This window comes from Clostridium tetanomorphum (assembly GCF_017873215.1).
In the GTDB taxonomy this organism is placed as follows: Bacteria; Bacillota; Clostridia; order Clostridiales; family Clostridiaceae; genus Clostridium_AO; species Clostridium_AO tetanomorphum.
This window is the reverse complement of sequence record NZ_JAGGKA010000026.1, coordinates 1-43703: the sequence shown is the minus strand read 5'-3', so window position 1 is coordinate 43703 and position 43703 is coordinate 1. Positions and strand designations below refer to the sequence as shown.

General features: G+C 28.1%; 50 protein-coding genes, 1 pseudogene and 1 riboswitch. Of the genes and pseudogenes, 47 read left to right on the top strand and 4 right to left on the bottom strand.

Translation table 11 applies throughout. The annotated features are described in order from the left end of the window. Nucleotides 1-175: 175 nt before the first annotated feature. From phaC to J2Z24_RS18920, 3 genes are all read left to right on the top strand, one after another. On the top strand, nucleotides 176-1249 hold the full coding sequence (phaC, locus tag J2Z24_RS18930; RefSeq protein ID WP_209795125.1) for a class III poly(R)-hydroxyalkanoic acid synthase subunit PhaC: 1074 nt from the start codon (nucleotides 176-178) through the stop codon (nucleotides 1247-1249). 75 nt (nucleotides 1250-1324) lie between these two features. Further along, nucleotides 1325-1501 carry a YjfB family protein gene (locus J2Z24_RS18925; protein ID WP_085059098.1) on the top strand — a complete coding sequence of 59 codons (177 nt, stop codon included), beginning with the start codon at nucleotides 1325-1327 and terminating at the stop codon, nucleotides 1499-1501. 143 nt (nucleotides 1502-1644) lie between these two features. Beyond that, nucleotides 1645-2454 carry a flagellin gene (locus tag J2Z24_RS18920; RefSeq protein WP_085059099.1) on the top strand — a complete coding sequence of 270 codons (810 nt, stop codon included), beginning with the start codon at nucleotides 1645-1647 and terminating at the stop codon, nucleotides 2452-2454. A 34-nt stretch (nucleotides 2455-2488) separates the two neighbouring features. On the opposite strand, the gene J2Z24_RS18915 is transcribed toward J2Z24_RS18920, so the two are convergent. Next, a complete protein-coding gene (locus J2Z24_RS18915) occupies nucleotides 2489-3922 on the bottom strand; it encodes a cation:proton antiporter (RefSeq protein ID WP_035149095.1) in 1434 nt (477 codons plus the stop codon). A gap of 267 nt (nucleotides 3923-4189) precedes the next feature. Between J2Z24_RS18915 and J2Z24_RS18910 the strand changes: the two genes are divergently transcribed. The 4 genes from J2Z24_RS18910 to J2Z24_RS18895 all read left to right on the top strand — a co-directional run bounded on the left by J2Z24_RS18910 (nucleotide 4190) and on the right by J2Z24_RS18895 (nucleotide 8721). After that, entirely contained in the window at nucleotides 4190-6871 is a 2682-nt protein-coding gene (locus tag J2Z24_RS18910; protein WP_051593324.1) for a putative bifunctional diguanylate cyclase/phosphodiesterase, read from the top strand. A 21-nt stretch (nucleotides 6872-6892) separates the two neighbouring features. Next, entirely contained in the window at nucleotides 6893-7840 is a 948-nt protein-coding gene (locus tag J2Z24_RS18905) for a response regulator (RefSeq protein WP_035149097.1), read from the top strand. 95 nt (nucleotides 7841-7935) lie between these two features. Beyond that, entirely contained in the window at nucleotides 7936-8109 is a 174-nt protein-coding gene (locus J2Z24_RS18900) for a DUF896 domain-containing protein (RefSeq protein WP_085059101.1), read from the top strand. Nucleotides 8110-8388: 279 nt separating this feature from the next. Continuing rightward, the gene (locus J2Z24_RS18895; RefSeq protein WP_035149099.1) at nucleotides 8389-8721 is read left to right on the top strand and encodes a hypothetical protein; all 333 of its coding nucleotides are present in this window, start codon (nucleotides 8389-8391) and stop codon (nucleotides 8719-8721) included. 47 nt (nucleotides 8722-8768) lie between these two features. Here J2Z24_RS18895 and greA read toward each other — a convergent pair whose 3' ends face one another. After that, a complete protein-coding gene (greA, locus tag J2Z24_RS18890; RefSeq protein WP_035149101.1) occupies nucleotides 8769-9233 on the bottom strand; it encodes a transcription elongation factor GreA in 465 nt (154 codons plus the stop codon). Nucleotides 9234-9464: 231 nt separating this feature from the next. Continuing rightward, a riboswitch (THF riboswitch) is annotated at nucleotides 9465-9580 on the top strand. Between the two features lie 61 nt (nucleotides 9581-9641). Between greA and J2Z24_RS18885 the strand changes: the two genes are divergently transcribed. The 8 genes from J2Z24_RS18885 (at nucleotide 9642) to J2Z24_RS21690 (ending at nucleotide 14889) form a co-directional block, all read left to right on the top strand. Beyond that, entirely contained in the window at nucleotides 9642-10157 is a 516-nt protein-coding gene (locus J2Z24_RS18885) for a folate family ECF transporter S component (RefSeq protein WP_035149103.1), read from the top strand. 172 nt (nucleotides 10158-10329) lie between these two features. Beyond that, nucleotides 10330-10992 carry a hypothetical protein gene (locus tag J2Z24_RS18880; protein WP_035149105.1) on the top strand — a complete coding sequence of 221 codons (663 nt, stop codon included), beginning with the start codon at nucleotides 10330-10332 and terminating at the stop codon, nucleotides 10990-10992. A 44-nt stretch (nucleotides 10993-11036) separates the two neighbouring features. Further along, the gene (locus J2Z24_RS18875; RefSeq protein ID WP_035149107.1) at nucleotides 11037-11753 is read left to right on the top strand and encodes a hypothetical protein; all 717 of its coding nucleotides are present in this window, start codon (nucleotides 11037-11039) and stop codon (nucleotides 11751-11753) included. Between the two features lie 169 nt (nucleotides 11754-11922). Further along, entirely contained in the window at nucleotides 11923-12300 is a 378-nt protein-coding gene (locus tag J2Z24_RS18870; protein ID WP_035149109.1) for a GntR family transcriptional regulator, read from the top strand. Further along, a complete protein-coding gene (locus tag J2Z24_RS18865; protein WP_035149111.1) occupies nucleotides 12293-12880 on the top strand; it encodes a hypothetical protein in 588 nt (195 codons plus the stop codon). The genes J2Z24_RS18870 and J2Z24_RS18865 overlap by 8 nt, the downstream gene beginning before the upstream one ends. Nucleotides 12881-12898: 18 nt before the next feature. Then, nucleotides 12899-13765 carry an ABC transporter ATP-binding protein gene (locus J2Z24_RS18860; protein ID WP_035149113.1) on the top strand — a complete coding sequence of 289 codons (867 nt, stop codon included), beginning with the start codon at nucleotides 12899-12901 and terminating at the stop codon, nucleotides 13763-13765. 157 nt (nucleotides 13766-13922) lie between these two features. After that, nucleotides 13923-14606 carry a hypothetical protein gene (locus J2Z24_RS18855; protein WP_035149114.1) on the top strand — a complete coding sequence of 228 codons (684 nt, stop codon included), beginning with the start codon at nucleotides 13923-13925 and terminating at the stop codon, nucleotides 14604-14606. Between the two features lie 151 nt (nucleotides 14607-14757). Further along, nucleotides 14758-14889 (top strand): hypothetical protein, encoded by a 132-nt coding sequence (locus tag J2Z24_RS21690; RefSeq protein WP_276512156.1) that lies wholly within the window; start codon nucleotides 14758-14760, stop codon nucleotides 14887-14889. A 111-nt stretch (nucleotides 14890-15000) separates the two neighbouring features. Here the strand turns inward: J2Z24_RS21690 and J2Z24_RS18850 are convergent, their stop codons facing one another. Then, complete coding sequence (locus J2Z24_RS18850) at nucleotides 15001-15861, bottom strand: formate/nitrite transporter family protein (protein WP_035149117.1); 861 nt, start codon at nucleotides 15859-15861, stop codon at nucleotides 15001-15003. A gap of 204 nt (nucleotides 15862-16065) precedes the next feature. Here J2Z24_RS18850 and J2Z24_RS18845 point away from each other — a divergent pair, with 204 nt between their 5' ends. Together J2Z24_RS18845 and J2Z24_RS18840 are read left to right on the top strand one after the other, a co-directional pair. After that, entirely contained in the window at nucleotides 16066-16572 is a 507-nt protein-coding gene (locus J2Z24_RS18845; RefSeq protein ID WP_035149119.1) for a gamma carbonic anhydrase family protein, read from the top strand. 205 nt (nucleotides 16573-16777) lie between these two features. Then, nucleotides 16778-17119: a single-stranded DNA-binding protein gene (locus J2Z24_RS18840; RefSeq protein ID WP_035149122.1), complete on the top strand. Its 342-nt coding sequence runs from the start codon at nucleotides 16778-16780 to the stop codon at nucleotides 17117-17119. 115 nt (nucleotides 17120-17234) lie between these two features. On the opposite strand, the gene J2Z24_RS18835 is transcribed toward J2Z24_RS18840, so the two are convergent. After that, nucleotides 17235-18107 carry a DegV family protein gene (locus J2Z24_RS18835; protein WP_035149124.1) on the bottom strand — a complete coding sequence of 291 codons (873 nt, stop codon included), beginning with the start codon at nucleotides 18105-18107 and terminating at the stop codon, nucleotides 17235-17237. A 270-nt stretch (nucleotides 18108-18377) separates the two neighbouring features. Between J2Z24_RS18835 and J2Z24_RS18830 the strand changes: the two genes are divergently transcribed. The 30 genes and pseudogenes from J2Z24_RS18830 (at nucleotide 18378) to J2Z24_RS18685 (ending at nucleotide 43566) form a co-directional block, all read left to right on the top strand. Beyond that, on the top strand, nucleotides 18378-19301 hold the full coding sequence (locus J2Z24_RS18830) for a flagellin N-terminal helical domain-containing protein (RefSeq protein WP_111947815.1): 924 nt from the start codon (nucleotides 18378-18380) through the stop codon (nucleotides 19299-19301). 557 nt (nucleotides 19302-19858) lie between these two features. Next, nucleotides 19859-20260, top strand: coding sequence for a flagellar basal body rod protein FlgB (flgB, locus tag J2Z24_RS18825; protein ID WP_035152033.1), 402 nt, complete (start codon nucleotides 19859-19861; stop codon nucleotides 20258-20260). Nucleotides 20261-20293: 33 nt separating this feature from the next. Further along, nucleotides 20294-20728 carry a flagellar basal body rod protein FlgC gene (flgC, locus tag J2Z24_RS18820; RefSeq protein ID WP_035152036.1) on the top strand — a complete coding sequence of 145 codons (435 nt, stop codon included), beginning with the start codon at nucleotides 20294-20296 and terminating at the stop codon, nucleotides 20726-20728. Between the two features lie 11 nt (nucleotides 20729-20739). Beyond that, the gene (fliE, locus tag J2Z24_RS18815) at nucleotides 20740-21051 is read left to right on the top strand and encodes a flagellar hook-basal body complex protein FliE (protein WP_035152039.1); all 312 of its coding nucleotides are present in this window, start codon (nucleotides 20740-20742) and stop codon (nucleotides 21049-21051) included. Between the two features lie 15 nt (nucleotides 21052-21066). Next, a complete protein-coding gene (gene fliF / locus J2Z24_RS18810; RefSeq protein ID WP_035152042.1) occupies nucleotides 21067-22629 on the top strand; it encodes a flagellar basal-body MS-ring/collar protein FliF in 1563 nt (520 codons plus the stop codon). 6 nt (nucleotides 22630-22635) lie between these two features. After that, nucleotides 22636-23658, top strand: coding sequence for a flagellar motor switch protein FliG (fliG, locus tag J2Z24_RS18805; RefSeq protein ID WP_035152044.1), 1023 nt, complete (start codon nucleotides 22636-22638; stop codon nucleotides 23656-23658). Further along, nucleotides 23642-24415, top strand: a complete 774-nt coding sequence (locus J2Z24_RS18800) for a FliH/SctL family protein (protein ID WP_035152046.1) — start codon at nucleotides 23642-23644, stop codon at nucleotides 24413-24415. The genes fliG and J2Z24_RS18800 overlap by 17 nt, the downstream gene beginning before the upstream one ends. Before the next feature lie 25 nt (nucleotides 24416-24440). Next, nucleotides 24441-25763 carry a flagellar protein export ATPase FliI gene (gene fliI / locus J2Z24_RS18795; RefSeq protein WP_035152047.1) on the top strand — a complete coding sequence of 441 codons (1323 nt, stop codon included), beginning with the start codon at nucleotides 24441-24443 and terminating at the stop codon, nucleotides 25761-25763. A 38-nt stretch (nucleotides 25764-25801) separates the two neighbouring features. Next, nucleotides 25802-26239, top strand: coding sequence for a flagellar export protein FliJ (fliJ, locus tag J2Z24_RS18790; RefSeq protein WP_035152049.1), 438 nt, complete (start codon nucleotides 25802-25804; stop codon nucleotides 26237-26239). A gap of 4 nt (nucleotides 26240-26243) precedes the next feature. Beyond that, the gene (locus J2Z24_RS18785) at nucleotides 26244-27716 is read left to right on the top strand and encodes a flagellar hook-length control protein FliK (RefSeq protein ID WP_035152050.1); all 1473 of its coding nucleotides are present in this window, start codon (nucleotides 26244-26246) and stop codon (nucleotides 27714-27716) included. Between the two features lie 11 nt (nucleotides 27717-27727). Continuing rightward, entirely contained in the window at nucleotides 27728-28372 is a 645-nt protein-coding gene (locus tag J2Z24_RS18780) for a flagellar hook assembly protein FlgD (protein WP_051593435.1), read from the top strand. A gap of 21 nt (nucleotides 28373-28393) precedes the next feature. Then, entirely contained in the window at nucleotides 28394-28789 is a 396-nt protein-coding gene (locus J2Z24_RS18775) for a TIGR02530 family flagellar biosynthesis protein (protein WP_035152052.1), read from the top strand. Between the two features lie 87 nt (nucleotides 28790-28876). Beyond that, entirely contained in the window at nucleotides 28877-29875 is a 999-nt protein-coding gene (locus tag J2Z24_RS18770; RefSeq protein ID WP_035152055.1) for a flagellar hook-basal body complex protein, read from the top strand. A gap of 159 nt (nucleotides 29876-30034) precedes the next feature. Next, nucleotides 30035-30244 carry a flagellar FlbD family protein gene (locus tag J2Z24_RS18765; protein ID WP_035152058.1) on the top strand — a complete coding sequence of 70 codons (210 nt, stop codon included), beginning with the start codon at nucleotides 30035-30037 and terminating at the stop codon, nucleotides 30242-30244. Then, nucleotides 30241-31071 carry a motility protein A gene (locus J2Z24_RS18760; protein WP_035152061.1) on the top strand — a complete coding sequence of 277 codons (831 nt, stop codon included), beginning with the start codon at nucleotides 30241-30243 and terminating at the stop codon, nucleotides 31069-31071. Before J2Z24_RS18765 ends, J2Z24_RS18760 begins: the two co-directional genes overlap by 4 nt. 45 nt (nucleotides 31072-31116) lie before the next feature. Further along, complete coding sequence (locus J2Z24_RS18755; protein WP_173702753.1) at nucleotides 31117-31800, top strand: OmpA family protein; 684 nt, start codon at nucleotides 31117-31119, stop codon at nucleotides 31798-31800. Further along, nucleotides 31800-32318, top strand: coding sequence for a flagellar basal body-associated FliL family protein (locus J2Z24_RS18750; RefSeq protein WP_035152067.1), 519 nt, complete (start codon nucleotides 31800-31802; stop codon nucleotides 32316-32318). The genes J2Z24_RS18755 and J2Z24_RS18750 overlap by 1 nt, the downstream gene beginning before the upstream one ends. Nucleotides 32319-32351: 33 nt before the next feature. After that, entirely contained in the window at nucleotides 32352-32705 is a 354-nt protein-coding gene (gene fliO, locus J2Z24_RS18745) for a flagellar biosynthetic protein FliO (RefSeq protein ID WP_035152068.1), read from the top strand. A gap of 2 nt (nucleotides 32706-32707) precedes the next feature. Then, complete coding sequence (gene fliP, locus J2Z24_RS18740) at nucleotides 32708-33490, top strand: flagellar type III secretion system pore protein FliP (RefSeq protein ID WP_035152071.1); 783 nt, start codon at nucleotides 32708-32710, stop codon at nucleotides 33488-33490. A 9-nt stretch (nucleotides 33491-33499) separates the two neighbouring features. Next, entirely contained in the window at nucleotides 33500-33769 is a 270-nt protein-coding gene (fliQ, locus tag J2Z24_RS18735; RefSeq protein WP_035152074.1) for a flagellar biosynthesis protein FliQ, read from the top strand. A gap of 41 nt (nucleotides 33770-33810) precedes the next feature. After that, nucleotides 33811-35634 (top strand): fused FliR family export protein/FlhB family type III secretion system protein, encoded by a 1824-nt coding sequence (locus J2Z24_RS18730; protein WP_035152076.1) that lies wholly within the window; start codon nucleotides 33811-33813, stop codon nucleotides 35632-35634. Nucleotides 35635-35664: 30 nt separating this feature from the next. Beyond that, nucleotides 35665-37731, top strand: a complete 2067-nt coding sequence (gene flhA / locus J2Z24_RS18725; protein ID WP_035152079.1) for a flagellar biosynthesis protein FlhA — start codon at nucleotides 35665-35667, stop codon at nucleotides 37729-37731. A 1-nt stretch (nucleotide 37732) separates the two neighbouring features. Then, nucleotides 37733-38915, top strand: a pseudogene (gene flhF, locus J2Z24_RS18720) (flagellar biosynthesis GTPase FlhF). Then, entirely contained in the window at nucleotides 38909-39781 is an 873-nt protein-coding gene (locus J2Z24_RS18715) for a MinD/ParA family protein (protein WP_035152084.1), read from the top strand. Before flhF ends, J2Z24_RS18715 begins: the two are co-directional and overlap by 7 nt. Before the next feature lie 18 nt (nucleotides 39782-39799). Further along, nucleotides 39800-40456, top strand: coding sequence for a flagellar brake protein (locus J2Z24_RS18710; RefSeq protein ID WP_035152087.1), 657 nt, complete (start codon nucleotides 39800-39802; stop codon nucleotides 40454-40456). A 3-nt stretch (nucleotides 40457-40459) separates the two neighbouring features. Then, nucleotides 40460-41197, top strand: a complete 738-nt coding sequence (locus J2Z24_RS18705) for a FliA/WhiG family RNA polymerase sigma factor (protein WP_035152091.1) — start codon at nucleotides 40460-40462, stop codon at nucleotides 41195-41197. A gap of 84 nt (nucleotides 41198-41281) precedes the next feature. Continuing rightward, nucleotides 41282-41752 (top strand): DUF6115 domain-containing protein, encoded by a 471-nt coding sequence (locus J2Z24_RS18700; protein WP_035152094.1) that lies wholly within the window; start codon nucleotides 41282-41284, stop codon nucleotides 41750-41752. Between the two features lie 35 nt (nucleotides 41753-41787). Further along, nucleotides 41788-41952, top strand: coding sequence for a hypothetical protein (locus J2Z24_RS18695; RefSeq protein ID WP_156950276.1), 165 nt, complete (start codon nucleotides 41788-41790; stop codon nucleotides 41950-41952). Then, nucleotides 41949-42749 (top strand): flagellar hook-basal body complex protein, encoded by an 801-nt coding sequence (locus J2Z24_RS18690; RefSeq protein ID WP_035152098.1) that lies wholly within the window; start codon nucleotides 41949-41951, stop codon nucleotides 42747-42749. Before J2Z24_RS18695 ends, J2Z24_RS18690 begins: the two co-directional genes overlap by 4 nt. Nucleotides 42750-42777: 28 nt before the next feature. Next, the gene (locus J2Z24_RS18685; protein WP_111947816.1) at nucleotides 42778-43566 is read left to right on the top strand and encodes a flagellar hook-basal body complex protein; all 789 of its coding nucleotides are present in this window, start codon (nucleotides 42778-42780) and stop codon (nucleotides 43564-43566) included. Nucleotides 43567-43703 lie beyond the last annotated feature (137 nt).

Here is a 43703-nt window from a genome sequence, read left to right as displayed (position 1 = left end):
TTCATGCCTATACCAACTAAAACCGAAATAAATAGTCTTTATAAAACTGTATATGAATTGAAAAAGGAATTAAAAAGTGTAAAAAAAGAACTAAAGGAATTAAAAGATAGTAAAAGTGATTCAAAGGGAAGTAAATAATTTTAACTTTTTAATAGGATAAAAAGGAGGACTAAGTATGAAGTTAGCTTATGGAATAGATATGGAAAAGTCTTTCAATGAGGTTGTTTCATTGCAAAAGAAGATGTTAAAAGGTATGGAAGTTATGATGAATATAGATGAAGAAGGGTCTGATTGTACTCCAAAGGAACTTGTTTATAAAGAGGATAAAATGAAATTATATCATTATAAGCCTTTAGTAAAAAGTTCATGTAAAGTTCCTACTTTGATTGTTTATGCTTTAGTAAATAGACAGTACATGATGGATATACAGCAGGATAGAAGTGTAATAAAGAATCTATTAGAATTAGGATTGGATATATATATAATTGATTGGGGATACCCTACAGCAGAAGATAGATATTTAACTATGGAGGACTATATAGACGGATATATAAATAATGCAGTAGATGTTATATGTAAAGAGAACAATGTAGATAAGGTTAATCTTATAGGGGTATGCCAGGGAGGAACATTTTCAACTATATATTCAGCATTACATCCTGATAAAATAAAAAATTTGGTAACTATGGTTACTCCTATAGATTTTGATACAGATGAAGGACTTTTATTTAAGTGGGGAAAACATCTTAATATAGATAATATGGTAGATGCTTATGGTGTTGTTCCAGGTGGAGTAATGAATTCAGGTTTTGTAATATTAAAACCTTTTCAACTTATGATAGATAAGTATTTAGGGGTTATTGAAAATATGGATGATCCAGATGTAATGGGTAATTTCATGAGAATGGAAAAGTGGATATTTGATAGTCCAGGACAAGCTGGTGAAACTTTAAGACAATTTGTAAAGGACTTATATCAAGATAATAAATTAGTAAAAGGGGAATTAATGATTGGAGATAAGAAAGTAGATTTAAAAAATATTAATATGCCACTTTTAAATATATATGCAGAATACGATCATTTAGTTCCACCATCAGCAAGTAAAGCTCTAAACAAATGTGTAAGCAGTATGGATAAAGAGATGTGTTCTTTCCCAGTGGGACATATAGGAATGTATGTTAGTTCAAAATCACAAAAGGAGATAGCTCCTAAAATGGCGAAATGGATTATGGATAGAAGTAAAAAATAATGTTTTTAGTTTTATGTTTTGTCACTCTTAAATAATTTTATATAAAATACGATACTTATACTAAGGGGTGATAAAATGGATATAGCAGGAATGTCAGTAGTAATGAATCAAAATAAGCTTATGGAGGCTACAAGCTTAGCTGTAATGAAAATGTCCATGAATGTAGGAAAAGAAACAGCTCAAGCTATGACGGAAATGATGGAAAAATCAATGACACCAAATCTTGGACAAAATCTAGATATAAGAGTATAGTTTAATAAAACAAAACAAAATACTTATGACATCAAGCCTATAGAGTAAACTTAAAAAATTGCTCTATAGGTTTTTGCCTACTATAGTAAATAATAGATAAATATTTCCGATAATTTAATATATGGAAATTTGAGGAGGTGATAATGATGTTAATAAATAATATATATACTTTTTCTTCCTCCAATAGATTGGGGCAAGTTAAAAAGGAAAAGGAAAAAGTTATGGAGAAAGTATCTTCTGGATTTAAGATAAATAGAGCAGCGGATAATGCAGCGGGGCTTTCTATAAGTGAAAGTTTTAAGGCACAAGTAAGAGGACTTTCACAGGCAGAGAGAAATATACAAGATGGTATATCTCTTCTTCAAGTTGCAGATGGAGCTCTAGATGACATTACTAAGCATATACATAGAATGAGCGAATTATCCGTAAGAGCTGCTAATGGAACTTTAGAAGATAACGATAGAAAATCATTAAATGATGAATTTCAGCAATTAAAAAAAAGTATAGAGGATATTGTAAATAAAACTGATTTTAATGGTATAAAACTTTTAGATGAAGATAAGACATTAACTCTTCAGATAAAAGACAATCCATATACTACTATGGGTATTAAACTTTATTCTGTAACCACTGATAGTTTAAATATTAAAGATGTGGATATACTAAGTTCAGAAAATGGAGAAAAAGCAATTTCTTATATGAAAGAGGCTTTGACAAAAGTTAATGATATAAGAACAGAAATAGGAAGTTATAGTAATAATCTTCAACACGCATTGATGGATACATCTAATGCTAATATTAATATAACTAAATCCTTATCTGTAATTAAAGATCTAGACATGGCTTCCTCTGTTATGGGAATGGTTAAAGATGATGTAATGTCTAAATATAGTGAAATGATGTACTCTGTAACAAAAGGGAATATAGAATCAATAAAAAATCTTATACAATAGTAATACTCCCTATGGAACTTCCATAGGGAGTATTTTAGAAATTATTATTAACTACTTTTAGCATATCTTCTTCGTGATCTTTAATTCCAGCCAATATCAGTATGTCTCCTAACATGAGAACAGTTTCTCCGTTAGGGATAATTTCTTTTTCGTCACGTATTATCATAAATACTCTGCAATTTTCAGGAAAAGATATATCCTTTAAAGGTTTATTAAGTATGTGTTCATTGGTAACTACCGTTTCTCTTATGCATATTTTATCAATATTTCTTTTTTTCTTTTTGGTAATTCCTTCAGCTTTAAAACTTTTATCAAAAAATATTGGAAATAGTAATGCGGATATTACCGTTGTAATTATAAAAAGAGAATAAGTAGATGCATCAATAATTTTTATATTGTAGGCAATTTGAGACCCTACAATCATTAAACTTAATTGGCTTGATAATATAAATGAAGAAGATAAGGTTTTATCAAAGCCATAAAAGAATCCAAATATTAAACTAGGTACTAATTTAACTACAAAGAATATTAAAAGCAAAATTGGTATCATAAGTAATGTGTTGTAATCTTGAAAAACTGAACTTACATCAAGGTTTACTCCAACTTCAATAAAGAATATAGGAATTAAGAAACCATAACCTATTATATCTAGTTTGAATTTTAAATCTTCTTTTTCTCTTCTAAATAATAAAGCAAATATTAATCCTGCAAGGAAAGATCCTAAAACTATTTCAGAGCGCACTACATGAGATACTGAAACTAAAACAAGAATTAAAGCAAAAGCCGCTCTAACTTCTATATGAAGATTTTTAAAGGCTGCTTTTGAAAAATCAAATATTTTAAAAAACTTCTTTGAAATTATATAAAGTAAAAAAGAAGCTAATAGTACAATAATAAACAAGAAATTTTCATAACTTAGATTTCCACTTGCAGTAGAAGATAAAATAGTCATAGCTATTAAGCATATAAATTCTCCTATAAGAGAAAAGATTAAAAGTATCTGTCCATATTCAGTATCTAAAATTTCTCTTTCTTTTAGAAAAGGAACTAAAAGACCTGGAGCAGAGGAGGCAAATAAAAAAGTAAAAAAACCTACATTAGTTATTAAATTGAGGCTAGATAAAATTTTTGAAATAATAAATGAGACGAAAATAGAACTTAAAAACATTGTTATACATATAAAAACATTTTTTAATCCACGTCTGTCCCCTTCTTTTGGAGTTAAATCATCTATGTCAATTTCTAATCCACTCAAAAATAATAAATAGGCAAGACCTAAATTAGATAAAAAAACTATCCATAAATCATCATGAACTATATTAAAAAAACTTTTACCTACTATTAATCCAACAAATATTTCTCCAACTACATAGGGAATTTTGATTTTTTCAAATGTACTTATAATAATTGGGGTTATAAAAGCTAGTAATGATATTATTAATATAGATTCAAAACTTATATTTTCCAAATTCAGCCCTTCTTTCTAAAGTTAATTTTAAGTAGTTATTGGCTTCAGATAAATCTTTTTTTATAAGTTTATTTCAGATGAAATTTAAATCTATTATAGTATTTTTATGTTAATGTTACAAGTGTTAATATAAGTCCCAAATTTTAATTTAAGTTTAGGAATATTTATATAATTTTGCAATATTTTAAGAAAAATAAAATTATTTTGTAATATATTGTTAAAACATTGTATTAAATGTATAATTAATCATATATGGAGGAATGATTGATGAAAAAAGAAAGATTTAAAATTAAAAATACAAGATATATATCGCTTCAAATTATTTTAATAATTATAATGCTTATACTTTTTGAAAGTATTTTTTATAAATATAAGGTAAATATGGCAGAGCATAATATAGACATAATTGGGGAAGATGTAAGTGGAAAAATACAAGAAAATATTAATATTAACATATCCCCTTTAATTTCTTTTGGATATAATTTTTCTATAGATGAAAATATAACTGAGAAAAGTTTTAATAAATTAAGTGAGTATTATATGAAAAATTTTCCTGATATATTATTTCTAGAGCATAAGAATAAAGATAATATAACAGATATGATTTATCCTAAAGAAGGTCTTGGGCTTGTGATAGGTAAATCATTACAATATGTTTCCGAAGATTTGATATATTTAAATAAAGAAATGAAAGATAAGAAAATCATTATATCAGGGCCAAAGGACTTGAATTATTTGGATTATAATATTAAAGCTATTATAGTGAAATATCCGATTTTTAAAGATGGAAAATTTAATGGACTTATTGTATGTGCAATAGATTTAGAAAAATTTCTTAACAACAATATAAAAAAAGAAATATTAAGAAGTTATAATATATCCATTTCTAATAAAGGTGAATTCTATGGTAGTGAAGTTCATAAAGGCCATATATGTGAAAAAAATATACACGTACTTGATAATAATTTAAAGATCCAAGTTTCTAGTAAACAAAATTATATAAAGAATATTTTAGACGAATTAGTTGCGGCTACTATTACTTTAGTATTATTAATATTGTTTATTTTTTATTTAGAAATAGAAATATTAAATAAGAATAATAAGATAGATGAGTTAACAAAGCTTAAAGATAAATTAAAAGAAGATGAAGTAAAATTACAACAAAGCTATGAAGATCTTTCAGCAGTTTATGAAGAATTAGCTGCTACAGAAGAGGAACTTAGATTTAAATATGAAGAATTGCAAAAAAGTGAAGAAGCTTTAAGAATTAGTGAAGAAAGATATAAACTAGCAGTAGATGGAGCCAATGATGCTATATGGGAATGGAATATAGAGAAAGGAAAACTTTTTATATCGGATAGATGGGAAAATATTGTTGGATATAGTTTAAATGAAAATATAAGTATGAAAAAAATTATAAAAACTATAATTCACCCAGAAGATAAAAAAATAGCAATAGAGGATTTTAATAAATATATTAGAGGGGAAGTTTCTTTATATAAAAGTACTTTTAGAGTAAAATCTAGTGATGGTGATTATAAGTGGATATTTAATAGAGGAAAAGCATTGTGGAACAATGAAGGTAGAGCAGTAAGATTGTCTGGATCATTAACAGATATTACAGATAGAAAAAAATCAGATGAAAAGATGCTGCAGATGGCATCCTATGATCAACTTACTAATTTACCTAACAAAAGATTGTTTTTAAATAATCTACAAAATCATATGAATAAAGTATTAAGAGAAGATAGTGATGAAAATATTGCAGTAATATTTTTAGATTTAGATAATTTTAAAAAAATAAATGATACATTAGGACATAATTATGGAGATCAATTGTTAAAAGTGGTAGCGGGGATACTTGAATTTTGTGTTGGAGAAACTAGTGCTGTAGCTAGAGTAGGTGGAGATGAATTTTTAATATATTTATATTGCGATAAAGATTATAATAATGTAATAAATTTATGTGAAGAAATAAAAAGTATGCTAAATAACCCTTTAGAAATAGGAAGAAAACATATGTATACATCTGCAAGTATGGGAATAAGTATTTTCCCACAAGATAGCATAGATGTAAATATATTATTAAAAAACGCTGATACTGCTATGTATAGAGCAAAAAACTTTGGCAAGAACAATTATTGCTTTTTTACAAAAGATATGAGAGATGAAGTTGTAAGAAAAACAGAGATAGAAAAGGGATTAAGGGAAGCTTTAGAGAATAATGAATTACAGGTATATTATCAACCGCAGATAGATGTAAATTCAAGGAGGTTAGTAGGATTTGAAGCCTTGTTAAGATGGAAGAGTAAAGAATTAGGGTGGGTATCCCCAGCAGAATTTATACCTATTGCAGAGGAGACAGGACTTATTTTGCCTATAGGAGAATGGATTATAAAAACTGCATGTAATCAACATGCGGAGTGGATGAAAAAAGGATATAAGCCATTTATTATGGCTATAAATTTATCAACTGTGCAGATACAACATAAAGACTTTGGTAAAGTTGTACGAAAAATTATTGAAGAGTCAAAAGTAGATACTAAATATTTAGAATTTGAGATAACGGAAACTATACTTATGGAATCCTTAGATTGTAGTATGGAATTATTAAAAGAATTCAGAGACTTGGAAATAAAGGTAGCTTTAGATGATTTTGGTACAGGCTATTCTTCTTTTAATTATTTAAAAAGTTTACCAATAAGTACCATAAAAATTGATAAATCATTTATTGATAATATTAACTTTAATTCTAATGATAAAGATATTACTCATGGTATAATAAAATTGGCACATAGAATAAATATGGATGTAATAGCAGAAGGAGTAGAAAAAGAAGATCAAGTATGGTTATTACAGGACATGAAATGCGATAGAATTCAAGGTTATTATTTTAGCAAACCACTAGCATTACAGGATGCAGAAAATCTACTAACGAAATTAAGTTAAGCATAAATGGAGGGGATTTTTGTGGAAATATACAATGAAATCTATAAGCATTTATTTAATATTTCTGATAGCATAATATTGATTTTATCACCAGAAGGTAAAATACTATATGCAAATGAAAATGCTATTAAATGTTATGGATATAGTTATGATGAATTACTAAATATGAATATACATGAGTTACGTAATAAAAAAATAAAAAGTGTTGTAAAAAGACAAATAATAAGAGCTATGAAAGACGAAGTTGTATTTTTCCAAACTAGCCATTTTAGGAAAGATGGTACTAAATTCCCAGTAGAAGTTAAATCTAAATTTATAAATTTAGGATGTGAAGAAGTTTTATTAAGTATTATAAGGGATATAAGTGACAAAAAAGAAGTAGCAGAAGCTTTAAAAGAAAAATGTTATGAGTTAAAGAAGGCCAACATTAAGATAACGTTTTTAGAGAATGAGTTAAGAAAGAAAAATAATGAATTATATAAGCTAAAGAATATAATAAATAATGTAGAAAAACATAAAAACTATATTGAAAACTGTAATTGTGATGCTAATACAATTTTTAGTAAGAAGGTAGACAAACTAAAAAATTTCTCTAATGTGGTAGTGTTAGTTGTGGAGGATAACGAAATAAGCAAGCAAATAGCTATTTCTTTTTTAAATAAAAAGGGTTATAGCACTATATGTGCGTCAAATGGTAAAATAGCACTAGATATTATTGAAAAAAATAAAGTGGATGTAATACTTATGGATTTAGAAATGCCAATATTAGATGGCTATGAAACAGTTAAGATTATAAGGGAAAAAGAGAGAAGCGGTTTTAAACATATTCCCATTATTGCTATGACAGCTTACTCACAAGATAAGGATAAAGAGAAATGTATAAATGCTGGTATGGAAGATCATATTTCTAAGCCCTTTTCTTCAGGAGAACTTTATTGTAAAATTCAAAAATATTTACCAAAGGAATAAAAGGTTAATTATATGATTACATGTTATATTCATTGAGTAAATTTTTTTTCTATGATATAATATAAAAACATTTTTACTTAAAGTAGGAGGAGTTTATGAATATGGAAGAATTAATAGCTAGAATTAATTTATTATATAAAAAAAGTAAAGAGGAAGGATTAACAGAAGAAGAAAAACAAGAACAAAAAGTTTTAAGAGAGAAATACTTAGAAAATTTTAGAAAGAACTTTAGGCAACAGTTAGAATGTATTGAAAGAAAAGTTAACTAGTATAAAAATATCTGTTTAATTTTTTTATAAAAGCCTTAGTATGATATTTATGAAATCATATTAGGTTTTTTTTATTGAGATTTAGCTAAAGAAGTCTGTAAGTATAGATGTATAGTTGGAAGGTTTACGGTAATGTTATAATAAAAATTAACGATAAATATAGGGAATGTTTATCAAGAATTTTATGGAAGACATAGTAAATATGTTATAATAAAGAAAGAAATACTTGATTATAATTATAGTATAGAAATTTAATAAATATTTTGGGGGTATGTAGTATTGGAAGAAAAATTATTAATTCATAAAGAAACTTTAGTTAGGATTCAATCTAGGGCTATGGCTATAAAATTTCTGTCTAAGGATAAACAGCTTACAAAAGAAGTAGAGGAAATATTAGAATTAATTGATAAAGAAATTAAAGCAAATTCTATGAGTCTAATAGAAAAGATAGAACATAAAATGAAGGAGACAAAGTTGACTAATCCAGAGATGAATGCTAATCTATATATTTTATATAGAAAATTGTCTGATGGAAAGATAAGTGAGACTGATGCATCAGCGCTATTTGAATTATATATAAATACAGAGCCATTTGATAAAAAAATATATTAATCAAAGAATAGGACTAGTTAATTAGTCCTATTTTCAATTATTTTTAATTATAATATTTTTATTATTTCTACATCATAATCTCCATCAGGAGAATTAACTGTAACTCTTTTACCAACTGTTAATTTATATAATGCTTTTCCTAAAGGTGATTCTATGCTAATTTTCATGTTCTTTACATCTGCTTCTACAGAACTTACTAAGGTTACCTCATCTTCTTCATCTATATCATAGAATTTTACTATAGCAGTTTTATTTAAATCAAAAACATTTGCGTCACTTGAACTTTCAACTACTATAGCTTTTTTTAGTTGAGATTCTATATCTAGTATTCTAGTTTCATTTAAAGATTGATCATCCTTTGCTGCACTGTAATCTGCATTTTCACTTAGATCTCCTTGTGCACGAGCAACTTTTAAAGCAGTTTTGATTTCTACTCTTTTAACTGTTTTTAAGTATTCTAATTCAGCTTCTAACTTTTTTTTAGCTGATTCTGTAAGAATTATTTCTCCCATTAAAACTTTCACCATCCCATATAATTTTTATCTATTTAGTATATTTATTTTATTGAAAATTAATTAACCTTATACAATTCTATCACTAATAATGTAATTTAATCAAGGATTTTAAAACTTATATGAACATTTATTATAAAATTACATATTATATCAATTTTAGTAATTTTCAAAAAAATAACTTGTTTTTTTGAAGCGCTCTGTTATATAATTAAATGGAGATATTTGTCCGTTAGAGTAGGTGGTTGCGCGTTAAGTGCTAGTGGACGGGAAGTTGCCACTAGACGAAAAAACTCTGTTTGTAATATAAATACGGTTTTGCGATGCAATTACCGCATTCCGCTAACAAAGTGGGGGCCACTTCTCTATTGGCAAAACTTAATATAAGTTGGAAGGAGGTGTGTCCCCATGAGAAACACTAGAAAGATGATTTTTGTCAGCCTTTTAGTTGCATTACAAGTTCTTCTTACTAGATTTTTGGGTATAGAAACTCCAATTGTTAGAGTAAGTTTTGGATTTTTACCTTTAGCTCTTTCAGGTATTCTTTTTGGACCATTAGTTGGAGGAATTTGTGGAGCTTTGGCAGATATTATTGGAATGCTGGTATTTCCTAAAGGTGCTTATTTTCCAGGTTTTACTGTGAGTACAGCATTGTCAGGAGTTGTTTATGGATTTTTTCTTTATAAGAAGCCTAAAAACTTATTTAATATTTTAATAGCAGCTATAATAATAACTTTATTTATAAATTTAGGATTAAATACATTATGGTTATCTATGATAACTGGAAAGGGCGTTTATGCCATTATAATACCTAGAATAGTTAAAAATTTAATAGAATTACCAATAAGAGTAACTATAATTTATGCAGCATGGAAAGCTGTAGGAGTATATTTAAATAAAAATAGTGAAAAAATGGCTATTTAAACATTAAAACACCAAGAGTATCTTGGTGTTTTATCTATTTTATAGAAAATTGCACTTTAAAAAGTGTGACGCACTTTTCTGAGTGTATAGAATGACATTATTGACAAATACATGTATTGGTGATATAGTTAGTTGCATAAGTAACTAACTAATTAAGAGAGTAGGTGATTTTGTGAACTCAGCCCAATTATTAAAAAGACAAAGATTTAAGTATATGTTGAAGTTGATTTTTGCTAGCGAAAGAAGAATTTTATCACTTCTTCTTATTGTTTTTGAAGTTTTATTGCTAAGTTTAAGCTTAGCATTACCACAAAGTTATGAGCAACTATTTTTTTTACAATTATATTTTTATATTGCTAGCATAATTTCCATAGTCACGTCTATTTGTAATGATTTAAATTGTTTTGTAAGTTTAGAGTATAGAAGAAAAGAGATTTATGATAATATTTTTAAAATTTTTCTAGGAATTTCAATTATAGCATCTATGTTGGTGATTATATTTTTAAATGCTATAAGTCTAAAAAAACAGGGTATTGTTTTTTTAGGAATAGAATTTTATAAAGTAAATATTTTTTCTAGCGGGATTATATTTTTATTATCATTTATTTTCTTTATGCTCATATCAGTACTTGTTAATGGATTTGCAATTATGTCATTTGGTAATATAAAGTATTGGCCATTAGTTTTCATAGCACTATGGTTTTTATTAGGCAAAATTTATGATTTTAAATTCTTTATTTCTAAATTATCAATTCCTTTATTTGTAATAGCAGTAGCATTTATATATTTGTTTTATAAATATGGTTTGAAAATTTTCAAAAATAAGGATGTATAAGGTAACTTTATAAAATATCTTAATTATATGAGGAGGAGAGTTTTATGTATAAAGAAGTTTGGAACAAGTATATGAAAGGATTTAAATTTTTACTACCATTTATTTTAGTTCACGTACTATTTCAAAACAGTAGTCTCAATTTAGATAGTAAGGAATACGATTTTTTTGCAGGAAATTTCTCAGCCTTCAAGCAAGCAGTAGAGAATAATTTTATGCCAATTCTATTTAATCTATTTATAGGTTCATTATTTTACTCATTTTTAACCGTGGTTATAAAGGCACTAATAAATGAAAAGCCTATAAATTATAGGGAAAATCTTAAACAAAGTTTAGGTGTTTATTTTAAATATCTAGTGTTAACTATTATTACTTCTGCTATTTTTATAGGGATAATGCTACTAGGATTTTTAAATATACTCATGCCTATTGCATTTATTTTAATGATATATTTTAATATAATATTAACTCCATGCAAGGCATATTTAGTATACAATAATACAAGTCCATTAACAGCTTTAAAAAAAGGAATAGAAGTAGGTAAAAAGTATTCTGGGGAAATATTATTACTAGGAGTCATGTTATGTGTTATAGTAGGAATTATAGTCGGTATAATTACGGCAATAGGTATAGATGTAAAAACTAATCCTATAGCATATGCATTTACTAATTTTATAGGAACATGCATATTATTCTATTTAGCTACTTTTGCTATGACTATTTGTAAAAAAGAAGAAAAATCAGAAGGACAAATATTATATTAAAATTATGTGGCTGTGGCATTAAGAAGCTTATATACAATATATTGCTTTATATTGATTTATATTGCTTTGCAAATCAATAACAAAATATGTTGTGTAATTTATTCTTAATGCGACAGCCACATTACCCCTGAGGTATAAAATTTAAGATATATAAAGAGGTGAAAAGAACTTGAAATTAATACTAGATGACTCTAAGCCTATATATCTACAAGTAGCCAATGGCATTGAAGATGATATATTAAATGGGCTTTTAAAGGAAGAGGAACAGGTTATGTCTACCAATCAATTCTCAGAAGTGTATGGCATTAATCCTGCCACTTCAAGAAAAGGTATAAATATTTTAGCAGAGGAAGGCATACTGTATAAAAAAAGAGGGATAGGTATGTTTGTTAAATCAGGGGCTAAAGAATACATAAAGGAAAAGAGAAGAAAGAGTTTTTTTAAGGAATTTGTTTTAAAGACTATTAAAGAAGGGGAGAAAGTTGATATAAATAAGGAAGAAATTATAAAGATGATTAGGAGTTATGGGGGAGATGGCAGTGAATAAGAATATTTTCAAGGTGTATTTAAAAAGAGATAGAAAATTTATTTTGTTGCTATTATTTTGTGCAGTTATTTTACAAGTAACAATTACTGATATCTCTAAATTAATTATGTTTTTGTTTACTGTAAAAATATTTTATAGATTTGGAAGTAAGGATTTTAAAATGTTCATCTCCTTTAGTTGCACAAGAAAAAAGTATTATATGAATAAGATAAAGAGTTCTCTCATTAAATCCTTATTTCTTTCAATATTATGCACTACGTTCAATTTGTTTGGAAAAGAAATTAATAATGGCAAAAGTATTATAATAATATTTTTATTCTATTTTATTTTCTATATTTTATTTAGCAGTATAGAAATATTTATTGAGATTTTATCTATAAGTCAATATGTAGCCGTAGAATTTGGTATGATATTTCTGTATTTTCCATTATATATTAGATTCATTTTAATTGAGGCTATTCTTTTGGGAGATACACAGTGGATTTTAAATAATTTTATTCCATATTTTTGGGGAAGTTTAGCAGCTATTTGTTTCAATATGTTTATAGCTAGTGTTGCTTTAAAGACTACAGAAATATAATTATTTGGAGGAAAATTTATGGAGTTAGCAGTAAGTATAAAGAAGTTAAATAAAGTATTTAATAATAAAAAAGCTTTAAATAATTTATCTTTGGATATAGAAGATAATAAAATTTATGGATTAGCAGGAAGGAATGGAGCGGGGAAAACAACTTTATTAAAGACAATAGCCTGTCATTATATAAAGAATTCAGGGACTGTAGAAGTTTTTGGAGAAGAGCCTTTTGAAAATGAAAAAATTCTTTCTAAAATTTGTTTTGTAAGTGATGGAAATAATTTTATGCCTAATATGAATTCTAAGGAAATCTTTGATATAGCTAAAATATTTTATTCTAATTGGGATGAAGATTTTAAAGAAGAGTTAATAGAAAAATTTAATTTAGATGTGAGTAAGAGTTATGGTGATCTTTCTAAGGGAATGAAGTCTATGGTGAACATAATAGTAGGACTGGCTAGTCGTGCGCCTCTAACAATGTTTGATGAACCGTATTCAGGACTTGACCCTGTAGGAAGAGAAATATTTTATAGGGCACTTTTAGAAGATTATGATAGATATCCTAGATGTATAATATTTTCTACTCATTATTTAGAAGAAGTAAGCAGGCTTTTTGAAAATATAATTATTATTCATAAAGGCAAGTTGCTCTTATGTGACAATGTAGATAATTTGAAGGAAAAAGCATTTTATATAAGGGGAGAAAAAGAAAAATTGAAAGATATTGAAGAAAAATTCAATATTTTAAATAAGGAGTTTCATGGGGAAATAGGAACTTTTGAAATATTTCAATACTTATCTGATGAACATAGAGAAGTATTGGAAAAAATGAATTTTCAAATAGAAGCTATACCTATTCAGAAATTATTTGTAAGTTTAACTATGAAGTAAATATAAGTTTTAGATGGAGTTTGCAAGTAAAGAAAATTACTCTAGCTGAAGATTATAAGGACTTATCTAGGGATATAAGCTATCTATAATGGACAATTAGAGAAGGTAGTAGTATTGAGATTGGTAGCCATGAGATAAAGGATTAGGTGGGATATAAATGAAATTAATAAATAAGAAAAGATTTAACGTTCAATTTAATAGATATTTTGTAGAAGGGTCTTTGATAATAATTTTTTTATTTAGTATTCTAATTGGAGTAATTGTATCTTTATGGATACCCTATGATATTAGCAAACCATATAAAGGTATGAATATTAGAGAATTTTTAGTATTTTTATGTATTATGGTTCCTAGACATTATGATACAGAAGAATTAAAAAGAGATATAAGATATTTTATAAGTTTAAACTATCCTAGAAAGGAATATTTTAAAAATAAGATAATAATGGTTAATCTAATTATAGGTATTTCAGTTGTATTATCCACAGGTATAATATTTACTATCATAGATTATAGCGTATTTGGATATTTAGGGTTTATTATAGGGAAAGATTTTATTTCTTTTTTAAAAGCAAGCTTTGTAAATGTTATTATTTATAATTTATTTTATACTTCTATTTTTATGATACAAATTTTATTTATTAAGTTCATACCTAATAAAATAGGAAAATTATTATTAGCTAGTTTATGGGGAATAGCATTTTTGATATTTTGGAGTGATTCAATAAGAGACGTTTATATAAACATAACATCTCCTAATATTATTTTGTTATGTTCTATAGTATTTATCATTATAGCATATTATATTTATTATAAGTTTATTATGAGTTTGGATGTTTAGAAAAAATTACGGAGTAAATTTTCAGAGTATAAATCAAAGTTTATTATTGAATAATAATTTATTACTATGGAAAAATAATAATATGATTTTAGCATCAATAAAAGGAGCGCTATGGTATAAATTATAATTTTATAAAGGCAGGGGAATTTAAATGAAATCATTTAGAGGAGATAAGCATCAAAAGAGGGTGGCAAAAATGATGGAGTTAGACCGGAAGAGAGAAGACCTAAGAACAGAAAAAAGAATCTACCAACTTATGAAAACTTTAAAGGAGAACCTATAGAATAAAAATTTAAAAAACATGTATAAAATTTATTTATTAGGTAATAATTACAATGAAACTCAATAAAGCCCCTAGAAAATTATTAAATAAAAAAGGACTAGTTCACTAAGACTAGTCTTTTTTTATACTATTTGGAATACTTATAACTTTCTTATTATTATTTTTATATATTATCCAATAAGTCATACCTATAATTAAAGCTCCACCAACTATATTTCCTAGAGTAACCCAAGTTAAATTGTGCAATATATTTGGTAGGCTAATTTTTGATAATTCATTATAGGAAAGAGATGAAGCCTTAGAATATACAGGATTACTTTTGCTTAAAAAACCTATAGTTAAATAATACATATTTGCAATACTATGCTCAAAACCAGATACTATAAAAGCCATTATTGGAAACCAAATTATAAAAATCTTTCCTATTATATCTTTAGCTGCGTAAGAACCCCATACTGCTAAACAAACAAGAATATTACATAAAATTCCGCTACTAAAAGCTTTTATAGAGGATAAACTACTTTTATGGTAAGCTACTTTTATTGCATAAGCACCTAATTTACCAGAATTTAAATCTAAAGATCCACTGAAATATAGTAAAATAACGATTATAAACGCACCTAAAAAGTTAGAAATATAAACTAATATCCAATTCTTTAACATAGATTTTAATTCTATTTTTTTATCTAACAAACCAGTTATCATTAAAGAATTTCCAGTAAATAATTCTGCTCCACAAATAAGAACTAAAATTAAGCCTACAGGAAACACTGCGCCTGATATAAATTTTGAAAGAGAAAAATTTGTTATGCTATGAGAAGCTACACCAGCAGCAAAACCTCCCAAAGCTATAAAGGCACCTGCCAAAGCACCAAGTAGAAGTGTTTGAATAGGAACCGATTTAGTTTTATTTATTGCTGTGATTATACCTGCTTGTAAAAGTTCATTTGGTTTTAACATGTTTTTTTCCATTTTTAGTCCCCCTTATACAATTTTTGATATTTATTAAATAAAAAAAGTCTAATAAATTAAATCTTTATTTATTATATTCAAATTTTTTTATTTTGTCAAAATTTTCAGCAAATTATTACATTAATTCTTTACTATTTTAAAGTAGAGTTATATAATAGAAAAATGAGTATATTTATGAATTTTTTTATCGAGGAGGATAATATTATGATATATAGTTTTAATGAAAAGAAGCCTAATGTACATGATAATTGTTTTATAGCCAATAGTGCAGATATAATAGGAGACGTGTACTTAGAAGAAAATTCCAATATTTGGTTTGGTACTGTAATAAGAGGGGACACCAATGAAATTGTTGTGGGTAAAAATACCAATGTACAAGATAATTGTATACTTCATGTAGATTCTATAGCTCCACTTAATATCGGAAATAATGTAACTATAGGACATGGAGTAATATTGCATGGATGTAATATTGGAAATTGTTCTTTAATAGGAATGGGAAGTATAGTTTTGAATAATGCTAAAATTGGAGATTATACAATATTAGGAGCAGGAAGTTTGGTTACAGAAGGAAAAGAAATACCTTCAGGAGTATTATGTATGGGTTCTCCTGCAAAAGTTGTTAGGTATCTTACAGAAGAGGAAAAAATAAAAATAAGAGAGAGTGCAAAACATTATGTTGGACTTTCGCAAGAATATAGAAAATTATAATATTTAATTCGTGTATAACTTTTAAACAGTAATAATAAAATTGTTTTAAATAATAAATTAGAAATTAAAGATAATAAATAAGGAAACCTTAATCAAATGTAAATTCTCAGGTAGTTTCTATCATATAAAATATTAAACAAATTGAGAAAGTGATTATAAACATAATTATTGGTAATAATTATATAAAAAGTTTAGGAGTGAGAATATGAATAAGGTTTTGCTTATAGGAAGGCTTACAAAAGATTGTGAATTAAAACATGTAGGTGAAGAAGGAAATGCTTTATTAAATTTCACTTTAGCAGTACAAAGAAACTATTTAAATAATAAAGGTGAAAGAGAAGCGGATTTTGTACCTGTAGTTTATTGGAGAAAGTCTGCAGAATCTATTGCACCATATTTAACAAAAGGAAGGTTAATAAGCATTTTTGGAAAAATTAATGTAAAGTCTTATACTAGTACTAATGGAGATAGAAGATACATAACCCAGATTGTAGCAGAAGATATACAGTTTATAGATTATTCAAAGACAAAAGAGGAAGCAAATTAAAAATATGAAGTGATTTTTTAGAGATAAGAGTATAAATATAGGAAGTTTTTCTTTATATCTATACTCTTTTACTAACCTCTGATATATGTATTATAAAAAGCTTTTATGTGGCTTTTTATAAAGTTCGCTCTTTTCCTAGAAAGCATAAGGAAAGCATTTCAGCACCTGTATGGGAGCCAATGACAGGCCCTACATAGCTTATAATGACATCTTTTACATTAAATTCTTTTAGTAGTAACTCTTTTAAATATAAAGCATCATCTAAACAGTCGCCATGGCTTATAGCTACTACTTCATTTTCTGGATGAAAGCAATGTTCTTCAAAGAGTTTAATTAAAGTTTTTATAGCTTTTTTTCTACCTCGTATGCTATAGGTATTTATAAGTTCCCCTTTATTATTTATAGATATAATTGGTTTTATATTTAATATTGTTCCTATAGTTGCTGCAGTATAAGATAATCTTCCGCCTCTTTTTAGATGCATTAAATTATCTACTATAAACCAGTGATTCATTTTTGATTTATTTTCTTCTAACCAGTTTATAATTTCTTCTTTGGAATAACCGTTTTTTCTCATTTCTGCAGCTTTAAGAACCAGAAGTCCTTCTCCTATAGAGGCACTTTTACTGTCAATAATGGTTATATCGGCATTAGGCATTTCTTCTAATAATTGATTTTTAGCTATTATAGCACTATTTGTACAACCACTCATTGCCGAAGACATTCCTATATATATTATAGATTTGCCTTCATTAACATATTTTTTAAAAGCTTTTTCAAAACTATATGTATTTATTTGAGAGGTAGTAGGCATTTCGCCATTTCTAACACTACTATAGAATTTTTTATATTCAAGAGTTTTACCAAAATCATCTTCGTAATCCCCGTAACTTAAATGACAAATTAAACTAAGAAAAGCTATTTCATTATCTTTTATAAGTTCTAAAGGTAAATCGCAGCTTGAATCTGTTAATATTATAGTATCCATTCTTTCACTCTCCTTTAAGTTTGAGTATAATCTTATGTTTTATACATTGCTACATTTATATACTGCTACATACTAAACTTTATTATATATGGTAATATATTCTATAAGTTAATAATTATTCCTCTTTTTACCGATATAATTAAACCATATATGTTGTAGCTTTAAATGTGTATTCAATTAATTATAAAGTTTTTTTGTGAAAAATACGATATATAAATATGAAATTTAATATAAATGTATGATTTATTATAAAAAATGGAGTGATTAAAAATGAGATTAAATCATAATGTATCTTCTCTTAATATATATAGAGAATATAGTAAAACTTTAAAGACCAATAGTAAGGCATTAGCGCATATATCTTCAGGACAAAAATTACTTAGATCAGGGGATAATCCTAATGCTGTATCTAAAAGTGAAAGAATGAGACTTCAAATAAGAGGATTACAAATGGCTCAAAGAAATGTTCAAGATGGTGTAAGTATGATGCAAACAGCTGATGGGTCTTTAAGTTCTTTAAATGAAATTGTAAATAGGGTAAGGGAGCTAGTAGTACAATCAGGTAGTGGAGCAAATAGCCCACAAGATAAAAAAGAAATACAGAATGAAATAAATCAAATGATCAATGCTTATGAGAGTATAGTAGATAATACGGAATTTAATGGAGTAAAGTTACTTAAAATAGACAGTACTAATAGTAATTCTAATGAAGCGTTAGATGTTATTAAGAGACCAATGCAGATAGGAGCTAACTCAGGGGAATGTATAGATATTTCATTTAAAGATTTATCTCCAGATAAAGTTGGAGTAATAAAAATAGATGCCAATGGAGAAAAACACATAGATGAAAATAAAACTCTTCAAAAATTAAGAAGTGAAATAGATTTAAATGATCCTAACTCAGTAGATAAGGCTTTGGAAATAATAGATGCTGTGGCTGATACCATAATAGATGCTAGAAGCAAGTTTGGAGCTATTTCAAATAAATTTCAAGGGACATTACAAAATCTAGGAGAATTTGAAATTAGCACTCAAAGTGCAGAAAGCTCGGTTAGAGATGCGGATATAGCGGAAGAAATGATGAATTTTGCAAGAACCAATATACTAATTGAAGCTGGTAATGCGATGATGGCTCAATCTAATAAATTTCCTCAAGATATGCTTAGAATATTAGAAAATGTAAGAAGTAGATAAATGCTTTAAATAATAGTAATTATGAGATTAGAGGAGAATATATTACAAAATTCTTCTCTATTTTTATTTTATGATGGTTTAAGGGAAAATATTATAAATCAACACATTTTAAATTAAGATATATTTTTTTACCATAAAAAGATAAAAAATAGTAAAATGCCTTTACTAAATATTATAAAATAATGTAAAATGAAGTTAAAGAATATTATTATACCGTCAATTGTCTATTTAATAAAAATATAACTAAAATTATTAATAAATATAATATAAATTTTAATTAAAATATAAAAGAAATTAAAAAAACATATAGAAAACTATCAGCAAATATTGTATAATAATTGTGTTAATGGAAACTTAACATTTTTTTATAAATAATATAATTTATATGAATTATATGAATAAAAGACAAATAAAGTGATCTTTATCTAAAATGTATCGTAAATCGATATAATTTTCTTCGCAGTGCTCTAATTATCAACAATACATACTATAAATTTTAATATTCTATTTTATAGAAATGATTTTTTACCGAATAATTAAAAATGGAGGATTATATTATGAAAAGTGGAATTTTGTCTGTAGATGCACAAAATTATAATTTGATGAAAAAATCATTAGATGCATCTTCAACTAGAAGTGAAATAATAGAGAATAATATTTCAAATGCTAATATAGCCAATTATAAAAGACGTTATGTTACTTTTGAAGAAACTTTAAAGGAAACCTCAGATAGTTTAAATTTAAGAACTACTAAGGAAAAACATATAGATACAGAGTCTAAGTTTGGAGAAATTAAAGTAGTAAAGGATAATTCATCAAGTATGAGGCAAGATGGAAATAATGTAAATATTGAAATAGAAAAAGTAAATCAAGCTGCTAATACATTAATGTATTATTCACTAATTTCTCAAATAAATAATAGACTATCTACAAAGAGATATGTTATAAATGGAAGATAATTTTATAGCTAAGTAAGGGGAGGAGAGGTTAAGTTGATTAAAGCTTTTAATAATTTAAGAATAAGTGCTAGTGGACTTTCAGCAGAAAGATTAAGAATGGATACTATTTCTTCAAATATAACTAACTCCATGACCACTAGAGGGAAAGATGGACAACCATATAGAAGAAAAGTAGCTTTATTTCAAGAAAATTTAGTCAGGGAGAAAAATAAAGTTACAGGAGAAAATGAAGAAACACTGTTAGGGGTAAAAGCAGTAGGAGTGGTAGATGACCAATCTGAGCTTAGAAGAGTATATGACCCAACTCATCCAGATGCAGATAAAGAAGGATATGTTTTATATCCTAATGTAAATGTATTAAATGAATATGCGGATTTAATTGCTGCTGCTCGTTGTTATGAAGCTAATGTAGATGCAATAAATGCTGAAAAAAGTATGTTTATGAAAGCCTTAGAAATTGGAAGGTAGGTGAAATATAGGTGAGAATCAATGAATTTACTATAGATCCTAAAATATTTGATGATATGAGTATAGCTAAAAATAAAAATAAAGATGTAGAACAAAAAAGCGAAAATAGTTTTTTTAACACTTTAAAGGGAAAGTTAGATGAAGTTAATGAAAAACAAATTACTGCAGAAAAAGCAACAGAGTCTTTTATAAAAGGTGAAGAAATTAATGTACATAATGTTATGCTAGATTCAGAAGAAGCTAAAATGTCTATAGAACTAGCGGTTCAAGTTAGAAATAAATTAGTAGAAGCTTATCAGGAGTTGAATAGAATGCAGTTATAGTAAGGAGTGCTATTAATGAACAAGCTATCCCAATGGATGAACACGGTGAAAGAAAAAATAAAAGGATTGAGTAAAAAAAAGAAGATAGCTTACGGTGCCATTTTAGCAGGCATTTTAGGAGCGTTTATATATTTAGGTATATCTTTAGGCAGTACTAAATATGGAGTGCTTTTTTCAAATATAGATAAGAATGATATGGGCGCTGTATATAATAAATTAAAAGAGAAGAAAGAAAGTTTTAAAGTTGATGGAAATGCAATACTAGTACCTAAAGAAAAAGTTGATAGTTTAAGAATGGAAATATTATCGGAAGTACCAATGACAAATGGAAGTCAGGGGTTTGAACTTTTAGATAAAAGTAAATTTGGAGCTACTGATGCTGAGATGAAAATAAATTATCAAAGAGCTTTACAAGGAGAGTTAGAAAGAACAATAAAAGGTTTTCCTGAAATAGATAATGTAAGAGTACATTTAGTTTTACCGGAGGATAGTGCTTTTGTTAAAGATACTACTCCAGCTAAAGCTTCTATTACTTTAAAATTAAAGCCTTATAAAAAACTTACAGAAGAACAAGTTAAAGCAATAGTTACTTTAGTATCAGGCAGTGTAAAAAATCTTCCAAAGGAAAATGTAGAAGTAAATGACACAAATGGAGATCTTACTAAGGACTTATTTGATAAAGATAAAATGGATATGACTGGAGCAGCAGAAAAGCAACAAGCCTTAAAGAAGGAATATGAAAAGAATTTAGAAAATAAAGTATTAAATATGTTGCAAGCTGTATATGGAAAAGATAAAGTAAAGGTTAAAGTAAATGCAGATTTAAATTTTGATGCAATAGAGAAATCTAATGTTATATATGATCCTAAAAATGTTGTAGTAAGTGAAAAAAGTGTTAAAGATACAACAAAAGATGGAGCCAATGGAGCTAGTGGTAGTCCTGTAGATGATGCCATGGGAAATAGGATAGGAGCTAATGCAGATGGCAGTACAACTACTCATGAGGAAAATACCAAAAATTATGAGATATCTAAAAGTGAGGATAAGACTATAAAAGCACCAGGTGATGTAGAAAGACTTACTGTATCAGTAATTTTAGATGGAACTTTAGATAATGCAACAAGAAGTTCTGTTACAAATGCAGTGTCATCAGCAGTAGGGTTTGATCAACGAAGAGGAGATACTATAAGTGTAGAGGGACTTACATTTGATACTTCAAATCAGGATAAGATAAATAAAGACTTAGAAGAAATGAAGAAAGAAGAAGAAAGATTAAAACGTAATAAATTATACACAATTATAGGTGCAGCAGTAGCAATAGCTTTAATAGCTTTAATAATTTTCTTAATAAAGAGAAAGAAGAGAAATGAAGAGTTAGATGAGCTTGAACCGCAAGGAATAGATGTAGTTATTGATGATGAAGTGCCAGTAGAAGAAAAGCCTAAATTCAAACCAATTGAATTAGACGTAGAAGATGAAAAGAGCCATGTTGAAAAAGAAATAAGAAAATATGCATCTGATAAGCCAGATCAAGTTGCAGAAATCATTAAGTCATGGTTGGCAGAGGATGAGAGGTGATAGTATATGACTAAAGGTAGAGAAGATGAAAAATTAACAGGAGTTCAAAAGGCAGCTATACTATTTATAACTCTAGGTCCAGAGGCATCTTCTGGTATAATCAAAAAATTACCTGAGGGAGAAATTCAAAAGATAACTTATGAAATAGCAAATATTACTGCTGTTAAATCAGAACAAAAACAAAAGATTTTTGAAGAATTTATACAAATGAATAAGGCTAAAGATTATTTGGTAGAAGGGGGATTAGAATATGCCAAAACCCTTCTAGCAAAGGCGCTGGGAAGTCAGAGAGCTATGGAAATATTAGATAAAGTTACTGAAGCTACACAACAATTTAGACCTTTTGCAATTGCTAGAAAGGCAGATGCTAGTCAACTTTTAAATATAATATCCAACGAGCATCCTCAAACTGTTGCCCTTGTATTATGTTATCTACAGCCAGATAAAGCTGGTCAGATTTTATCATCATTACCTGAGGACATGCAGGGAGATGTAGCTTATAGAATAGCAACTATGAGTACTACATCACCTATGGTAGTAAAAGAGATAGAAAGGGTATTAGACAGTAAGTTATCATCTATTGTAAGAACAGATGCTAAAGCAATTGGAGGACTTCCTACTATTGTTGATATCCTAAATCAAGTAGACAGAACTACAGAAAAGAATATCACAGAGTCATTGGAAAGAGAAAATCCAGAATTAGCAGAAAAGGTAAAAGAGTCCATGTTTGTATTCGAAGATGTTATAACTTTAGACGATGTATCAATTCAGAGAATACTAAGAGAAGTGGAGACAAAGGAGTTAGCCCTTGCATTGAAGGGGTCTTCAGAAGAAGTTGCCAATGTTATATTTAGAAATCAATCTAAGAGAGCAGCAGCTTCATTGAAAGAAGATATGGAATTCTTAGGACCTGTAAGAATCATGGATGTTGAAAAAGCACAGCAAAGGATTGTTAGCATAATAAGAAGACTTGACGAAGCTGGAGAAATAGTAATATCAAGAGGTGGAGAGGATGCAATCATTGTATAAGGTTATTAAAAACACCAGTGTAGTTAATAATGGCAAAAAACAGATAGTGACTCAATATGTTCCACCTGCTGAGGAAGAAGTAGAAGTTTTAAAAGAAGTAAATGCCAAGGAATTTATAGAAAGTTATGAAAATCTAGCAAAAACTATGCTTGAAAAGGCTAGAAGACAAGGTGAAAGTATTATTTCTAAGGCTTATGAAGAAGCAGAGAAAATAGAAGGAGAAGCGTATCCTACAGCTTATGAAAAAGGTTATAAAGAAGGAAGCGAAAAAGGATACAAAGAAGCCTATGAAGAAGCTTATGAAAAAAATATAACTAAAGTAAGAGAAGAGAGAGAAAATATAATAAAAGAGGCTCAACAAATATCTGAAAATATGATAAAAAGTGCAAAAGAGGAATACATTCAATATTTAAATGATAAGAAAGAAGAAATAAGATTTCTTATAGAAAATATAGTACAGTGTGTATTTAAAAGGGAAATTAAAGATAAAGACGCTTTAAACTCTGCAATTATGGAAACATTAGAAAATGTTAAAAATTCTAAAACTGTAATAGTGAAGTGTAAGAGCATTTATGAAGAAGAACTAAATAAAACTATAGACTTGTGGAAGATACAGAATGCATTTAAGGGAGATATATTTTTAATTGTAGATGATTCTTTAGAAGAGGGAAAAGTTATTATAGAGAAAGACAATGGGAAAATTGTAATTAGTAAGGAATCAGCTCTAGAAAAAATAAAGGAAATTATTAATTCATAGTTCTTAATATTATAGGGGTGTTGCAATGGATTTTATAGACTTTAAAAATATAAATAAAAAAATAAAAGAATGTAACTTTTACTATAAAGAAGGAATTGTGAAGAAGGTTATAGGATTGACAATAGAAGTTGAAGGGATAAAAGCTTTTATAGGAGAAGTTTGCATTATATATAATGAAAAGAATGATCCTATAACTTGTGAGGTAGTTGGTTTTAAAGAAGATAATATAATACTTATGCCTTTAGGAGAATTAATTGGTATATCTCCCGGATGCAGAGTAGTTCCACAGGGGAAACCTTTAAGTGCTATATGTTCTGAAGATCTTTTTGGGAAAATATTAGATGGTCTTGGAAAGCCTCTTAATGAAGAAGAACTAAGAAGTGGTATTCAATATCCATTAGATAAGGAACCACCAGATCCGCTAAAAAGAAGAAGAATTAAAGATGTTATATCTACAGGAATAAGAGCAATAGATGGATTTTTAACCTGCGGAGAAGGACAAAGAATAGGAATTTTTGCAGGAAGTGGTGTAGGAAAGAGTACTACTTTAGGAATGATTGCAAAATATGCAGAAGCAGATGTAAATGTAATATGTCTGATTGGAGAAAGAGGAAGAGAAGTTCTAGATTTTATAGAAAAAGATCTAGGAGAAGAGGGGATGAAAAAAAGTATAGTTGTTTGTGCTACATCAGATAAACCAGCCCTTGTAAGGTTAAAGGGAGCTTTTACAGCTACAGCTATAGCAGAATATTTCAGAGATAAAGGTAAAAAAGTAATATTAATGATGGATTCTGTAACTAGATTTGCTATGGCTCAAAGAGAAGTAGGACTTGCTATAGGAGAACCACCAGCTACAAAAGGATATACACCTTCTGTATTTGCAATGCTTCCAAGGCTTATGGAAAGAGCAGGTATGTCAGACAAAGGTTCCATTACTGCGTTTTACACAGTGCTAGTAGATGGAGATGATTTTAACGAACCTATAGCAGATGCAGTTAGAGGTATATTAGATGGACATATAGTGCTTTCCCGTGATTTAGCTGCTAAAAATCATTATCCTGCCATAGATATATTAAGTAGTATAAGCAGGCTTATGTCTGAAATAGCTGATAAGAATCATAAATTAATAGCCTCTTTTGCTAGAGATTTAATTGCCACATATAAGGATTCAGAGGATCTTATAAATATAGGAGCTTATGTTAAAGGAAGCAATAAAAAAGTAGATTTATCAATACAATATATTGATGCAATAAACTCTTTCTTAAAACAAGGAGTAGATGAACATAGTAATTTTACGGAAACAGTAAATTGTCTTGAAAATATTTTTAAAGAGTATATATCTAGTTAAAGTAAGTTACGTCTATTTTAAAAATTAGAGGTGATTATATGAAAGGATATAAATTTAGATTACAGAAGCTTTTAGATATAAGAATAGATGAAGAAGAAGAATGCAAAAGGAAGTTTCAAAAAGCTCAAGCAGTAAAAGAAGAAGTGGAAAATAAGCTGGATTTATTAAAGAATAATTATAAGAAATACAATAATATAGGATCAAGGGATTCTATAATTGATAGAAAAATTAAGCAGCAATATCTTATAGCATTAAATTCATCTATAGAGATAACTGCGTTAGATTTAAAAGATAAAGAAAAAATAGTTGAAGAAGTAAGAGTGGATTTAACACAAAAACAGGTAAATAGAAAAACGGTTCAAACTTTAAAGGACAAGTCTTTGAAAAATTTTATTAAAGAGCAGAATTTAATAGAACAAAGAGCTAATGATGAATTTGCATTATATGGATTTTTAAGAAATAGAGAAAGGAGGTGAAAAAATGGAAAACAGTGTATTATCATTAATGAACAATATAACTTGTAAAGAAAAAGTTACAGAAAAAAGAAAAGTTTTTAAAGAAGTTGCTGGAGATGACTTTACAAAAACTTTAAAAAATGTTTCTTCAAAGGATGATAAAGATATTTGTAAATTAAATGGACAAGAAAAAGTTGCAAAAGATGATAGCAAGTTACAAAAAATAACTAATGAATCTTCTACTAATGGTAATGAGAAAAGTGAAGTTGATAAAACCATTAAAGATTCAGAGAAGGTTAAGTCACTGTTAACAAAGGCAGGTGTATCTGAAGATAAAATAGCTGAAGTAGATTTAAAAGAAGGAAATGAGCTATTAACACTATTAACTGAAAATAACATTGACTTAAGTAAACTGAATATCAATGAGTTAATTTTATTAATTCAGCAATTAATGAATATGAACAATAATGCTATAGAATTAAAAGATTTAAGACAAGGCATTAGTAATGTAGTATCAAACGCTATAAATGACCTATGTTCTAAGGATAAAAATATAAATTTACAAAATAATGACCTAATTTTAAACGTAAAAAAGGAAATTCATTCTTATTTAGATAAAGTAGTTAAAGATAATAAAGAATTACCTTTAATTAAGCAATTAGCAGCTTCTTTAGAAGAGAAAATAGGAAACTTATTTAATGAAACACTAAAAGAAAATAATAATTCTCCTGTAAATAATATAATGAGTATTATAAAAAAAGAAATACTCAATTCTTTAAAAGAAGAAAATGATTTACAATCAGAGCAAGGAGAAGATAAAAAGGTTCTTCATACAAAAGAGGAAGTTACTAATGTTTTAAGAAGATTATCTTCTAATAAGAATAACAAAGAAGCAGGGGAAAATTCACAATTTAGTAAAGATAAAAGCAATTTTCAACAAGAGAATATTTTGAAAAGCATTAGTGGACAAGATAAAAATGATAAGTTTACTAAAGCAGTGAATTTTATAAATCAATTTAATAGTTTAAATAATGTTCAACAAAGTCAGGTACCATCAATAGAAGAGGTTATGATAAACAAACAGACTGTTGGAGCTGATGTTGTGAAAGCTGTTAAGTATATGGAAGTAAATAATATGAAAAATTTAACAGTAAAAATAAATCCTAAAGAATTAGGAGAACTAGTTATAAATATAACAATGGAAAGCGGAAAAATGAAAGCTAATATTACAGCGAATAACAAAGAAGCATTTAATTTGTTAAATGCTAACATTAGTGACATAACAAATAAATTACAAAATAATGATATAAAAATTCAAAATTTCACACTTAATTTATATGAAGATACTACCTTCTTTAAAGATAAAGAGGGAAAGGGAAAAGAAAGCAGTAACAATGATAATAGAAGAAATAAAGAGACAAAGATAGAATCATTAAATGAAATAGGAGATGCAGAAAATTTAAGTGATGATTTAAATAATTTAAATATTTTTGCTTAGGAGGTAGAAATATGGCAGGTGATATGAGTATAACTAATACACCAAAAGTTACTGATACAAATAGTAGTAATAAAAATACTAATAATAAAAACACTAATGATAAGAACAGTATTAATAAAAAAGTTGGTAGTGCTAGTGCTACAGCTAGAGGAACTAGGATTGTTCAGCCAGGAGAAGGCATGGATAAAAATGCATTTTTAAGAATATTATCCGCAGAGCTTTCACATCAAGATCCAACTAATGCTAAGGATGGTACTGAGTTTGTATCTCAAATGGCTCAATTTGCAGGACTAGAGCAGATGGCAAATTTAAATACTAATATTAGGTTTGTAGGTGCATCATCTTTAATAGGCAAGTCTGTAATGTTAAATAGAGTAAATGAAAATGGTAATTTATATGTGGGTAAAGTTACAGGAGTTTCTAAAGATAGTGAGGCAATAACACTTAACGTAGCAGTTGGACAAGAAAAGGATGAGGATGGAAATATGGTTCCTATTATTAAAAAGTTTAGGATGGAAGATGTCATTGAGCTTGTAAATTCTGAAGAAAATATTACACAACCTCCAGCAGAGGAAAAAGATTCACAAAAAGAAACAGACGTTAATAAAGATAGAACTGACAACGATAAAAAAGTAGATAATAATATTCAGGTATAGAGAAAGTAGGATTAAATAGCCATGGGATATAGAGTTATTAATGGAAAGGTACAGTTCTTTGAAGATCTTCACAGCCATTATAACTTAAACAATAATAAAGTTAATAAAAGCAGGGATACTTCAGATTTTAGTAATATATTAAAGAAAGAAATAAATAAAAATGAAAGCTTTGTTATATCAAATCATGCATTAGAAAGATTAAAAGAAAGAAATATAACATTTGATGAAATTGATATGAAAAAGATTAACACAGCTATAAATAGGGCTGAAGAAAAAGGCTGTAAAGAAGGTGTAATACTATACAAGGATATTGCATTAATAACCAGCATGAAAAATAGAACTATTATAACTGCATTAAATAAAAATGATAGTGAAGGTAACATAATTACTAATATTGATGGATTAGTAATTTTATAGGCAGGACCTAAAAGATTAGGAGGCCTAGTTTTGTGGAAGGATTGAAGCAAAACAGAAATTTAAAAGGATTAATTGGAGGTTTTATATATGTTAAGGTCAATGTACTCAGGAATTAGTGGGCTTCAGGCAAATCAGGTAAAATTAGATGTTATTGGAAACAACATAGCAAATGTAGGAACTACGGCTTTTAAAACTCAGAGAATTAGATTTCAAGATATGTTAAGCCAAAATATGAGACAAGCTACTGGAGCTGGAACAAATACAGGTGGTACCAATCCAAGTCAAATAGGTTTAGGAACTCAGGTAGCAGGAATTGACACTATAGTAGTTCAAGGTAATATGCAGCCTACTAGTAGAAATTTAGACTTTGCTGTGGATGGAGCAGGATATTTTGTAGTTGGTAAAGGTCCAGTTGGAGAAGAGGGTGTAGAGATAACAGATAATGTTTTAGGGGAGGATACAAAGGGATTATCCTTTAATTTTACAAGAGATGGATCTTTTACTGTAGATGAATATGGTCAATTACTTACTTCTGATGGACTAAGGGTTATGGGATACAAAATAGAAGGAACAGACATAACATATGAAGATGGAAAACCTACTATTGATACCGTTCCACCAGATGTAAATACTCAAAGTCCAGTAGCAACAGATGAGTTGATTCCACTTATAATACCAGATAAGGTAGGAACAGATACAGAAGCAGTTAGAATAAAGGACTTTTCAGTAGACAAAAATGGTGTTATAAAGGCAACTTTAGCTAATAATAAGGTGGTTGCATTAGGACAAATAGCAATGGCATCTTTTAAAAATCCAGCAGGACTTTCAAAGGATGGTAAGAACCTTTATTCTAGATCATCAAACTCAGGTGAGGCAGTGTTTAGAGATGGTGTAGGAAAAGCAGAAGGAGAAACTAATGAGAAGGGCTATGGAGATATTAATCAAGGAATGTTAGAAATGTCTAGAGTTGATTTAGCAGAACAATTTACTGAAATGATAGTAGCAAGTAGAGCCTTTCAGGCTAATGGAAAAATAATAACTACTGGAGATGAAATACTTCAAGAGCTAGTTAATTTAAAGAGATAGTTTTCTAATCCATGAACTAATCTGCCCTTAATTTTGATTTGAATAATAACATCTAAATTTTGTGGCAGATAGTCATGGTATAAACAATAATAAATAAATAATTTGAATATATTTATTCTGTGAAATTTATTAATTGAAGTTTTGTTTGGTGGTGAGATTGTGATAGAGGTTACGGGACTAGATCATAAAAAATTCATATTAAATGCAGAACATATAGAAAAATTAGAGACAGTTCCAGAAAGTCTTATAACGTTAACTAATGGGAAAAAGTATCTTGTGATGGAATCTATAGACGATATAATAAAGAAAGTTTTAGTGTATAAAAATAATATTTTTACAATGAATGTACAGGAGGCAGCTAAGAGATGAAAAGAAGAGATGTATTGACAGCTATAGGTATTGGACTTGGTTTTGGTATGATGATTTGGTCAATGGCAATGGTAAGCATTACGAAATATAATTTTAAACAATTAAAACTTTTCTGGGATTTGTCTTCTGTAATAATAACATTAGGTGGTTCACTTTGTGCAATGCTAGTTAACTATCCAATTAATCAGTTTAAAAAGCTTATAAAAATAACAATTGAGTCATTTAAAGAAAGTGAAAAATCTAGTATAGATATAATAAATCAGTTTATAGAACTTTCAAGAAAAGCCAGAAGAGAAGGATTACTTTCCTTGGAAGATGAAATAAACCAAGTTAATGATGGATTTTTAAAAAAAGGATTGCAGATGGTTGTAGATGGAATGGAGCCAGAAACTATAAAAGATATTATGGAACTTGAGATTTCAGAGATGGAGAGAAGACATAAGGATGGAGCAGATATGCTTAGAGCATGGGGAGGATACGCACCAGCTTTCGGTATGGCAGGAACACTTATTGGACTTATTCAGATGCTTGGAAACCTTTCGGATTCAAGCCAGATTGCTAGTGGTATGGGAAAAGCTTTGATAACAACTTTCTATGGTTCATTAATAGCTAATATATTATTTAATCCAATGGCATCTAACTTATCATTCAAAAGTGCACAAGAAACTGCTATAAGAGAAATGATGTTAGAAGGAATACTTGCTATACAATCTGGAGTAAACCCAAGAATTGTTGAAGAAAAGTTAATATCATATTTATCTCCAGATGATAGGAAAACTTTTGCAGCTACAGCAACTTCTGAAGGAGGGGTATCAGAAAATGGCTAGGAAAAAAAGTCAGATAGTGGGGGAGGCCTTACAGGAAATGAGTGGATAGCTACCTATTCAGATACTGTAACATTGCTATTAACCTTTTTTATATTACTTTACTCATTCTCAAGTGTAGATGCTCAGAAATTTAAACAGGTAGCAAGTGCTTTTCAAAGTGTTTTGCAGGGAAGTTCAGGAGAGACAATTTATGATTTCAATATGAAAAATGGAGAAGTACCTCTTGTAGGCGAAACAGTAAAGATGGGATCTGCTACTGGTGGAAAAGAAAATGAACTTTATGATAAAGTAAAAGATTACGTCCAAAAGAATAAATTAAATGGTTCTGTAACAATGAAAAAGGACGCTAAAGGAATAGCCATAGAACTGAAGGATAGTGTATTATTTGAAGTAGGAAAAGCTGAGATAAAGACTAATAGTATTCCTATATTAGAAAAATTAAATAAACTTATACTTAGTTTTCCTAATGAAATAGTAGTTGAGGGACATACAGATAATGTACCTATCAAAAATTATAAATATGATTCTAACTGGGAACTATCTACAGCTAGGGCTGTTAATGTGTTAAGATATTTTGTAGAAACCAAAAGGCAAAATCCTGCTAGATTTACAGCAGCAGGGTATGGTGAATTCAAACCATTATATCCTAATGATACAGCAGAGAATAAGTCAAAGAATAGAAGGGTTAATATACTAATAGTTTCTATGGAAAGGGTGACTGGTAAATAATGAGCGAAAACAATGTAGAAAATAAAAAAGGTGGTAAGTTAAAGTTAATTATCATCATATTGTTAATAGTAGTCATAATAGGTGGAGGAGCCTTTGCTGCATATATGCTACTCTTCAATAATAAGAAAAATCAAATTCCAGCTAATTCAGCCACATCAATTAATAATCAACAAATGAATAATGCAAATTTAAATAATAATGGATTCAGGCCAGCTGTATCTGATCTTACCTTTGATATGGGTGAGTTTTTAGTTAATTTATCTGATGAAGAAGAAAAAAGATTTTTAAAAACTAAAGTTGTTTTAGGTTATGAAAATAAAAAATTAACTGCAGAATTAGAAAAGAAAAAGCCAATTTTAATAGATGCTATAAATACTGTATTAAGATCAAAAAAATCTAAAGACTTTACACAAAAGGGTACAGACAATGTAAAACTAGAAATATTAAATAAGATAAATCAAATGTTTGAAAATGGAAGATGCGATAATGTTTATTTTACAGAACTACTTGTACAATAATTTTAGTAACTTTTAATTTGAGGAAGATGAAAAATGGGAACAAATTTACAATTTTTTATAACTTTAGTGAAGATAATAGCCTTTTTACCCTTTATAATATTTCTTATATATATTTCTCTTAAATATGGAGGAGAAAAACTTCAAGATATACAGAAAGGTAAATATATGAGAATATTAGATAGGCTTCCTCTATCAAAGGAAAATTCTCTTCTTATTGTGAAGATTGGGGAAAAAGTATATGTAATATCTTCTGCTAGTGGAAAGGTAGAAATTATTTCAGAATTAAAAAATGAAGAAATCTATAAAATAGAAGTTTCAAAGAATATACCTCAATATGATAATTTAAGAGATTTTTATAAAAAAATGAAAAACAAAAAGGAAGAATAGATATGAAAAAAAATAAGAAGGCAATAGTAATTTTCACAGCAATTTCTGTAGCTTTAATATGTGGAGTGCTATTAGTAGGAAGTAAAGTTAATGCTGCTCCAGCTAATATGCCTATACCAAGAGTGAATATATCTTTGGATAATGCAGGAACTCCTAAAAATTACGTAGATAATATAAAAATTCTAATAGTACTTACTATACTTACATTATTACCTTCTTTTATAGTGATGATGACAAGTTTTGTAAGAATTACTGTGGTTTTTGGGTTTTTACGAAATGCTATGGGAACTCAACAATCACCACCTAACCAAGTGCTTATAGGGCTAGCGTTATTTTTAACTGTATTTATAATGACTCCAGTTTATAATAAGTTGAATACAAATGCTATACAACCTTTTTTACAAAATAAGATAGATCAGAATATGGCCATTGAAGAAGGGGCAAAACCTTTAAGAGAGTTCATGCTAAAACAAACTAGACAAAAGGATTTAAAGTTATTTATGGAAGTGGCAAAAGCAGGAGAAAATATAACCAAAGATAATGTACCATTATATATAGTAGTACCTTCCTTTATAATAAGTGAATTAAAGACAGCTTTTCAGATAGGATTTTTATTGTATATACCTTTTTTAATAATTGATTTAGTTGTAGCTAGTGTTTTGATGTCTATGGGGATGTTTATGTTACCACCAGTAATGGTATCACTACCTTTTAAATTATTATTATTTGTTATGGTAGACGGATGGCATTTGTTGGTGAAATCTTTGATAATGAGTTTTAAATGAGGTGGTTAAATGAGCGAAAATATGGTAATAGGTGTAGTTAAGGATGCAATAACCACAGGGCTTTTGGTAGCATCGCCTATACTTATAATATCTATTTTAATAGGATTATTAATAAGTATATTTCAGGCAACTACACAAATACAGGAGCAAACTTTAACCTTTGTGCCTAAGCTAGTTGCAGTAGCTTTAGTTGGACTTTTAGCTGGAAGTTGGATGCTACATGAATTGGTAAACTTTACAGAAAGAATATTTGCTTTAATTGCCAATATTGTAAAGTGATTATTATATATTTATTATTAAATAAAAAGTAGGTGTTTTCCTTGATAAATGTAGCATTTTTTACAGCACTTATATTAGTTTTTTTAAGACTTATAGCTTTTTATACTGTTACACCAGTGTTTTTTCCAAAAGGAACACCAGTTTTATTAAAAGTTGGATTTACACTAATTCTAGCTTATATAATAATACCTGGCATTGGATATAATTCCGTGGTGAATATAAACAATATTGCTCCTTTTATACAAGCTTGTGTAAGTGAAGTAACTACAGGTCTAACTTTAGGGTTCATTACAGAATTGTGTTTTATGTCAGCAAAATTTGCAGGAAATTTAATGGATCTTCAAGTAGGATTTTCAATGATGAGCATGTTTGATCCAAATTCAAATAGTAATGCTACTTTACTTGAAAGATTGCTTTATTGGGTTAGTCTTATATTGTTTTTTATTGTAGATGGTCATCACATGCTTATATTACAATTAATAAATAGTTTTAAAGTAGTTAATATAGGAAGGTTTATACTTGGACAGGATACTGCTGGAATGGTAGTAACAGCATTTATAGAGTTTTTTAGTATTGGATTGAAAATTGCAATACCTATTGTATTGATAATTATAATAACAGATTTAACTTTGGGACTTGTAGCTAGAACAGTACCTCAATTAAATGTTATGATTTTAGGATTACCTATAAAAATACTTGTAGGACTTTCTAGTTTTTTATTTGCATTACCTATATTTATTAATATTATAGCGCATGCTTTTTCAGAATTACCAGAAGCATTTAAGGGAATTTATAAAACAATACCATTTATAATTATTTTTGCTTCTGAAGATAAAACAGAAGAGGCAACACCACATAAATTAAGTGAAGCAAAGAAAAAAGGACAAGTTGCTAAAAGTAAAGAAGTAAATTTAGCATTAACCTTGTTGGCATCAACTTTAATGTTATCTTCATTTGGTTCATATGCAGTAAATATTTTAAAAGATACTATGGAAGCTTTTTTAAATAGTTTTTTAAATATGGAATTAACTTATGAAAATGTGTTTAACTTGGCGCTTATAGTTATATGGCGATTGGCTATGGTAATATTACCAATGGTATTTCCAATAATGATAATGGGAGTATTCGCTAATTTTATACAAACAGGAATTATATTTACAAAAGAACCTTTGAAGCCAGATTTAAAAAAGCTAAATCCAATAAATGGATTTAAGAAGATGTTTTCAGCAAGAACTGTAGTGGAATTAATAAAAGATATTTCTTTAGTATCTATTGTAGGATATGTTGGATTTAAATTCTTAAAGGACAATTATTCTGCTATAATTAATTTAAACAATCTAAGATTTCATATTTTATTAGAGGCTTTTGGAAAGTTTGCTTTTAGTATTTTCTTTAAAATAACTTTAATAATGGTAGTCATAGCTTTAGCAGATTTTATATTTCAAAAAAGACAATTTAAAAAAGATATGAAAATGACAAAGCAAGAAATTAAGGAAGAATTTAAGCAAATGGAAGGAGATCCTCAAATAAAAGGGAAAATAAAACAAAAACAAAGAGAAATGGCTATGAAAAGAATGATGCAAAGTGTACCGGATGCTACAGTTGTTATAACAAATCCAACTCATTTTGCAGTAGCTTTAAGATATAAAGATGGTATTGATTCGGCTCCAAGATTGGTAGCAAAGGGAGCAGATTATGTAGCAATTAAAATAAAGGAAAAGGCTAAAGATAGTGATGTACCTATAGTAGAAAATAAACCTTTAGCAAGACTTATATATAATGAGGTAGAATTAGATTCAGAAATACCAGTAGAAATGTATCAAGCGGTAGCAGAGATTTTAGCAGTAGTAATGAAATTAAAATAGTTCATAATTTCTAGTTGAGAGGTGTTTCTTTTGGAAGATGTGAGAAAAAAAGTTAGTTTTAAAAATAATATTGATGTAGTTGTAGCCTTTGGAGTTATAGCAATAGTAATGATGATAATCATTCCTCTTTCACCAGGAGTTTTAGATATATTGCTAGCTCTTAATATAACCATATCTGTTGTAGTTATATTATTAACTATGTTTACCACAAATGTACTACAGTTTTCGTCCTTTCCTACGCTTTTACTTGTAACTACACTTTTTAGATTAGGTCTTAATATTTCATCTACAAGACTTATACTAGGAGAAGGAGATGCAGGAAAAGTTATTGAAGCCTTTGGCTCTTTTGTAGTTAGAGGAAATTATGTAGTAGGAATCATAATATTTTTAATTATAGTAATAATCCAGTTTATAGTTATAACCAGCGGTGCTACAAGAGTTGCTGAGGTTTCAGCAAGATTTACTTTAGATGCTATGCCTGGTAAACAAATGAGTATAGATGCAGATTTAAATTCTGGATTAATTGATGAAGCAGGAGCAAAAGAGAGAAGAAAAAGTTTACAACATGAAGCAGACTTTTATGGAGCTATGGATGGTGCTTCTAAGTTTGTAAAGGGAGATGCAGTAGCAGGTCTTATTATAACCGCTATAAATATTTTAGCAGGAATTATAATAGGAGCTTTAATGCGTAATATGGAAATAAGTGAAGCGGCTCAAGTATATACAAGACTTACTATAGGGGATGGATTAGTGAGTCAGATTCCGGCTCTTTTAATATCTACAGCATCAGGTATATTAGTTACTCGTTCTGGATCAGAAGACAATTTTGGTGATGTTATAGGAAAACAGTTAACAGGGTTTCCTAAAGTAATAGCTATGGCATCAATAGTTTTATTCTTCTTGTTTTTAGTACCAGGATTGCCTAAGCCACCTTTTTTCATATTATCAGTTGCTACAGGAGCAGGAGCATATTTTTTATATAAAGATGAAAAAGAAAGAGTTATAGAGCAAATTGAACAAGAACAAATGGAGATAACTGAAATAGAAAGTAAAGAGCCAGAAAATGTAATGAGTTTAATAAATGTAGAACCTATGGAGGTAGAGATAGGTTATGGATTAATTCCATTAGCAGATGAAGGTTCTGGAGGAGACTTATTACAGAGAATAACTTCAGTTAGAAGACAATGTGCTATTGAAATGGGCATAGTAGTTCAACCTATAAGAATAAGAGATAACTTACAATTAAAGACTAATGAATATGTTATCAAAATAAGGGGTACGGTAATAGCTAAAGGAGAACTTATGCCAAACATGTTATTGTGTATGGATCCTACTAATGGAGAATACAATATTGAAGGTATTAAAACTATGGAACCTGCATTTGGTTTACCAGCTATATGGATAAATAAAGATCAAAGAGAAGATGTAGAAATTAAAGGACTTACAGTAGTAGATCCAACAACTGTGATGGTAACTCATTTAACAGAAACTATAAAAAATCATTCTTATGAATTACTTGGAAGACAAGAAGTTAAGCTTATTGTGGACTCTGTAAAAGAAAAATATAGTGCTGTTGTTGAAGAGCTTATACCAGACTTAATGACAGTAGGAGAAGTTCAAAAAGTATTACAAAATCTTTTAAGAGAAAGAGTATCTATAAAAGATATGGTAACCATAATGGAATCTCTTGCAGATAACTCAAGAAATACAAAGGATATAGAGTTGCTTACAGAATATGTTAGATTTTCATTGGGAAGAAGTATTTGTAATAATTTAATAGATGAAAATGGAGCTATAACTGTTGTTACATTAGACCAACAAATAGAAGAAGCTATAGCAGATAATATTCAAAAGTCTATGCAGGGATCATTCCCAGCTATTGACCCAGATACTACAGGTAAAATATTAAGTTCTATTAGAGATACAATAGAAAATACTTTCTTTTATGAAAGTCAACCTGTTATATTAGTTTCCCCTAAGATTAGACCAGCATTTAGAAAACTTACAGAAATGGTTTTCCCTAATCTATATGTATTGTCTATAAATGAAATTCCTAATGATATAGAAATTAGAACCGAAGGAGTTGTGACAATATAAAATGATAATTAAAAAGTACATAGTAAATAACATGAATGAAGCTATGACAAGAATTAGATATGAGCTAGGTAAAGATGCAATAATTATTAGCCAAAGGAAGGTTAGAAAACCTGGATTCTTAGGGTTTTTCCAACAAAAAGTTATGGAAGTTACAGCGGCAGTAGATAACTCTAAAAAGGAAAAAGAAAATGCTGAAGGAAATGGATTAGAACTTATTAAAAAACTTATAGAAAAAAAAGAAGAAAAGAAATGTAATGAGCAATCAGAACAAATTCATAGAGTGAATGATGATAAAAAATTAATAAATACAGAGGTAAGCAAACTAAATAATTTAAATAATAAAGCGGATAAAAGTAAGGAAGATCTTGTAAGAGAAATACAAGAAATGAAGAAAATGATGAATGATATGATGAGTCATTCACTGTCTTTAACAAAAGAAAAAAGTAAACTACAAATTTTATTGGATAATAGTGATATAAATGAAAAAACATCTAAAGGAATATTAATGAGAGTTAAAAATATAAATAACTCTCTTGATGATATTGAGAAGGCGAAAATAGTAATAAAAGAAATGATTCCTATATCTAGAGCAAAGCTTGATGATATAGTAGTGCTAGTTGGCCCAACGGGAGTAGGAAAAACAACTACCATAGCAAAACTTGCTGGAAATTTAGCATTAATTCAAAAGAAAAAAGTTGGACTTATAACCATTGATACTTATAGAATAGGTGCAGTAGAACAATTAAGAACCTATGCTGATATTATGAACATACCTTTTAAAGTTGTTCTTTCCATAAAAGAAATGGAAGAAGCTATAAATAGTATGCAAGAATGTGATACAATATTAGTGGATACTACTGGAAGAAGCTCAAAAAATGCTATGCAAATATCAGAACTTAGAGCTTTTATACAAAGAATTAATAGTCAAAACATTCATTTGGTAGTAAGTTGTACTACAAAAAATAAAGATATTGATACTATAATAGAAGGTTATAAACCATTAGGATATAATAATAACAAAGTTGGATGAAACTACTACCTATGGAGCTATTTTAAATATACTTCAAAGTGCTCATAGGCCCATAAGCTTTGTAACTACAGGACAAAACGTGCCTGATGATTTGAGAAGAATTACTGGAGAAGAAATTGCTAATCTAATACTAGGAGAGGATAGTATATGCTAGATCAGGCGGCAGGATTAAGAAAATTAGCAAAAGAAGTAGATGAAAAAAATAAAATACATAAAGAAGTAAAAAGAAAACCTAAAATTATAACAGTTACTTCTGGAAAAGGTGGAGTGGGAAAAAGTAATTTTGTAGTTAATCTAGCTATTGCACTTCAAATGAAAGGTAAAAAAGTATTAATATTTGATGCGGATGTTGGTATGGGCAACGATGATGTGCTTATGGGTTTTCTTCCTAGATATAATATAAATGATATTATATTTAATAATATGAAGATAGAGGATGTAATAATAGATGGACCTTATGGAGTAAAATTACTTCCTGCTGGTTCTGCACTTACTAGAGTAGAAGAAATATCTGATGAGAAGAGAATTAGATTTATAAAACAAATTGAACAATTAGAAGATTTAGATTTTGTAATTATGGATACAGGAGCAGGTATTACTAGAACGGTTTTAGGGTTTATTTATTGTTCAGAAGAATTATTCATTATAACTACACCAGAACCTACATCTTTAACAGATGCATACAGTCTTTTAAAGGCAGTAGATCATTATAAAATTAAGTCCTTTGCAAAAGTAATTATAAATAGGACTTTAAATATAAAAGAAGGAATAGAAACCTATAATAAATTCAATAATACCGTAAGTAAATTTTTAAATGTAAAAATAGAATATTTAGGAAATCTATCTGATGATAAAAAACTTGTAGAAGCAGTTAGAAAGCAACAACCTTTTATAATTGCTTATCCTAATTCTACTGTATCTAGAGAAATGATGAATATAGCAAATAAAATAATAGGATTAAAGGAGGAAGTAGGAATAGGGTTACAAGGACTATTTAATAAAATATTTAGTATTTTTTAAGTATAGGAGTTGATTTCCATGGCAGATAATGTAAGCTTTTTAGTTAATCATAGAATAGAGATATTAATGGATGATGGCATATATTTGAGTAATATTCAAGATATAGACGAAGGACAGGTAGGAATAAGTATACCTGTTAAAGATGGTGTGTATCTTCCATTAAGAAGAGGAGATAGGGTAGAGGGCTTATATTACAATAGTAAAGGAATATTTAAATTTAATACAGTGGTGACGGGAAGAAAAATTGATAGAATTATGATGATTCTTCTTGCTCATCCAAAAAAATTTACAAAAGTTCAAAGGAGAAATTTTGTAAGGGTTCCACTAGTTACAAATGTATATTGTGCAATAATAGACAAACAGATTAATTTAAACAATATTGGGGATAATCAAGTAGATTTCTTTGATGCTTTTTCACTAGATATTAGTGCTGGAGGAATGAAGCTTTCAACGGATAAGGAAGTGAATAAGGGTGATATTTTAATGGCAACTATGCCTATAAAAGATGAGGTTATTACCATTAAAGGGAAAGTAATCAGAGTGGAAAATATTCAAAATAAGAATATTTGTGGAATATGTTTTTTAGATGTAGATGATAAAACAGTAGAAAAAATTATGAAGGCATTATTTCAGATAATGAGAGAACAGAGGAAAAATGCACCGAGGGAGGATTAAATTATGGCCATAGTTATGGATTATGATGTTAGGGAACAAATTGTTAAAAAGTATATACCTCTTGTTAAATATATAGCTTCTAGAGTTATAATGGGGAAAACTAAATATATAGAATATGAAGATTTAGTCAGCTATGGTATGCTTGGTCTTATGGATGCTATTAACAAGTTTGATGAAGAAAAAGGTATGAAATTTTCAACCTATGCTTCTATAAGGATTAAGGGATCTATGATAGATGAATTAAGGAAAATAAGTCCTATTTCTAAAGGTGCAATGGATAAACTCAATAGATATAATGATGCTGTTGAAAGACTACAAAAGAAGAATTTTAGAGAACCGGATATAAAAGAAATTGCTGGAGAATTAAAAATATCTTTAGCAGAAGTATCTCAAATAGAAAATTATATTAATTATATTTCTGTAGTTTCTTTAGAGGATTTAATATTTTCAGAAGAAGACGATATTCCGTTAATAGGAACAGTGGTAGATGAAAAAAGTCCAAGCCCTGAAAAGTCTTTAGAAGAAAAAGAATTATTAGAGTATTTATCTAAAGCTTTGGATAATCTGAAGGAAAAGGATAAAACTGTTCTCTCTCTATATTATTATGAAAGATTAACTCTAAAAGAAATAGGTAAAGTACTTAATGTTTCTGAATCTAGAGTTTGTCAATTACATAGCCGAGCTTTAATTCATCTTCGTCAAGAATTAAAAAGATTAAAATATGAAATAGAGAATCAATAAATTTTTAAAATTTAATATATATAATTTTTTAAAAATTATGTATATTAGATAAAAAATTTTAGGCTTTAATAAGGAGTTAATATTATGCCAGTACTTTTAATAGCTTTTGGGTTATTTTTAATAATATTGAATGTTATATCCATAAAGAAAGAAAAAAGTTCTTTTGGACATGCTTTAAATAATACAGAAAAAAACATGACAGATTTTCAGCTAGAAATAGGTAAATTGAGAAAAGAAATGGCTGAAACAGTATTAGATTTACAAAAAGAAATAGAGAATGTTAAAGAATCTTTAAAGAATATCGAAACTAAGATTGTGGAAGAAAAAAACGAAAAAGAAGATAAATTAAAAAAGATAGTTGAAGATGATGAATTTGAAGAAGAAGATAATGATACTTTACCAAATGATGAAAATGCTCATCTAAGGAATAATAATGTAAAAGTTGAACAAATAAAGAACATGATAGATGAGGGAATGAATATAGAAGAAATATCAGAGAAATTAAATATTGGTAAGGGGGAAGTGCTATTAATAAAGGAATTATATCTAAAATAAAAAGTTTTATTTTTTCCATAAGTGATAAAAAAATTTTGTTGGGAATGGGTATAGGTATAGTTATTTCTACTCTTATAATGATTGGAACAAAGATAAATTATCAAATGAGCAATTATGAAGTAGAAAAGAGGGCACGATCTATGGGAATGAAGTATCCTGAAGAAATTAAGGTTATAATAGATAAGGGAGTGAGCAAATGATAAGAAGTCTTTATACAGCAGTATCTGGTATGATTACTCAAGAGGCAAAACAGGATGTAATAACAAGTAATTTAGCTAATGTAAATACTGTGGGATTTAAAGTTGATAATATGGCTGCTAAAGAGTTTGATCAAGTTTTATTATATAATTATGATAAAATAGTAGGAGGAAAAAACGTAAGACAGGATATAGGTACCATAAGTTTAGGAAGTAAAATAGATGATGTAGTTACTAACTTTACTCAAGGAATGATACAAAAAACTGATAAGCCTTTTGATTTTGCAATAGAAGGAGGAGGCTTTTTTGTGGTTCAGAGGAATGATGGAGTGGCTACAAATAACTATTATACTAGAGATGGTCATTTTCATTTAAATAGTAAAGGTTTTTTAGTAAATGATAGTGGAGATAATGTAATGGGAAGGAATGTGCAGAGTGGAGCCTTAGAGCCTATAAAGTTAACAGGAGATGAAGCCACAGCAGATTCTAATGGTAATATATCTATAAATAATAGACCAACTTACAAGTTACAATTAGTTGATTTTAGAGGAAATAATGCTGCAAATGATTATAAAAGTTTAAAAAAAGTTGGTGATAATTTATATTCAGGAAACAATGCACGGGAATATAATGATATAACTGTAAGACAATATAATTTAGAAAAATCAAATGTAAATGTAGCTAGAGAAATTATGGATATGATGACTGTAATGAGAACTTTTGAAACCACTAGTAAAGTTATACAAACTATTGATGAAACATTAGGTAAAGCTGTTAATGAGGTAGGAAGCGTAAGATAGTAAATGATAAAGAAGGGGATGACCAAAAATGCTCAGAATTTTGTGGAATGGAAGAAGCGCTATGATGGCACAACAGGATAAGTTAGATTGTATATCTCAAAATATGGCTAATGTAAATACAGAGGGATATAAGAAAGTTGAAGTAAGTTTTAAGGATTTAATGACTGAAACACTTGATAGAAGGGGATATCCTGTAAATAAAGGAGATAATAAAAATCTAATAACAGGTACGGGAGTTAGAACTGGAGCATGGATGAGAAATAATGATAAAGGAAGTTTAATTAATACTGGTGTAAGTACTGATTTAGCTATAGATGGAAAAGGGTATTTTAGGGTTCGAAATTCAAAGGGAGAAACTAGATACATAAGATCAGGAAGTTTTAACATAGACAATAATGGAGATTTAGTTGATAAGAATGGGAATAGACTTGTAATACAATATAAAGAAGATATTGAGGAAATACCTAAATTTACAAAAGATAATCTTATAATTAAAGATGATGGTACTATTTTTATAAAAGAAAGTTCTCCTAGTGGTTCTATTAGTAAAGAAGTAGGAAAGATTAACGTATATAGTGCTATAGGTGATGATTCTTTCTTATCTGTTGGCGATAATTTATATATGCCTGAAAATGGAGTTAATCCTACTATTATTAATTCTGGTATAGTACAAGGATATGTTGAAGGATCTAATGTAGATGCATCAAAAGAAATGACAGATATGATAATGGCACAAAGAGCCTTTGAATTTGGATCAAAGGCTGTAAAGGCTGCAGATGAAATGTGGAGTATAGTAAATAATATGAGAGGTAAATGATAAAGGTAGAGAAACGTTAATTTTAAAATTAATGTTTCTCTATTTTTGTCTATAAATAAAACCACCTGCTATGCAGGTGTGTTCAGAAAAGCTTAAGCGTTGAAAAAAAACACCTCACTTTGATAGAATAGATATGG

Bases quoted from the DNA above. Each gene is read 5' to 3' on its own strand.
- J2Z24_RS18835 (WP_035149124.1), bottom strand. From the start codon at position 18,107: ATGGATACTATAATATTAACAGATTCAAGCTGCGATTTACCTTTAGAA.
- fliO (WP_035152068.1), top strand. From the start codon at position 32,352: ATGGGAACAAATTTACAATTTTTTATAACTTTAGTGAAGATAATAGCC.
- J2Z24_RS18700 (WP_035152094.1), top strand. From the start codon at position 41,282: ATGCCAGTACTTTTAATAGCTTTTGGGTTATTTTTAATAATATTGAAT.
- J2Z24_RS21690 (WP_276512156.1), top strand. From the start codon at position 14,758: ATGAAATCATTTAGAGGAGATAAGCATCAAAAGAGGGTGGCAAAAATG.
- J2Z24_RS18760 (WP_035152061.1), top strand. From the start codon at position 30,241: ATGAAAAGAAGAGATGTATTGACAGCTATAGGTATTGGACTTGGTTTT.
- J2Z24_RS18850 (WP_035149117.1), bottom strand. From the start codon at position 15,861: ATGGAAAAAAACATGTTAAAACCAAATGAACTTTTACAAGCAGGTATA.
- J2Z24_RS18925 (WP_085059098.1), top strand. From the start codon at position 1,325: ATGGATATAGCAGGAATGTCAGTAGTAATGAATCAAAATAAGCTTATG.
- flgB (WP_035152033.1), top strand. From the start codon at position 19,859: ATGAAAAGTGGAATTTTGTCTGTAGATGCACAAAATTATAATTTGATG.
- J2Z24_RS18685 (WP_111947816.1), top strand. From the start codon at position 42,778: ATGCTCAGAATTTTGTGGAATGGAAGAAGCGCTATGATGGCACAACAG.
- J2Z24_RS18875 (WP_035149107.1), top strand. From the start codon at position 11,037: ATGTATAAAGAAGTTTGGAACAAGTATATGAAAGGATTTAAATTTTTA.
- fliF (WP_035152042.1), top strand. From the start codon at position 21,067: ATGAACAAGCTATCCCAATGGATGAACACGGTGAAAGAAAAAATAAAA.
- fliP (WP_035152071.1), top strand. From the start codon at position 32,708: ATGAAAAAAAATAAGAAGGCAATAGTAATTTTCACAGCAATTTCTGTA.
- J2Z24_RS18840 (WP_035149122.1), top strand. From the start codon at position 16,778: ATGAATAAGGTTTTGCTTATAGGAAGGCTTACAAAAGATTGTGAATTA.
- J2Z24_RS18775 (WP_035152052.1), top strand. From the start codon at position 28,394: ATGGGATATAGAGTTATTAATGGAAAGGTACAGTTCTTTGAAGATCTT.
- J2Z24_RS18855 (WP_035149114.1), top strand. From the start codon at position 13,923: ATGAAATTAATAAATAAGAAAAGATTTAACGTTCAATTTAATAGATAT.
- greA (WP_035149101.1), bottom strand. From the start codon at position 9,233: ATGGGAGAAATAATTCTTACAGAATCAGCTAAAAAAAAGTTAGAAGCT.
- J2Z24_RS18910 (WP_051593324.1), top strand. From the start codon at position 4,190: ATGAAAAAAGAAAGATTTAAAATTAAAAATACAAGATATATATCGCTT.
- J2Z24_RS18780 (WP_051593435.1), top strand. From the start codon at position 27,728: ATGGCAGGTGATATGAGTATAACTAATACACCAAAAGTTACTGATACA.
- J2Z24_RS18860 (WP_035149113.1), top strand. From the start codon at position 12,899: ATGGAGTTAGCAGTAAGTATAAAGAAGTTAAATAAAGTATTTAATAAT.
- J2Z24_RS18705 (WP_035152091.1), top strand. From the start codon at position 40,460: ATGGCCATAGTTATGGATTATGATGTTAGGGAACAAATTGTTAAAAAG.
- J2Z24_RS18710 (WP_035152087.1), top strand. From the start codon at position 39,800: ATGGCAGATAATGTAAGCTTTTTAGTTAATCATAGAATAGAGATATTA.
- J2Z24_RS18845 (WP_035149119.1), top strand. From the start codon at position 16,066: ATGATATATAGTTTTAATGAAAAGAAGCCTAATGTACATGATAATTGT.
- fliG (WP_035152044.1), top strand. From the start codon at position 22,636: ATGACTAAAGGTAGAGAAGATGAAAAATTAACAGGAGTTCAAAAGGCA.
- fliQ (WP_035152074.1), top strand. From the start codon at position 33,500: ATGAGCGAAAATATGGTAATAGGTGTAGTTAAGGATGCAATAACCACA.
- J2Z24_RS18690 (WP_035152098.1), top strand. From the start codon at position 41,949: ATGATAAGAAGTCTTTATACAGCAGTATCTGGTATGATTACTCAAGAG.
- J2Z24_RS18900 (WP_085059101.1), top strand. From the start codon at position 7,936: ATGAATATGGAAGAATTAATAGCTAGAATTAATTTATTATATAAAAAA.
- J2Z24_RS18750 (WP_035152067.1), top strand. From the start codon at position 31,800: ATGAGCGAAAACAATGTAGAAAATAAAAAAGGTGGTAAGTTAAAGTTA.
- fliJ (WP_035152049.1), top strand. From the start codon at position 25,802: ATGAAAGGATATAAATTTAGATTACAGAAGCTTTTAGATATAAGAATA.
- J2Z24_RS18830 (WP_111947815.1), top strand. From the start codon at position 18,378: ATGAGATTAAATCATAATGTATCTTCTCTTAATATATATAGAGAATAT.
- J2Z24_RS18800 (WP_035152046.1), top strand. From the start codon at position 23,642: ATGCAATCATTGTATAAGGTTATTAAAAACACCAGTGTAGTTAATAAT.
- J2Z24_RS18885 (WP_035149103.1), top strand. From the start codon at position 9,642: ATGAGAAACACTAGAAAGATGATTTTTGTCAGCCTTTTAGTTGCATTA.
- J2Z24_RS18920 (WP_085059099.1), top strand. From the start codon at position 1,645: ATGATGTTAATAAATAATATATATACTTTTTCTTCCTCCAATAGATTG.
- J2Z24_RS18715 (WP_035152084.1), top strand. From the start codon at position 38,909: ATGCTAGATCAGGCGGCAGGATTAAGAAAATTAGCAAAAGAAGTAGAT.
- J2Z24_RS18770 (WP_035152055.1), top strand. From the start codon at position 28,877: ATGTTAAGGTCAATGTACTCAGGAATTAGTGGGCTTCAGGCAAATCAG.
- J2Z24_RS18785 (WP_035152050.1), top strand. From the start codon at position 26,244: ATGGAAAACAGTGTATTATCATTAATGAACAATATAACTTGTAAAGAA.
- fliI (WP_035152047.1), top strand. From the start codon at position 24,441: ATGGATTTTATAGACTTTAAAAATATAAATAAAAAAATAAAAGAATGT.
- phaC (WP_209795125.1), top strand. From the start codon at position 176: ATGAAGTTAGCTTATGGAATAGATATGGAAAAGTCTTTCAATGAGGTT.